The organism is Paenibacillus sp. Soil787, from assembly GCF_001429545.1.
Taxonomy (GTDB): Bacteria; Bacillota; Bacilli; order Paenibacillales; family NBRC-103111; genus Paenibacillus_E.
Map to the genome: position 1 here is coordinate 173,014 of NZ_LMSP01000048.1, position 57,671 is coordinate 230,684.

General features: G+C 46.9%; 28 protein-coding genes (2 of these 28 only partly in view). 4 read left to right on the top strand and 24 right to left on the bottom strand.

Annotated elements, in window-relative coordinates:
* The 4 genes in view from ASG93_RS32960 to ASG93_RS32975 are tightly spaced (at most 31 nt apart) and all read right to left on the bottom strand, a layout consistent with a single transcriptional unit that may run on beyond the window.
* Nucleotides 1–2,532: the 5' end (the start) of a non-ribosomal peptide synthetase gene (locus ASG93_RS32960; protein WP_056839304.1), read on the bottom strand. Its footprint begins 5,151 nt before the window's first position; 2,532 of the gene's 7,683 nt are visible here — the first part of the coding sequence; the start codon lies at nt 2,530–2,532; its stop codon lies off the left edge, out of view.
* Between the two features lie 31 nt (nt 2,533–2,563).
* Nucleotides 2,564–11,167, bottom strand: a complete 8,604-nt coding sequence (locus ASG93_RS32965) for a non-ribosomal peptide synthetase (protein WP_056839306.1) — start codon at nt 11,165–11,167, stop codon at nt 2,564–2,566.
* Nucleotides 11,089–19,638 (bottom strand): non-ribosomal peptide synthetase, encoded by an 8,550-nt coding sequence (locus tag ASG93_RS36715; RefSeq protein WP_056839307.1) that lies wholly within the window; start codon nt 19,636–19,638, stop codon nt 11,089–11,091. Before ASG93_RS36715 ends, ASG93_RS32965 begins: the two co-directional genes overlap by 79 nt.
* A 29-nt stretch (nt 19,639–19,667) precedes the next feature.
* Nucleotides 19,668–20,471 carry a thioesterase II family protein gene (locus ASG93_RS32975; RefSeq protein WP_056839309.1) on the bottom strand — a complete coding sequence of 268 codons (804 nt, stop codon included), beginning with the start codon at nt 20,469–20,471 and terminating at the stop codon, nt 19,668–19,670.
* A 458-nt stretch (nt 20,472–20,929) separates the two neighbouring features.
* Here ASG93_RS32975 and ASG93_RS32980 point away from each other — a divergent pair, with 458 nt between their 5' ends.
* On the top strand, nt 20,930–22,516 hold the full coding sequence (locus ASG93_RS32980) for a hypothetical protein (RefSeq protein WP_056839311.1): 1,587 nt from the start codon (nt 20,930–20,932) through the stop codon (nt 22,514–22,516).
* 74 nt (nt 22,517–22,590) lie between these two features.
* Here the strand turns inward: ASG93_RS32980 and ASG93_RS32985 are convergent, their stop codons facing one another.
* The 7 genes from ASG93_RS32985 to ASG93_RS35640 all read right to left on the bottom strand — a co-directional run bounded on the left by ASG93_RS32985 (nt 22,591) and on the right by ASG93_RS35640 (nt 30,296).
* Nucleotides 22,591–24,033, bottom strand: coding sequence for an alpha/beta hydrolase family protein (locus tag ASG93_RS32985; protein ID WP_056839312.1), 1,443 nt, complete (start codon nt 24,031–24,033; stop codon nt 22,591–22,593).
* A gap of 79 nt (nt 24,034–24,112) precedes the next feature.
* Complete coding sequence (locus tag ASG93_RS32990; protein ID WP_082615239.1) at nt 24,113–24,802, bottom strand: 4'-phosphopantetheinyl transferase family protein; 690 nt, start codon at nt 24,800–24,802, stop codon at nt 24,113–24,115.
* Between the two features lie 15 nt (nt 24,803–24,817).
* Nucleotides 24,818–26,020, bottom strand: coding sequence for an ABC transporter permease (locus ASG93_RS32995; protein ID WP_056839314.1), 1,203 nt, complete (start codon nt 26,018–26,020; stop codon nt 24,818–24,820).
* On the bottom strand, nt 26,020–26,706 hold the full coding sequence (locus tag ASG93_RS33000) for an ABC transporter ATP-binding protein (protein ID WP_056839316.1): 687 nt from the start codon (nt 26,704–26,706) through the stop codon (nt 26,020–26,022). The genes ASG93_RS32995 and ASG93_RS33000 overlap by 1 nt, the downstream gene beginning before the upstream one ends.
* Nucleotides 26,703–27,812 carry an efflux RND transporter periplasmic adaptor subunit gene (locus tag ASG93_RS33005; RefSeq protein WP_162262899.1) on the bottom strand — a complete coding sequence of 370 codons (1,110 nt, stop codon included), beginning with the start codon at nt 27,810–27,812 and terminating at the stop codon, nt 26,703–26,705. Before ASG93_RS33005 ends, ASG93_RS33000 begins: the two co-directional genes overlap by 4 nt.
* Before the next feature lie 102 nt (nt 27,813–27,914).
* Complete coding sequence (locus ASG93_RS33010; protein ID WP_056839321.1) at nt 27,915–30,017, bottom strand: hypothetical protein; 2,103 nt, start codon at nt 30,015–30,017, stop codon at nt 27,915–27,917.
* A gap of 117 nt (nt 30,018–30,134) precedes the next feature.
* Entirely contained in the window at nt 30,135–30,296 is a 162-nt protein-coding gene (locus tag ASG93_RS35640; RefSeq protein ID WP_156411128.1) for a hypothetical protein, read from the bottom strand.
* A 239-nt stretch (nt 30,297–30,535) separates the two neighbouring features.
* On the opposite strand from ASG93_RS35640, the gene ASG93_RS33015 reads away from it, so the two are divergent.
* A complete protein-coding gene (locus tag ASG93_RS33015; RefSeq protein ID WP_056839323.1) occupies nt 30,536–32,959 on the top strand; it encodes a beta-propeller domain-containing protein in 2,424 nt (807 codons plus the stop codon).
* Nucleotides 32,960–33,022: 63 nt separating this feature from the next.
* Here ASG93_RS33015 and ASG93_RS33020 read toward each other — a convergent pair whose 3' ends face one another.
* The 4 genes from ASG93_RS33020 to ASG93_RS33035 form a co-directional block, all read right to left on the bottom strand.
* Complete coding sequence (locus ASG93_RS33020) at nt 33,023–34,258, bottom strand: MFS transporter (protein ID WP_056839324.1); 1,236 nt, start codon at nt 34,256–34,258, stop codon at nt 33,023–33,025.
* Between the two features lie 900 nt (nt 34,259–35,158).
* Nucleotides 35,159–36,580 (bottom strand): NAD-dependent malic enzyme, encoded by a 1,422-nt coding sequence (locus ASG93_RS33025; RefSeq protein WP_056839326.1) that lies wholly within the window; start codon nt 36,578–36,580, stop codon nt 35,159–35,161.
* Nucleotides 36,581–36,632: 52 nt separating this feature from the next.
* Nucleotides 36,633–38,057 (bottom strand): aspartate ammonia-lyase, encoded by a 1,425-nt coding sequence (aspA, locus tag ASG93_RS33030; RefSeq protein WP_056839328.1) that lies wholly within the window; start codon nt 38,055–38,057, stop codon nt 36,633–36,635.
* Nucleotides 38,058–38,081: 24 nt separating this feature from the next.
* Entirely contained in the window at nt 38,082–39,347 is a 1,266-nt protein-coding gene (locus ASG93_RS33035) for a cation:dicarboxylate symporter family transporter (protein WP_156411134.1), read from the bottom strand.
* 269 nt (nt 39,348–39,616) lie between these two features.
* On the opposite strand from ASG93_RS33035, the gene ASG93_RS33040 reads away from it, so the two are divergent.
* Both ASG93_RS33040 and ASG93_RS33045 read left to right on the top strand, forming a co-directional pair.
* Nucleotides 39,617–40,894, top strand: a complete 1,278-nt coding sequence (locus ASG93_RS33040; RefSeq protein WP_235551047.1) for a sensor histidine kinase — start codon at nt 39,617–39,619, stop codon at nt 40,892–40,894.
* A 4-nt stretch (nt 40,895–40,898) separates the two neighbouring features.
* Nucleotides 40,899–41,822: a response regulator gene (locus ASG93_RS33045; RefSeq protein ID WP_056839333.1), complete on the top strand. Its 924-nt coding sequence runs from the start codon at nt 40,899–40,901 to the stop codon at nt 41,820–41,822.
* A 137-nt stretch (nt 41,823–41,959) separates the two neighbouring features.
* Here ASG93_RS33045 and ASG93_RS36985 read toward each other — a convergent pair whose 3' ends face one another.
* The 9 genes from ASG93_RS36985 to ASG93_RS33095 all read right to left on the bottom strand — a co-directional run.
* Nucleotides 41,960–47,923: an OmpL47-type beta-barrel domain-containing protein gene (locus ASG93_RS36985; protein ID WP_056839335.1), complete on the bottom strand. Its 5,964-nt coding sequence runs from the start codon at nt 47,921–47,923 to the stop codon at nt 41,960–41,962.
* A 392-nt stretch (nt 47,924–48,315) separates the two neighbouring features.
* Entirely contained in the window at nt 48,316–49,260 is a 945-nt protein-coding gene (locus tag ASG93_RS33060) for a sugar phosphate isomerase/epimerase family protein (RefSeq protein ID WP_063892016.1), read from the bottom strand.
* A 21-nt stretch (nt 49,261–49,281) separates the two neighbouring features.
* Nucleotides 49,282–50,235 carry a carbohydrate kinase family protein gene (locus ASG93_RS33065; protein WP_056839346.1) on the bottom strand — a complete coding sequence of 318 codons (954 nt, stop codon included), beginning with the start codon at nt 50,233–50,235 and terminating at the stop codon, nt 49,282–49,284.
* 96 nt (nt 50,236–50,331) lie between these two features.
* Nucleotides 50,332–51,348: an ABC transporter substrate-binding protein gene (locus tag ASG93_RS33070; RefSeq protein ID WP_235551048.1), complete on the bottom strand. Its 1,017-nt coding sequence runs from the start codon at nt 51,346–51,348 to the stop codon at nt 50,332–50,334.
* Between the two features lie 88 nt (nt 51,349–51,436).
* On the bottom strand, nt 51,437–52,429 hold the full coding sequence (locus ASG93_RS33075; RefSeq protein WP_056839347.1) for an ABC transporter permease: 993 nt from the start codon (nt 52,427–52,429) through the stop codon (nt 51,437–51,439).
* A gap of 1 nt (nt 52,430) precedes the next feature.
* Complete coding sequence (locus ASG93_RS33080; RefSeq protein WP_056839349.1) at nt 52,431–53,939, bottom strand: sugar ABC transporter ATP-binding protein; 1,509 nt, start codon at nt 53,937–53,939, stop codon at nt 52,431–52,433.
* A 192-nt stretch (nt 53,940–54,131) separates the two neighbouring features.
* Nucleotides 54,132–55,121 carry a substrate-binding domain-containing protein gene (locus ASG93_RS33085; RefSeq protein WP_082615262.1) on the bottom strand — a complete coding sequence of 330 codons (990 nt, stop codon included), beginning with the start codon at nt 55,119–55,121 and terminating at the stop codon, nt 54,132–54,134.
* A 16-nt stretch (nt 55,122–55,137) separates the two neighbouring features.
* Complete coding sequence (locus tag ASG93_RS33090) at nt 55,138–56,898, bottom strand: sensor histidine kinase (protein WP_056839351.1); 1,761 nt, start codon at nt 56,896–56,898, stop codon at nt 55,138–55,140.
* Nucleotides 56,899–56,921: 23 nt separating this feature from the next.
* A protein-coding gene (locus ASG93_RS33095; RefSeq protein ID WP_082615240.1) for a response regulator crosses the window boundary here: on the bottom strand, nt 56,922–57,671 show its end. 861 nt of this gene lie beyond the right edge of the window; 750 of the gene's 1,611 nt are visible here — the last part of the coding sequence; its start codon lies beyond the right edge, outside the window; the stop codon is at nt 56,922–56,924.

A 57,671-nucleotide genomic window follows, 5' to 3' on the forward strand; every position in this document is an offset into this window, starting at 1 on the left:
GCCGGTTTTGTACATTTTCGTGCCTGGAAGGAAGGGATTGTCGATGAACTTTTCCAAAGTGAGCACTTCTCTGTTCCAATACCCTCTGGCCAGCCCTACCCCAGCTACGCATAATTCGCCCTTGACCCCAACCGGCAGAAGCTGATGATGCTGATCCACGATGTACGCCTGCGAGTTAGCGATCGGATGACCGATCGTTATCGGCTCTCCAGGCATCAGATTTCGGCTGACGGTCGAGATGACGCTATTTTCCGTCGGACCGTACTCGTTGACGATTTCCGCTCCGGGAATGATTCTCTTTGTTCTCTCCAGCAAATAAGGCGAAATGCTCTCTCCGCCGAGAGTTACAGCTTTCAGCGATGAGGCTTCCTCCGCATGCATCGTTTCCAAAATCGCGGCATACAAGCTCGGGACGCAGCTAAAATGGGTAATTTGCAAGGAAGAGATTCGTTTCTTCAGCGCCAGCGGATCTTTCGCTTCCTCATCACTAGCTATGATAACCGTCGAACCGGACACGAGCGGAGCGAAAAAGCTGCTCACAAAAGCATCGAAAGAAAACGATAAAAACAGCAGTACACGATCATCCGTGTCGAATCCATATTCCTCTTTTCTCCAACGGATCGTATTCATGATGCTTGCGTGCTCAATCATTACACCCTTCGGCTGACCGGTTGTTCCTGAAGTGAAGATCATATAAGCCAAGTCCTCAGGCCCGCATTCAGCCGTTAGATTTGCAGCATCCGAGGCATAATTTGCTTCGTCTTGCAGATCCAGGAACTCGCACTGGCTTCCCTCAATCTTGTGCATCAACCCTGTTTTGCTCAATAGGAGCTGCGCACCGCTATCTTCAAGCAAATAGCGGATCCGCTCAGCGGGATATTCCGGATCGCAAGGCATGTAAGCCCCGCCGGCCTTCAGAATGGCGAGCAGACCGACGGACATTTCTAAGGAACGATCCGTCATAATGGCAACTATTTGGTCCTTGCCAACGCCCTTTTCTCTTAATACCCGCGCGAGTCTGTTGGCTCTTTCGTTAAGCTCCCGGTACGTCATGCTCAAGTCTCCGCAAACAATTGCCGCTTGATCCGGTGTTTTTTCCGCCTGCTTTTCAAACAGCACATGGAGTGTTTGCTCCTGGTCCTGCGGATAACGGATTTCCGTATCATTGAAGGAGTGGAGAATTTGCCGTTTCTCTTGCTCCGTCACGATTTCAATTTGCTTCAGCAGCACCTGCGGATCGGCAACGACCTGAGCGATGATTTGCTTCATGTGCCCTTCGATGCTGTTCATCCATTCCGCCGAATAAACAGCTGCATTAAAGCTTAGCTTGATCCCCATTTCAGCGCCCGGCGCCACAACGATATTCAAAGGATAATTGGTCTGTTCCTCGACATACACATCGTTGATAGCGAAGCCCAGCACCCCTTCCCAACCGTTATTTTGCAGTTCTTTGGCAACCGGATAGTTTTCAAAAATGAGGATATGATCGAATAAATCCTGTTTGTGTCCATTGTGGCTCTGAATTTCGTACAAAGGAACGAAATGATTAGCCTCCGAAGCCAGCGCATTGCGCTGAGCTTCGGCAAGCAGGCTGCCAAACGATTGCTCAGCTTGATAGGAAATACGTACCGGAATGGTGTTAATAAACAATCCAACCATTTTCTCAATGCCCTTCACCTGTGAGGGGCGTCCAGAAACGACAGAGCCAAATACAACATCGTTCGTGTGGTTATATTTGCTTAGAAGCAGTCCCCAAATCGTTTGGAAAACGGTGCTTACCGTCGTCTGGGAGCTGCTGGCAAGCTGTGCGATCCGCCCGGTCGTCGTTTCGTCTATAACGAAGCTGATCTCTTGCTTTTGATACAAACCGTCGGCAACTGCGGATGCTTTAGGTATATGAGCGGATTGCTCGTAGCCGTTCAGATACGTTTGCCAATAGGCCAGCGATTCGTCTTTATCCTGCTTTTCCAACCACTTGATATAATCGCTAAAAGGGTATACCGCTTCATGAGGCAGCGTCTTATTATGCTTCAAAGCTTCATAGATTTGAAACAGCCGGTTGATGACAATGCCAAGCCCCCACCCGTCCATCAAGATGTGATGGTGGCTCCAGATGAACTGATATTCCTGATTAGCCGTTTGGAATACAGCAATGTGCATCGGAACATCTTTGGCCAGATTGTAACTGCCGGCGTTCCGTTCGCTGATAAAAGACGCGATGCAGTTCTGCTGCTCGCTTTCATCCAGATGATCAATTTGTTCAAAATGAAGCTGGATCGTTCTTTTGCTTAAAACAACCTGCCTTGGGCGCTGAAGATTTTGATGTACGAAAGCTGTACGTAAAATATCGTTTTCTGCGATTAATTGGTTAAAGCTTTGTTCGAAAAGGCTGACATCGAGCAGCCCGCAAAGTTTTGCTTGCAGCAGGTTATGATAGGCGCTCGAGTCTGGATCCATGATTGAATGAAAGAGCATCCCTTCCTGCATAGGAGTGAGCGGATACACTTTTTGGATTGTGTCTGATTTTTTCATTATTCACCTCTATAGAGTTCGCACTCCGGAATCAAATCTCGAAAATATCAACCAAACCATCCAGTTCTTCCAAGGAAAGCTCATGATCGCCGAGGTCGCTCGGGGTCAGCTCAGGTCCTTGTTTATTCACGCAGTGCTCCATAATTTCCAGCAGGTGCTTCTTAAAGCTATTTTGCAACTGGGTAATCGTGGTCTGATTGTACTCCTGGAGATTGTAGGCAAAACGAACACTTAGTTTGCCGCCTTGAATCATAGCGGTCACGTCGAGCGTAAACAAACGCTCCGCTTCCGGGCTCATCGGCTCTCCCATATCATACGGCGACACTGTGAACCATTTTGTCGTTACGTCCGAGTCGAACTGACCCAAATAGTTGAAACCAATCTCAGGCTTTGGAGCCAGGTTCAAACGCAGCTCCTCTGGAGACATGAATCTCAGCAGATCGAATCCGATACCCTTGTTCGGTATACGCCTTACTTGCTCTTTGATCCGCTTAATATGTGAGCTCGTATCATTCGATCCTTTCAAGTCGAGTACAATCGGGAACTGTGCTGTGAACCAACCGACTGTTCTCGACACGTTGACCTGCCCCTCCAAGATTTCCCTGCCGTGCCCTTCCATATTGACGATCACGCTGTCCTGCTTCGTCCAGTCCCCGACGCTTAAGCCTAAAGCCGTCAACAAAATGTCCGGAATGTCCGTGTGATAAGCTTGATTCACCTGCTTAAGCAAACGCTCTGTCTCTTCCTCGTTCAGCTCAAAAGCAGTACTTCGCGTATGAATGAGTTTCAATTCTTCCGCTTTTTTATCTTTCGGCAGCGCAGCCCAGGACAAGCCGCCCATTTGCTGCCAGTAATTCTTTTCCTTTGCCAATTCTTTGCCAGCGGCATAGGACTTCAGCTGTTCCGTCCAAACTTGATAGGAATCCGTTTTATCCTGAAACAGGATATCCTCACCGTTCATCGCTTGTTCATACCCTAAAGCAAAATCCTCCAGAATAATGCGCCAGGAAACGCCATCGATCACGAGATGATGCGCGACGATTAGCAGATGGTCACAGCTTATCGTTCTGAACAATGCCAGCTTGACCAAAGGCCCCTCGTTCAAATCCATGCTCGACTGCAAGCGGTTTGCCTCTTCGGTAATAACCGATGATTCATCGGCTTGATTCCTTACATCGATCACTTTCAGGTGTACCAAAGGTTCCTCCAAACCGCGGATCTGTGCAACGACTTTGTCGTTGTCTACCCGGAAAACGGTTCTTAGCGCATCATGATGCTTGATTATTTGGGTGAATATGTTGCGGACAATAGACTCCTTAAATCCATGTGTACTCTGCAGCAGGATCGATTGATTCCAATGATGCATGTCAGTGAATCTCTGGGCGAAGAACCATCGTTGGATTGGAGACAGCTCCAATTCCCCGACAACCGTTTCTTGGCTGCTTTTACGGCCTAATGTTTGTACGTATGAACTCACTTTTTCAATAACGGGATTTTGGAACAAATCCTTCATTTCCAGCATCAAATCATGTTTATACAAACGCGTTGACACCTGAATGGCTTTGATCGAATCGCCGCCAAGCTCAAAGAAATTATTCTTGATGCCGATTGGGCTCACGCCCAGCACTTCTTCCCATACTTCCGCAAGCAGACGCTCTAGTTCATTTCTAGGCGCTTCATACTCCGTGCCTGAGATAGCTGTTCCCAGTTCAGGCTCCGGAAGTGCTTTGCGGTCAATTTTACCGTTAGGCGTCAGAGGCATTTGTCCCAGTTGAATAAAATAGGATGGCACCATGTAATCGGGCAATGATTCGGCTACATGCTCTCTCAGGTTTGATATGGGAACACTTAATCTGCCTGTGAAATAAGCGCACAAGTACTGGTGGCCATGATGGTCTTCAAGGGCGATGACAATCGCTTCTTGAATCAAGTCATGATCCAGCATGACAGATTCAATTTCCGATAATTCAATACGGTATCCTCTGATTTTCACCTGATGATCGATCCGTCCCAAGTACTCGATATTCCCATCAGGCAGCCAGCGGGCAAGATCGCCGGTATGATAGATATGTTCACTTGGAGCAAACGGATTGTCCGTGAACTTCTCATCCGTCAGTTCCGGCTTATTCACGTATCCTCTAGCCAATCCGACACCGCCGATGCACAATTCGCCGGGTACGCCGATCGGCTGCAGCAAGTTATCTGCGCTCATGATGTACACCTGTGTATTTGGAATCGGGTAACCGATTGGTACCACACCCGTATGCAGGTCTGAATGACTGGCCTTCCAAATGGTTGCGCAAATCGTCGTTTCGGTCGGTCCGTACGCATTCATGTACTGCACTTTTCCTTCCCACCTGCGGATCAATTCGAATGAGGTAGCGGATCCGGCGGTAATCAGCTTCTTCAGAGAGCTCATCCGCTGCGGATTCAGGTGCGTCATGTAGGTCGGCGGCAAGGTAAGAATGGAGATCTGGTGTTCACTTACATAATCTTCAAACCTTGTGTAATTACCAATGATCTCCTTGGACAACACGTAGAGCGAAGCTCCCGTCAGCAGCGCCATAAACATTTCCCAAACCGAAGCGTCAAAGGAACTGCTGGCAAATTGTCCGATCCGGTCATCGGCCGTCACATCTAGCCCATTCTCAAAAAATGCCTGTAAATTAGCTATACCCGCATGCTCGAGCATAATCCCCTTCGGTTTGCCTGTTGTTCCCGACGTATAGATGATGTAGGCCAAATTGTAGGATGTACTAGCTGAGCCTAAGTTGGTGTCTAATTTGAAAGTCAGATCTGTTTCCTCAAGCGCTACAACTTCCGCGGCAAATCCTATTGGACGTTCCGCCTTCTGAGTAACGATTAACGAGGCAGCACTGTCTTCAAGCATGTAGCGAATCCGATCCGCCGGATAGTCGATGTCGATCGGCAAGAACGCGCCTCCGGCTTTAAGAATGGCTAGTATCGTGACGATCAAATCGGCGGAACGCGCCATCATGACGCCAACAATGCAGTCTGCGGCGACGCCATTCTCGCTTAATACCCTCGCTAAGCGGTTTGCTTTGGCATTCAACTGACGGTACGTCATCCGTTCATTGTCCCAGACGACAGCCACATGATCCGGCGTCTTCTCCGCCTGCCGCTCGAATAGCTCCTGTATTGTACAGTTCTGCGGGTAATCGGCTTTCGTTTGATTAAAATCTACGACAATCTGCTTCTTTTCTTCCAAAGAGAGCATGTCGATTTGCGCTAACTGCGCATCAGGCTGATCGGCAATTTCCTGTAAAACACGAACGAAATGACGCCCAAAACGTTCCATCGTTTCTTGTTTGAACAGCGCCGTGCAGTACTCGATCGTCAATTCCAATTCGTCTTGATCTTCCATGGCAAGCATGGTCAGGTCGAACTTCGATGTCGTATGCGGAACCTCAAACGGAATAAAGGTCAATGGCTTGATGCCGATCGATGTATTCCCGATATTTTGCATAATAAACATCGTATCAAACAGCGGATTGCGGCTTAAATCGCGCTGCAGCTCCAGCTTTTCCACCAGCGTTTCGAATGGATAGTCTTGATTTTCGTAAGCCATTAGCGCCTGTTCTTTGACTTCGGCCAAAAACTGCTTAAACGTCTTGGAACTTTCAGGCCGGTTCCTCATGGCAAGCGTATTGACGAACATCCCGATGACATGTTCCAAATCAGCATGCGATCTGCCGGCAATTGGCGTTCCGACCACAATATCCGATTGGTTGGCATATTTCGACAGCAGCACATTGTAAGCAGCAAGCAGTACCATATAGAGTGTCGTGCCGCTCATCGCCGCCAACTGATGAAGCTGTCTCAGCAGCGATTTATCCGCTCTGAACGTTACGCTGTGTCCAATAAAGCTGCGCATAGAAGGTCTTCCATAATCCATAGGCAGATCGAGCAGCGGAACTTCACCTTCAAACATCATTAGCCAGTAGGATTCCTGCGCTTTGATCGTTTCCGACTGGAACAGACGGTTTTGCCATGCCGAGAAATCCTTGTATTGAATTCGGAGCTGCGGCAGTGGTTTCATTTGGTACAACTGTACGAATTCTTGGATAAAAATACCCATCGACACCCCGTCGGAAATGAGATGGTGCATGTCGAACAGCAGCAAGTGGCGTTCTTCCTCCAGCTTCACCAGTCCGACTCTGAAGAGAGGCGCGGTCTTCAAGTCGAACGGCCTGACAAACTGCCGGGTCATCTCATCAAGCGACGGTAACGAATCTGCCGCATACTCCATGTAATCCACTTGTATCTCAAGATTAGAATGTACCCTCTGAACCGGTTCTCCATCGACCGTATCAAACGATGTGCGCAGCGTTTCATGACGGTCTACCAGCCTTTGGAAAGCACCTTCAAACTGCTGGACATCGAGCTTGCCTTCAATCGTCATGGCACCTGGCATGTTATAGGTGGTGCTTCCGCTATCCAGCAAATTCAAGATAAACAATCGCTTCTGTGCGGACGATAGCGGGTAATACAGCTGCTCTGCCGCCAATTGAATCGACTCGTATCTCGAGAGTCCTGCTCCTTGTATGTAAGCTGCAAGCTCCTTGACAGAAGCCGTCTCAAAAACAGCTCTCAACGGTACTTCGACCTGGAACTCTTTGTACATTTGCGAGACTAGCGTCATTGCGCTGAGCGAATGGCCTCCAAGATCAAAGAAGTTATCGAGCAACCCGATTTGACCGATTTCCAGCAAATCCTGCATCAAACCAATCAGTTTGGCTTCCGCAGCGCTGGAAGGAGCAACATATTCCTTTTTGGCCATAAGATCCGTATCCGGCTCCGGCAAAGCCTGCTTATCCACTTTGCCGTTCGGGGTAAGCGGCATGGCTAACAGCTGCATGAAGTACGACGGAACCATATAAGCCGGCAGTTTTTTCCCTAAGTGCGCCCTAAAATCGTCAAGTGTAAACACATCATCTGCGGTAATATAGGCGCATAGATACGTTTGTCCGCGATGGTCGTCCTTCGCTAACACAACCGTTTCGTTAATGAGCGGATGCTGCAGGATGACGGATTCGATCTCGCCGAGCTCGATCCGGTAACCTCTCACCTTCACCTGTTCGTCCAGACGACCGATGAAATCGATCGTACCGTCAGGCAATCTGCGGGCAAGATCTCCTGTCTTATACATCCGTTCGCTCCCATTATTCCCGGCTGCAAACGGATTCCGCACAAACTTCTCGGCAGTCAGATCCTCGCGGTTTAAATACCCGCGCGCCAAACCGTTACCGGCAATGCACAGCTCGCCGATGACGCCGATAGGCTGCAGACCGCCCTCTCGACTCACAATATAGATTTGCGTACCCGCAATCGGTCTCCCGATCGTAATCTCTTTGTTTGAATTCAGACCTCTTTCGTATGTGGCTACAACACTATTCTCCGTCGGTCCGTATTCATTCACCAACTCGATGTGCGGGTGAAGCTGCTTGCTGCGTGAGACCACATTATCGCTCACTTTCTCCCCGGCCAACGTCACGATACGAAGTGAGCTTGAATCCTCTTCGCTCATGCACTCGAGCAGCGCTGCATATAAGCTTGGTACGCTGATGAAACGCGTGACTAAATGCGCAGCAATTTGCTTTTTCATGAGCAGCGGATCCTTCGCTTCCTCTTCTTGCGGCAAAATAACCGTTGCCCCAGCAATGATCGGCGTGAAGAAGCTGGTCACGAAGCCGTCAAAGGCGAAGGAGAATAACTGCAGAACCGAATCGTTGATATCCAACGCGTATTCGACTTTTCTCCACAGCAGATTACTGACAATGCTGGCGTGCTCGATCATGACGCCTTTAGGCATTCCTGTCGTACCCGATGTGTAAATGATGTACGCCAGATCAGTGGAATCATTAACCTTCGGCAGATTCGATTCGTCAGCGTTATAATGGCGCCCGTCATGGAGATCGAGCCATTTGCCATCGAAGGCAGTATGAACGTCCTTACTCATGATTGCGACCAGATGCGACTGACTCAGGACGAGTTTGATGTTACTGTCATTCAACATGTAGCGAATCCGTTCCACAGGATACTGTGGGTCGATCGGCACATAAGCCCCGCCTGATTTCAGAATGGCCAGGATACCAATAACCAGTTCTAATGAACGATCCGCCATAATGCCTACACATGTCTCCGGACCGACGCCATGATCCCGAAGTGTCCTTGCCAAACGGTTAGCTGTTCCATTTAGCTCCGCATAGGTCAATTGCACGCCTGCGCAAACGACTGCTGGCTGATCCGGCGTCTTCTCCGCCTGCTCCTCGAACAGCCCGTGAAGTGTCTTGCCGGTAGGCAAATCTATCTTTGTTTCATTGAAAGTAACTAGCAATTGGTGCAGTTCCGCTTCGTTCAGCACCGTCATGTCAGCCAGACTGATATCCGCGTTTTTAACCGCCGACTGCAGCAATTGAACGAAATGACGTCCGATCCGTTCCACCGTTGCTTTCTTAAACAATTTGACGCCGTAATCAATAAACAATTCTATTTCGCCATTTGCTTCTCTGGCTTCGAATGTCAGGTCAAATTTGGCAATGCCGTCATGCATAGCTGATGCAGCCAATTTCAAGTTGTCGCTCGGGCCATCCGATTGCAAATGCGTATCGATGTTCTGCAGGATAAACATCGTATCGAACAGCGGGTTACGGCTTAGATCCCGAGCCACGCCAATGTGTTCCACCAGCCGCTCGAACGGGTAATCCTGATTCGTATAGGCTTCCAGCGCATGATGCTTCACATCGGCTATGAACTCACGGAAAGTCTTTTCCGCCTCAACCCGATTCCGCATCGCCAGTGTATTAACGAACATCCCGAGTACGCCCTCCGTGTCCGGATGCGATCTCCCTGCGATTGGGGTTCCGACTACGAACTCCTGCTGCCCGGTGTATTTGGCTAGAAGCACGTTGTATGCGGCTAGGAGCACCATAAACAGGGTGCTGTCCGTTTGCGAAGCAAGCTGTCCAAGCTGCGTACAGAGCTCACTTTCGACGACGATATGAACACGATCGCCTTCAAAGCTTTGTACGGCAGGTCTGACAAAATCGGCCGGCAGATTGAGCACCGGAATTTCTCCGGCAAACGTATCTAACCAATAGGTTTCTTGCTTTTTATAATCATCAGTCTCGAACCAAGCATTTTGCCATACGGCAAAGTCTTTATATTGAATTCCTGGCTCAGAAAGACGCTCACCCTTGTATAACCGCATCCATTCATCCATCATAATGCCCATGGATACACCGTCTGAGATGATATGATGCATATCCATAAGGAATAAGTGCCGCCCATCGGCAAGCTTAGCCAGACCTGCTCTAAGGAGCGGAGCTCTGTTTAATTTAAATGGACGCACAAACCGTAATGCGAGCTCTGCAAGTTCGGATTCATTGGCATCGATATTTTCGACGATGGTTTCATCCATCGTTTCGACCGAGAATTCAATGTCCGTATGGATTTGCTGCACCGGTTCACCGTGAATCGTTGCAAAGGAGGTTCGCAGGATCTCATGTCTGGCAATAAGCTCCTTCAGAGCGGCTTCCAGCCTAGGCATATCTAACTCGCCTTCAAGAATGAAAGCCTCTGGCATGTTATATCCGGTGCCTGCGCCTTCAAACTCGCTGAGAATGTACATCCGCTTTTGCGCAGATGATACCGGATAATAGTCCTGTTCATCCAGCACTCGCCCAATGGATACATAGGCCTCTTTAACGGCCGTTTGGATATATGCAGCGATCGCTTCAACACTCGGAGTATCAAACAATACCTTTAACGGCACTTCCACTTGGAACGCCTTGTGCATCGCGGAAATAAGCGTCATCGCCTTCAACGAGTGCCCGCCCATTGCGAAGAAATCGTCAAGCACCCCGATCTGGCCGCAGCCGAGCACCTCCTGCCAAATTTGCGCAAGCTCATCTTCCAACTCTGTTCTCGGCGCCACATAAGCCGTACCCGAATCCAGCCCGCCTTCCGGCTTCGGCAGCGCTTTGCGGTCGATTTTACCGTTGGCGGTAAGCGGGATTCGATCCAGCTTCACAAAGTACGACGGGATCATATACGCCGGCAAATCACTGCCGATATGCGCCCTTAGCTCGGACACCGTCAGCTCCCCGTCTGCGATGAAGTAGGCGCACAGGAACTTTTGCCCCTGCTCGTCATCCTGCGCCAGCACCGTCGCTTCCTTAATTCGCTCGTGCCTCAGCAGCTGCGTCTCAATCTCCCCGAGCTCGATGCGATGCCCACGGATCTTCACCTGATGGTCGATCCGTCCGTAATATTCCATCTCGCCGCTAGGCAGCAGACGCGCAAGATCACCGGTTCGATACAGCCGTTCCTCCGGCTTGTATGGATTCGGAACGAACCGCTCCGCCGTCAGCTCCTCGCGGTTCAAATATCCGCGCGCGACGCCGTCTCCGCCCACGTAAAGCTCGCCGACAACGCCGATCGGCACCAGCTTACGCTGCGCGTCGAAGATGTAGCTCGTCAGCGTCGGAATCGGACGGCCGATGTTGCTCAGGTTCGTTTCGATTTCGCGATCCGTTATTTCTTTATAGGTACCGTCGTTTCTGTAATTCCGTACATATTGATCAGCTGCGTATCCGGATACTTCCTCTTCCACGGTTTCAGCATGATAGGATTCAGCGCTTCCCCGCCGAAGATGACGCAGCGGACGGCAAGCCCCTTGCCCGGCTGCTGAAGTTCCTCTTGGATCAGCGTGTAGAATGCGGTCGGCGTTTGATTCAGTATCGTCACTTGCTCCTGCCGCAGCAGCTGTGCGAATGCTTTCGGGTTTTGCGCGGTTGTCTTTGGCACAACCACACACCGGCCGCCATACAGCAGCGCCCCGTACATTTCCCACACGGAGAAATCGAAGCAGAAGGAGTGGAATACGGTCCACACGTCGCGTTCGCTGAAATCGAATTGCAGCTGGTCATGAATGAGCAAACGTACGACATTCTGATGCTCGATCATAACGCCCTTCGGCTTGCCGGTTGTGCCGGACGTGTAGATGATGTAGGCCATATCGTGCGGCCCATTCACCGGTTCCAGGCCAGCAGAATCCCAGGTGTAAAGCTCACCATCGCTTATATCGAGTACAGCGCCGTCATAAGGTACTTTTCCGGCTAGATGCGGCTGCGTCAGCAGGACGCAGACTCCGCTGTCCTCCAGCATGAACTGTGTGCGCTCCTGCGGATAGTCCGGATCGAGCGGCACATAGGCGCCGCCTGCTTTGAGTGTCGCGAGGATACCTACGATCATATCGAGCGAGCGCTCGACGAGCAGGCCGACCCTAACGTTCGGTCCTACTCCGTGGCTGCGAAGCACGCAAGCCAAACTGCCCGCGCGTTCATTCAGCTGACGGTACGTCAGATGTTCTTCACCGCATGATACAGCGATGCGCTCCGGCGTCCTTTGCACCTGCTCCTCGAATAAACCGTGGATCGTTTGATCCTGCGGGAACGACGCTCCGGTCTGGTTGAATTCGTCCAGCAGCTGCATTTTTTCCGCACCAGAAAGCATGTCGATATCCCCTAATCTGATATCTGAATCCGCCGATACGGCGTGAAGAATTTGTAGAAAATGCTGCGCAAGCCTTTCTGCAGTCGCACGATGGAATAAGGCTGTGCCATATTCGAGATGGAACGCAATCTCGTCTTCCCCTTCAGCAGCTTCGAGCGACAGATCGAATTTCGCAACGTTTCTGTCTAATCTGAAAGGTGAGAATGCCAGATCGGCGATTCGGATGGCTTCATCTCCCGTATTTTGCAACACGAACAAGACATCGAACAGCGGATTACGGCTTAAGTCGCGCCGAACGTTCAGCTTATCGACCAACTCTTCGAAAGGATAATCTTGATTTTCAAAGGACCTCAGAGAGGATTCCTTGACCTCCGCCAAAAACTGTTTGAACGATTTCCCAGCCTCCGGATAGTTTCTAATTGCCAAAGTGTTGACGAACATCCCGATTGTGCGTTCCACATCTGCATGCGGTCTTCCGGCAATTGGCGAACCGATGATGATATCCTCTTGACCGGAATATTTGGCCATGAGCACGTTGTAGGCTGCGAGCAGCACCATATAAAGCGTCGTACCGGATTCCGCAGCCAGCTTGTGCAGTTCCTGCATCAGCTCTTTGCCGGTATCAAATGTGACGCGATCGCCATCAAAGCTTTGTACGGGCGGTCTTACATAGTCGGTTGGCCAATCAAGCACTGGAATTTCACTGGAAAAAGCGTCGAGCCAATAGGCTTCTTGGCGCTTCAAATCCTCACTTTGCAGCCGTTCGTTCTGCCATACGGCAAAATCTTTGTATTGTATGCGCAGTTCAGGCAATCTTGCCCCCTCGTACAAATCGGTAAATTCACGCATAAGCACCGAAACGGAAATGCCGTCTGAGATGATGTGATGCATGTCACATAGCAGCACATGGCGTTCCGCTGCCAAGCGCACAAGACCGACCCGCAAGAGCGGCGCCTGACTTAAATTGAACGGTTTGATGAAATCACGAACTATAGTAGAAACGTTGGCTTCTTCCGCCTCCATCACTTCGACGTCGAATGACACATGTGCATGCACCTTTTGTACCGGCATGCCATCCACCGTATGCAGCGAAGTGCGAAGCGCTTCGTGGCGCAGAATCAATCCCCGGAAAGCTTCTGTTAACCGTTCATGGTCCAGCTTTCCTTCAACCAGCATCGCATCCGCCATATTATAGCTTGTGCCTGTTTCATCCAGTTGATGGATAACGTACATCCGCTTCTGCGCTGATGATACGGGATAGAACTCCTGCTCTGGCACAGGCGCAATCTCTAAGTAGCTCTTCTCATCCGAATCGATCATGTAAGCTGAGACAGCGGCAATCGTTGGATTTTGGAACAAAGTACGCAGCGGTACTTCCACACCGCACGCTTTGTGCATTTGCGAGATGAGCATCATCGCTTTCAGCGAGTGACCCCCGAGCTGGAAGAAATCGTCTTGAATGCCGATTTGGTCGATGCCAAGCACCTCTTGCCATACAGAAGCAAGCTTTGCTTCCATGACATTCGTCGGTGCAACAAATGTGGTTCCTAAATGAACACTGCCTTCGAGAGCCATCAGTGCTTTGCGGTCCAGTTTACCGTTTGGCGTAAGCGGCATTTTATCCAGCTGCACGAAATGGGACGGGACCATGTAAGCTGGCAGCTGACCTGTCAGGTGTTCGCGAAGCTCCGGAATCGTCAACGTTCTATCCGCAACGAGATAAGCGCACAAGTATTTTTGCTGCGCTTGATCGTTTCTGGCGATAACAACGGCTTCCTTGATACTTTCATGCTTCAGCAGGCTCGCTTCGATTTCTCCGAGCTCGATGCGGTAGCCTCTAATTTTCACCTGATGGTCGCCTCTGCCAAGGAATTGCATGTTACCGTCCGGCATCCATCTGGCCATATCCCCTGTGCGATACATCCGTTCACCGGGTTCAAACGGATTATCGACAAACTTGTCAGCGGTTAGCTCCGGCTGATTATAATAACCCCTGGCAACCCCGATTCCGCCGATACACAGCTCGCCAATGACACCAACCGGCTGCAGCTTCAATTGTGGGTCAAGCACATAAAACTTCATATTCGGCAGCGGCTTCCCGATCGGCACATGACCGAAATACGGCAGTGATGCATCGGTGTGTTCGTAGAAGCTGGAATCAATACAAGCTTCCGTCACGCCGTAACTGTTCACAATCCGCATCCTATGGCCGAATCGTCTTTGCAGATTGGTGAAATCTTCGGCAGAGCAGCTGTCCGATCCCAAAATAAGCAAATTCAGCTGGCTCATGTCCAAATCGTGATCGTAAATATATTGCATCAACGGTACGATGAGCGCCGGCGTCGACTCAAAGATATTGATTTCATAGTTCTTAATAAGCGAGTAAAGCGAAGCTGGATCCAGCTTTACATCATTTGGACAAATAATCAGCTTACCGCCGTTCAGCAGCGCTCGCGCCATATCCCCAGCGAATACGTCGAATGCAAAGCTCGCCATCTGCAGCAGGCTAACCTGGAACGTATCCAGTTTGTATGCCTCTCTCCAGGCGAAAGCAACATTCGTGTAGCTGCCGTGTTCGATCATAACGCCTTTTGGCTTCCCAGTCGTACCCGAGGTATAGATAATATAGGCCAGTTGATCTTCTCTGTTAACGATCCCGAGATTGGTAGAAGCCTCGGAGTACAAGCCATTATCCTCAAAACAAACAATTTCTTTATCAAAAGATACCCGGCGTGCAATCGCGCGCTGAGACAACATTAGCTCCGCACGGCTGTCTGCCAGCATGTACCCAATCCGTTCATCCGGGTACTCAGGATCAATCGGCAAATACGTGGCTCCCGCTTTCCAAACAGCGAGCACGCCGATGATCATGTCAATCGAACGGTCAACCATAATCCCTACGACGCTTTCCGACTGAATTCCTTTGGTAAGGAGCTTCCGCGCAAGCTGATTCGCCATGCTGTTAAGCGTCCTGTAGGTAAGCAGCTCCTCTTCACAAACTACCGCTACATGATTAGGTGTTTTCTTCACTTGTTCTTCAAAAAGCTCTGTGAACGTTTTGCCAGATGGATAAGCCCGCTCCGTCTCATTGAACCCTTCCAAGAGCAGCCGCTTTTCATCCCCCGTTACCATGGCAATCTCTGCTAGTGTGATATCCGGACATTCCGTAACACACTTCAAAATTTCGATATAATGCCCAGCCAGACGTTCCATTGTCGACTTCGCAAACAGCTTCGTACAATACTCCAGCTGGAATACAAGCTCCAGTTCCTTCTCCGTCGCTTCCAATGACAGGTCGAATTTAGCGATACGGTTATCCGAAATGTAGGGCACGAAAGTTAAGGAATCGCCCATCTCCAGCATCATCAGGTCTTTCATTTGAAGGCTGAACATCGTATCGAACAAAGGGTTCCTGCTCATATCCCTTGCGACATCCAGCTTTTCCACCAACAGCTCAAACGGATAATCCTGATGTTCAAAAGCGTGCAATGCGTTAAACTTCACATCTTCCAGGAAATTGCGGAAGCTTAAGGCTGGAATCGGACGGTTGCGGAGAGCAAGCGTGTTAACGAACATTCCGATCGTATGCTCCACATCAGGGTGTGGCCTGCCTGCCACCGGTGTGCCCACAACGATATCGTCTTGACCCGCATATTTAGCGAGAAGTACGTTGTATGCCGCTAACAGCAGCATGTACATCGTCGTGCCCGTTTCTGCGGCAATACGGTTTAGCCGAATCATCAATTGATGGCCAGTACCGAATAGGATGCTGTCACCTTCAAAGCTTTGCACCGACGGCCGCGGAAAATCGGCAGGCATAGTAAGTACAGGAATCTCACCAGCAAAAGCTTCCAGCCAGTAGGCTTCCTTCTTTTTCATTGCGCCTGACTGAAAAGATTCGTTCTGCCAGACCGCAAAGTCTTTATAGGACACCGACACTCTTGCAGGCTCTAACCCGCGGTATAAATCTGCCAATTCGCTAACGAGAATCTCGATCGACAGTGCATCGGAAATGATGTGATGCATATCGAACAAGAACAAGTGCCGATTTTCATTGATTTTTGCAAGTCCAATTCGAATTAACGGGGCTTGATCCAGTTTAAATGGCTGAACAAACTTGTTTACGAGAAAATCAATAGAGTCATCAGACCCTTGACTATCATATTGAATGGTAAAATCAATGTGGTTGTGTACTTTTTGTACAGGGTGTCCATCGATGGTGTGAAAGGAAGTGCGAAGCATGTCGTGACGAACAGCCAATCGGTTGAAGGCAGCTTCCAATTGTCTTGGATCCAAAGGTCCTTCGACGGTAAAAATGCCAGGCATGTTATAGGCCGTTCCCGTGCCTTCGAATTGGTTCAACACATAAAGTCGCTTCTGAGATGAGGATAGGGGGTAATATTCTTGTTGTTCTGCAGGTAAAATTGTGGTGAATGTACCTTCGGTAGCTTGGTCTATGTAGGGAGAAATCGCCGTAATCGTCGGCGTCTCAAACAAAACTCGAAGCGGCAGCTCTACATGAAATAACTGATGAATACGCGAAATGATCTGCATAGCTTTCAAGGAATGGCCGCCAAGCTCAAAAAAGTTGTCCTGCACGCCGATTCGTTCTTGCTCTAATATTTCCTGCCAGATCGATACAAGCTTTTCTTCTGTATCGCTGCTTGGCGGCATATATTCACGGCCAGTCATAGCGAGCCCTGCAGGCTTAGGCAGCGCTTTGCGATCAATCTTTCCGTTCCCTGTGATCGGCATTCTATCCAAATGTACGAAATGCGAAGGTACCATATACGCCGGAAGCTCCAGCGCTAAGTGCATGCGCAGTTCAGAAACCGCCAGCTCCGCCTCGCTAATCAGATACGCGCACAAATATTTTTGCGCTTGCGCATCATCGAGTGCGATAACAGTAACCTCATGAATCATTGGGTGCTCAAGCAATCTCGTTTCGATTTCGCCCAATTCGATGCGGTGTCCGCGGATTTTCACCTGATTGTCGATCCGGCCCAAATACGCCATTTCTCCATTAGGGAGCATTTTCGCCAAATCGCCGGTTTTATACAACCGTTCCTCTGGCTTATAAGGGTTCATGATGAAACGCTCCTGCGTCAGTTCATCACGGTTCAAATAGCCTCGGGCTACGCCCGCTCCGCCGACATACATTTCGCCCGTAACACCTATGGGAACTAATTTCCTATTTTGGTCAAAAATATAACAGGTTAGCGTCGGAATCGGCGTTCCGATGTTGCTAACATTCGTTTCGATTTCCTGTTCGCCTATCTCTTTGAATGTAACGTGCACGGTTGTTTCCGTGATGCCGTACATATTAATCAGCTTCGTCTCGGGATACTTGTGCCGCCATGGCTGCAGCATCATCGGGTTCAGCGCCTCACCGCCAAAAATGACGTAGCGGATTGCAAGCTCGCTGTCTTCCTGCAGCAGCTCGTCATTGATCAACGAATAAAATGCTGTAGGCGTTTGATTTAGTACTGTTACTTTTTCATCTCGGAGCAGCCCAGTAAATTCCTTCGGATTTTGCGCAATAATCCTCGGAATCACCACGCATTTGCCCCCGTACAAGAGGGCGCCGTACATCTCCCATACCGAAAAATCAAAGCTAAACGAATGGAATGCGGTCCATACATCATTCTCACTAAAGTCAAACTGCAGCTTGTCGTTAAACAGCAGCCGGACCACGTTACGATGTTCGATCATTACCCCTTTTGGCTTTCCAGTCGTACCGGAGGTGTAAATGATATAAGCCATGTCGGATGGCTGATTCACGACCCTCAAATTGGAACTTTCGCCAGAGGAAAACAGCTCCCCATCGATGACTACTACAGTCCCAGTGAAAGATACTCTTTCCTGCCACTGTACTTCAGTCAGCAGCACCAGTGCCCCACTGTCTTCAAGTATAAATTGGATTCGCTCTTCCGGATAATCCGGATCCAGAGGCACATACGCACCACCTGCTTTGAGTATCCCGATAATGCCTACGATCATTTCCACAGAACGATCCACCATAAGTCCAACCCGATCGTCAGGCTTCACACCGTGATCGCGAAGTCTTCTTGCCAAACGGTTGGCACGTTCGTTCAACTCCCTGTAGGTAAGGCTTTCGCTGCCGAACGTGACCGCAATGCGATCCGGCACCCGCTCCGCCTGTTGTTCGAACATCCCATGTATGGTTTGATCCATTGGGTAATCAGCTTCAACACCTGATAAAACATGCAGCAGCTGGTTTTTTTCCTGCTCGTTGCAAAGCTCCAGCCCAAACAACGGTTTGCCTGGATTGTCTAATACATCCTTTAGAAGCACAAGCATGTGCGCTAACATGGAAGAGATTTCTTCACTCGTAAATAAGCCTGTACGATAATCGATGTCCAGCTGGAGCTGGTTTATATCCATACGATCTTTGATATGTATGATGATATCATTGGCTTCGTGCCCATTGCCAAACGGTTCCGTAACGTATTCGATCTGTTCTTTTTTCTGCCATTCCATCACTTGATATTCCACGAAAACACCGAACAGTCTGCTGATGTCGCTGTGCTTTTCCCGCAATTCGTTAACCAATACGTTATAGGGGTATTTTTGAACTCTGAATATGTTCATCTGCTTTTTGCCGACTTTGCGAATAAACGACAGTGCATCTAGCTCAGGCTCCACCTGCATTCGAAAAGGTGTCGTGCTGACGAACATACCCAGCATATTTTTTTCTTTCGCGTTCGTCCGATTGGAGAAATTGGTACCAAGCACGATATCCTCATGAGAGGTAACGCGATAAATGTACGTGTACAGCATGGCGACAAACAACGTAAAGACACTGACGTTATGTTCTTTGCAAAACCCCACAATGTCATCACGAAGCGTTTGTGGAATGATGATCGATTCTCTCGCCGCCTCGGTGCTGACACGGTATAGATCATATGTTTTCAAACTCGTAAATTCAGGGATTGTCTGAAATTCCTCATGCCAAAATTTTTGATCTTTCAGGTAACGGTCCGATGCTTCATAGTCCGGCTCATTCCGAACGTAGTCCACGTACGACAGGCGATCCCCTTGAGTGGTATCCTCACCATTCACAAGGCCTACATAGATATCGATGATTTCATTAACGGCAAGAACCATGGATATCCCGTCTGAGACCAGATGATGAATTTTAATATAAACCCGGCCCTCGTCACCGCTAATTTTGAAAATGGCAAACTCAAACAAATCAGCTTCGTGAAGCTGAAAAGGTTCCATCATTCCTCGTTCGCCCCATAGACGTACCGCTGCGCTGGCATCATCCTGGTCGCTGAAATCGTAGAATGGAATTTCGAAAGATGCGAATTCGGAAACATACTGACGCGGTTCGCTGCTGTGCTCATCCAGCACACGAAGCCGGATGGTATCGTGCAGCCTGACGAAGTCGTGAATCGCCTGTTTTAACAGCCCATAATTCAATTGTTCATCCTTCAGATTAAACGTACCGCCTAGATTTGAAATACTGGTGCCCGGATAAAATTTCTCTGTGTACCAAATTCTTTTTTGCGCATGAGTTAACGGGTGAGTCGGTTGGTTCGACATTAGGTTCCCTCCACCATGATTAATAGTGCCTACAGCCAAATTACATTACCGGTGTGAACGACTTGCTTTTGGGTCGGTTTTGCAGGGACTTTGTGAAAGCTATCGTAAACCGTCTGCATGATGTTTTCTTGTTGGTTATGCAGGAAAAAATGATCACCCTCAAACATATGTAGAAAAAATTCACTATTGGTTTGTTCGTTCCAAGCAGCCAAGGAAGCAACGCTCACATCATAATCGGCATTCCCGCCGAATGCGGATATCGGACAACGCAGCGGCTGATCCTGGATGTAAGAATACGTTTCACATACTTCAAAGTCGGCCCTCAATCTCGGCATCAGCAGCTGCATCAATTCGTCATGCTGCAGCACTGCCTCCGGCGTGCCATTCATTCTTTTCAACTCCATTTTGAACTCATCATCTGGAAGTTCGTGAAGCTTTTTCTTCGTATAAGGAAGCCCAGGGCCTGAACGTCCTGAAACAAATAGATGAACAGGTTGTTTCCCATATTTTCTACTAATTTGGCGGGCTGTTTCGTAAGCAATCAATGCGCCCATGCTATGACCGAAAAATACAAAGGGCGTTTGAAGCAAAGGCCCAATTTCCACAACAATCGCTTGGACAATTTGCGACAATGAGGTCATGGGGGATTCAAGTCCCCTGCTCTCTCTGCCGGGTAATTGAACGGGACACACCTCAACATCCTTTGGGAAAAAACGGGACCATTCACGAAACACCGAAGCTCCCCCTCCAGCGTATGGAAAGCAAAACAATCGAAGTTTGGCACGGGAATTCACATTTGCATTTAAGAACCATGAATGAAGTTTGGATGTCATCTCTCTACCTCTTCCACTCTTATAAATTGTTTTTATATTAAAAGAACACTTCTGACCTAGAGAATTGCTATTTCCCCCCTGTCTGAAACATACACCTGACTACTTTAAAGTTACTGCTGATTTATTAGCGTAGTGTTAACTGAATAAGAAAGTTTTATAAAGAAAATAATGGCAATTATTAAAGTTTATGTGAACGTATTGTTAATTACAGCAAAGTTAACATGGTGAAATATCGGATGTGACCTGCATTAAACCCCGAATAACAAGAGATACAAGCCTATTTGTACGAATCTTTTCTGTTATATAAATTAAAATTATCTTTATAAAAATAAATTATAATGCATGTAAAACCCCATCTTCATAAACAATTAAAATACAAAAATAGGAAAATAATGAGATAATTGAATCGGCTGGCCAGCCCATTTGAAGTAGTATTAAGAAATGAGAGGAATGAAATCATGAAGAAATATGCCACTTCCATCATTCTAGCTTTCATACTAGTCATAAGCTTCGTTATCGCGCCTGCCACCGCTGCCGTTGCTAACCCTAATCTGTCCCGTGTCCCAGGCACATGGTCACCGGGAGCGACGCCATCCAATTTGAATGCCAAATTGCCTGTCATTTTATTCGTACAGGGCCTCGGCGGCAATGCAGGATCTTGGTATGACACCAATGACATGTATCAAACAGCTTACAATAACGGTTATCAGACTGCTTTTATCGAACTGAACGATTCAGGCGGAACGCCCAAAAACATGTGGGACAACGGACAGCTGTTAGCTCAAAAAATTGCCGTCATCTCCCAATACTTCAACAAGAAACTTGTGATTGTCGCTCACAGCAAGGGAGGCGTGGATACGCAAGCTGCTCTCGTGCACTACAATGCTTATCCTTACGTTACGAATGTGATTACCCTGAGCTCCCCGCATCACGGTTCTGAGTTAGCCGATCTTGCTTATTCAAGCTGGGCGGGGTGGCTAGCCGACCTCATTGGCTACAAAAACGACGCCACTTATTCCATGCAAACCTCCTACATGAACTACTTCCGCTCTATTACCGATTCGAACGCCAATAGTTCTTACAATAAATTCTATACTTTGGCTGGAACAGGCTGGGCCTCATCACCTAGCAGCTCCTATTTTGCCGGCGGACTTTACTTGTCGCTGTTCGGAAATAACGACGGTGTAGTTACTGTAAACAGTTCCTATGTGCCTAAGGGCACTATGGTCCAGATCGGAGATTGGGATCATAATACGATCCGCAAAGGATCCACCACGTTTTCTTTATTCAAACCGTTTCTAACGGCTACTAGCACAGTATCGGCAAAAGCTGCCGTTCCTAGCGACCTCGTCACAGTTGCAAGCAATAAACCATCGGATGCTTCGCAAGAAAATACAGTCGAAACAGCAAGCAATTTACTAGTACGTGGCGGAGCCCACAATGGAACGGCCAGCGAAAGCTTCCTTGTTGAAAACGACGTTAAAAGCATTACCGTGGACTGGATTTCCGATCAGAAAGCAGATCAAGTGGAGCTGATTTCCCCAACAAACGGGCAAACGAACGTAAAAGTCAAAACTTATCAAGACGAGCAGCTGTTCAAAAACGCTTGGCATCACATTGCCGTAGTGAATAATCCCAAGCAGGGAGAATGGACACTCAAGACACAAAGCGTTAAATCAGGCGGCTACCTGATGACAGTCCGATATGATTCAGATTTGGACAAATCCATTCAATTGAAGCTAAACGATGACAAAACAAAGATTCAGGTTGAGCGCGATAAGGCTTCCTTGCAAGGAGACAAACTTAAAGTCCAATATCAAGTTGATTTTACTTCTGAGGGCAGCAGCGCCAACAAAAAGCAAACAACCAAATTAAAAAATCTCGCAACCATCGATTCGGACAGTGATGTAGATCTATCTGACCTAAGCAGTCCAGGCGTCTACCAAGCTTCATTCGTCGTAAAGGGAGAAACAGCGAAGGGTGTTCCTTTCGAGAGAACACTGATTCGTTCCATTTACATCGATGAGAAGGGTGACAGACACTAACCATTCATGAAAAAACGGCTCTTTCGCATTCACGTATGCGAATAGAGCCGTTTTTATCGTGGATCGTTATGGCATCATTTTTTCTCAACGGTTACTTCCTTAAAGGGCGGCATCGGTTCATCCAAAAGAGTTGATGCCTTTTGATTCAAATATTTATCGAAAAATGCGAGCACGTAGCTGTTAATGATATGCCGTGCCTGTTTGGGGGACAATTTCAAGCCATCCATGAGGCGAAGCCCGGGGGACCATAAATAATAGTCCGTAAAGCTCATGTGCTTGATCCCACGGATGGTTATCGCATAACCGCCGCCTTTTCCGAACAAGACACTATTACGAATCGGTATCTCTGTTTTATATTTGTCATAGGCTTGTTTGGTAACTCCGATCTTTGCCAATTGCTGTTCGGTCGGTTCCGCATCCTTGTTCGACTCTACAACCTCCGTCTTCATCTGCATGAAGGGTTGTTTTAGGCCGTTTACAATGGTTTTACCGAACGGAGTTCCATCCATGTTGATACCGGCTTTGAGCCGTTGATCCGCATAGAGCGTTTGAATCGTTGCCGCCCCTCCAAAAGAATGGCCCAGCATGCCGATTTTATCCAGGTTTATTTTTCCGGTTAGCAAACCTTCAGGGTCTTGCTTATTCAGCTTTTCGAATTGGTCCAGTACAAACTGAGCATCCTTCACCCAGACTTCGATCATTCGATCCCAACCGTCAATGTCGATTACGGCAGGAAGCTTTTTCGTCTTGGGAGCGATGCGCTGATCTGGAAACACCGTCGTCATGGCATAGTAGGGATGCTGAATGGCAGCAACCAGATACCCGTTGCTTGCCAGCTCCTCCATTTGAGACGTGCTCGTAAACCGCGTGCCTGGCAGTCCATGCGAGAACACAATGAGCGGATATTGAGCTTGTTTTGCCGAGAGCGGGACGTTCACATAAGAGTTTGTTTTGACATCACGCAAATACTGAAAAATGAATGCAGGAATCTTGTATTCCTGCTGCAGCGCTTGCCCAAACTGATGATACTCAGGCATATAAAGTGCCTTAGACGAGGCTTGATCGGTTTGAGCAGGGTACCATAATTGAACAAGAAGCTCTCGCCGATCATTCGGAGTGTCCGTTAATATTTCCTCTCTTGACGCATCGGTCCAATGATAGGTCACTGTACCTACTGAATAAGGACCGGATGGAGAGTCGATTTTGAATACGGGAAGCAGGATAGGCAGTAACGCAGCAACAGCCAATAAGAACGGCAGCAGGAAGCTCCGAATTGAATGGGGCTGCTTACTTCGTTCTTTATGTCGCCTTGTCTTTACAAACAAATACAGCAAATAGCCTGCCGTCAGAGCATAGAGCGGAACCATTTGCCATCTGTAGCCTTCGAAAATGAAATGAAGCAGGGCAACTCCTATTGCCAAGCAGCCTGCCATGCCAACCACTTTTCGCCTAACCCATCTATCAGCAATCCATAGCATTACAATGCTTACAAGCATCATGATTTCGAATATTCGCACGGAGCCCTCCCTTCCTGACATCTTTAACATTATGCTCGAATGAAGCACATTATATAAGAATTCGGATTGGATTGGAAATTTATGTATAGAGTGTATCAACGTCAACGTGAATGACTTTATCAGGAAAATGGCTGGACTTCGCACATAGAGATAGTTTATAGGATGGATCAATCTCATATTGTTTAAAATGATATTTCGCTATTTCGTCACCGGCGATCAGCTGAATATCGGAACCTTGCTTGTGGATGCTAAACGAATCCAAAGCGAGGCTAAGCCCTCTCCCGTCTGCTTTGATCAAGCTTTCCTTTAACGTCCAAATGTCAAAAAAATAGGCCAAACGATGCGAGCTTGGCAAAGTCATCAATTGCTCATACTCCGCTGCAGAAAAAAATTGAAGGGCGATTTGCATATCCATCGAATGAATCTTCTCAACATCGATTCCTACAGCGTCTGAATCAATGGCGCAGACGACCCAGTCTCCAGAATGTGAAACATTGAAGTAGACGGAATCCGTGCCGTCAAGGTGGGGTTTTCCATAGGCATTCATGCCAAAACGAATCTGATGCCAAGGCAGATTCGTCATTGAGCCAATCGCATACTTGACCAATAGCTCCCCCATCAAAGAGCGAACAGCGTCATCATATTTCAACATCCGCCTGACCTTGCTTTGTTTCTCCCGCGATAATTGATGAAACATCCGATCAAACTTCTGTCTATCCAGTTCTTCCGATAGATGCACAGCAAAAACCTGCAGCTTGAGCAGATGCAAACCCTCCTACTACCCTTATTCGTATCTTAGTGATTCAATAGGCTGCATGTTGGCCGCCTTTTTAGCGGGATACCATCCAAAGAACAGACCTACAGCCGTAGAAAATCCAAAAGCGATTATGATCGTCCAACCTGATAAAACGAATTGCCACTTGGTGATCAGTGAGAAGGCAAACGAACCTAGTACGCCGATTGAAATGCCAACCACCCCGCCAAGAAAGCAAAGAATGATTGCCTCCATCATAAACTGCTGTAAGATCAACCCTGGCGTAGCTCCGATTGCTTTGCGAGTACCGATCTCCCTCGTGCGCTCCGTAACGGACACAAGCATAATATTCATGACGCCGACACCGCCGACTAACAAGGAAATGCCGGCAATGGAACCTATTAGAATCTGCATAACATTAAATACGACATCGAGGTTTCGCTGGAAATCCTCTACCTTCTGAACTTCATAATAACTACTCTCAACGTTATGCGCTTTGGCTAAATGGCTTGTTATCGCTTTTCCTGCATTATCCTTTTGCATGGAATCCGCGGTGTTTGCAATAACCATCAGTGAATCCAGTTCATTATTCGTACCCTCTTTGAGCAGAGGCAAGGAATCATAAGGCATATAAGCGGAAACATTTTTACCATCCAGCCCGGATAATATCGATTTATCGGACTTGTACACACCAACGATCTCATATTTATTCCCATCCAACGTGATCTTTCGGTTTACAGCCTGTTCTGCGGAGCCAAACTGTCTGATTGCGTAGTCCGATTCAACGACGATCACCTTTTGACGCGACTTTTGCTCGCTTACGGTAAAGAACCGGCCCGCTTCCGTTTTCAAGTTCATAAATTTGACGGTGTCTGCAAACGTGCCTGTCACGTTAAAATTAATCGTAGAGTCCCCTGATTTGGAAGTCATGGTCATGCCTAAAGAGCCCGAAGCAGCTTGAATCCCTTCTAGCCTGCTCACTTGTTTTAAATCCGTCATTGTTATTTGGATTTTATCAGCTTTCGTCGCGCTTGAGGACGGCGTTACGAAGAAAACGCCTGGGGAATATTTAGCGAGCTCGGATAAGACGGAGCCTTTACCAATTTGGCCGATGGATACAACCAAGACAACGGAAGCAACACCGACGATAATGCCGATCATCGTAAGCAAAGAACGGAGTTTGTTCACTCGCAAGCTGTCCAAGGAAATCAATAGATTTTTCCATATACTCACTATCGCTCACTTTCCTTTCGGCGATCTTCGATGATTTCCCCATCTCCGAAGCGGAGTATGCGTTTGGCATGCTCAGCAATGTCCATTTCATGGGTAATGACAATCACCGTAGACCCTTCATCGTTCAGCTGAGTGAATAGCCCCATAATCTCATGAGACGACTTTTGATCCAAGTTTCCAGTCGGCTCATCCGCCAGCAGTATGGCTGGGTTCATCGTCAATGCTCTCGCTATGGCGACACGCTGCTTTTGCCCGCCGGACAATTCGCTCGGACGGTGATGCACTCGCCCTCCCAAGCCGACTTTCTCCAGCAAGCCGCTTGCCCGTTCCGTACGAACCGAAGAGGCAACGCCTCCGTACAGCATCGGAAGCTCCACATTGCTTTGAACCGTTTGCCTGGCGAGCAGGTTGAAATTTTGGAACACGAACCCAATCTTCTTATTGCGAACCTTGGCTAATTCTTTTTCCGTCAACGATTGAACTTCTTGACTATCCAATTTATAGGTGCCGCCACTTGGAATATCCAAGCAGCCCAGAATGTTCATTAGCGTCGATTTCCCTGATCCCGAAGGTCCGATAATCGCTACATAATCCCCTTTCTCGATCGTCAAATACGTCGGTTTAAGGGCTTGAACTTCCAATGCGCCGTTGCGGTAAACTTTATGAATTCCCTCCAATGCGATCATTTTATGACCACCTGTATGCCTTCCTTCACGTCAGCGGAGGGTCCTTCAATAAACTGGTCACCTGGTTGCAGTCCTTCGAGTACTTCGATAAATTCGTCGTTTTCCTCCCCAAGCTTAACGTTGGTTCGAACGGCTTTATTATCAACAACCTTAAATACGTATGATTGCTTACCGTCCCGCTTTACAGCACTAAGAGGTACGATATGGTGCGCAGCGTTCTCTATAGTTAATTGAACGGTCGCTTTATAACCGGGACGAAGCTCAACATTCGGCTGTTCGAGATCGACCTTGAACTCAACGACTGACTCCTTGGCATCCAGTTCGGAGGTGACAGCAACCGGCGATATATACGAAATGCTTCCTGCATAGGTATTCGTGAATGCGTCGCCCGATACCTTAACCTTCATCCCTACTTTAGCTAGGTTGGCATCGTTTTCCGCCAAGTTCGCTTTGATCTGTAATTGAGACACGTTTGTAATCATAAATGATGATGTGCCAAGTGTGATCTCTTGTCCCTCTTTGACGGAAATCCCAGTCACAATACCATCGATATCAGCAAATAATTGATTTTTTTCAAGCTTTTTCTGGATGTCATCGATGTTGGACTCTGCGTCTTGAATTTTTAGATCGTACAATTTCTCATCAACAGCACTATTTTCGTCAAAGGATTCCAAACTCACAGCTGAACCCGTTTCGCTCATTTCTTTTTTCACCGTTTCAAACGTTTGCTTTCTCACTTTTTCCTGATCTTTCAGAAACTTCTCCTTCTCAGCGAGATTCACTTGAAGTTGATGCTTCTCTTGCTTCAACTTCGCATTCAAATCCGTCGTGGACAAGGTAAGCAGCTCCTGACCTTTTTTGACAGGATCGCCTTTTTTGACGTGAATCTTCTCAATGACACCGCCTGATGTTACAAATTGTTCCTTGATAACTTTAGACTCGATCTTTCCGTTCGCGAATACGTCTTTCGTTATGTTCCCTTCTTTCGTTGTGGAGACTTTCACGACAACCGCCGCACTTCCTTTTGAGGTAAATACACCAGTAACTAGTACGGCAACAACCAAAAGGATGACAACCAATACTCCCCAAAGCGCTTTTCTCAGCACGATCATTCTCTCCCCATTCTCTAGGTATTTACATGTATGCTTTTGTGCCAAAAAGCACTAAAGCTTCTTGGCAATTAAGCATGAGATGGATAGTTGAAACCCTTAGTCCGTTGTAATGAACCAGTCCGCCTTTTGAGTCGCCAATAGCTTCCTTTGCCCTTGAAATTCTTCATATAAACTAAGCTTATACTGCTTCAAGAAAGAGGATTTGAATATCAAATCGGCATCTGTTACTTGTATTTTGAAGTTCTCATGTTTGCCAATTTTCAGCTTCGTCCCCACGGTTTCGGGCGTTTCACCTTCGACCGGGTCAAAATCTTTCATCTCGAACGATTTCTCAAACGACTTTTGACCGCTTCCGTCTTCAAAAACAAGCACGAGCTTATGTCCGTCTACATTCGTTTCCAGATAGCCCTCGCGACTGATTTCATAATTGAATTTAAGAGTAAACGTACTGTTTTCGACCATCGTTCCAAAATGATTCATAGAAATCTGATACGGGTATACGATAACGTCCTTCAGTGAGTCCTTCACATCTGCCTTCACTTCAGGAAGCATGAACGCCACGGGTTTCACGTAAGAATCGGGTTTGCCGCCGCTCTCCGTCAGCTTGCCTTCTGTTACGGACTCACCGATAATCAGGTGCATGTTTTCCGTCGAAAACCCTTTCGGAAGCGAAGCCGATACGTTCAGCAGTGCAGTGCCATTCGGACTTATTTTATTGTTGACTTCGGCTACCGAAGCTGGAAGCACCGTTCCGTCAGCTGCTCTGAATTGAGCGACTAGCTTAGTGGGTGCGGTATATCTTTTCTCCAAATTCGTCGCTTCTACTTGAGCGATAACCAATGAACTTGTATTGCTTGTATAACGATTAAGGCCGCGGATCTTAAAGCCGGTTTTTCTACCCGCATCGTCAAGAATGTACGGCTGATCCAAGCGATGAAAGGGAATCGCCTGCAGCTCGGATTGACTGGTAAACTCAACCACATCCGTTGTGACCGTGTCGCTTTCTTTCTCCTGCAGTACCAACTTCATTCGCGAATACTTCGATGTATAAGGAATTTTACCTACCATTTGTAAATTCAAGGACGAATCGGAAGCTATACCGACTACATTCGCCGTTTGCACGATATTGGCTTCGATTTTAACCGCATCGTCTAGAAGAAAGTATCCGGTCAAGTTCGGTATGGACAGCGAATCCGGACCTTTATTGCTTAAGGTAATATCTGCGCTCACTAGATCCTGATCTTCCCATGGGAGACGGTATAAAGCATTCAATTCAGTGGTATAAACACCAGATTTACTTGTAAAAGAGTAGGCTTTGCCGATGGAACCGCCTTGACTCAAGGTTGCGGCTGGAAGCTGAAATACGGCCACAGGCAGGTTGATTTTCAAATCGGTCGCGGTCTCCGTTATGACAAGCTCCCAATGATCGGAAGAAACGGCAGCCGGAATCGTTCCGGATAACTGAATTTCTTTGCTTTCTTTCGGTTTGACGGCTAGATCTTTGAGTCCTTTCGCTTCCAAAGGATACAGAAGTCCTTCCGGTGTGCGAATCGAAAAAAGGTAGGACGGAATTGTAATCGCGTTTGAACCGACATTCTCTAGAGTTAAATAAACGGTAGGCACATGATATTTTTCGTTTTTGTTGCTAACGAGCTTCTTTATCGAAGCCTTTACTTCCGTTTCACCGACTTGGAGGATTGAACCTTCTTGGGATGGGGTCACATCCGTGTAAGTATCAGGTACAGAGATTTCACCGAGCACTCTTTCGAATTTTGTCCGGTTCAAATCCCAATTCATAAACTCTACTACCAAATCTTGAAGCTGCGTGTTTTCATTCACGTTCGCATAATAAGTCATATCCACATTTGAGCCTGGAGCAACGGAAGTCTTGTCTTTATCAGAAGGAAGTGAACGAGCGGAGAATTGGCTGCCTGATTTATTTTTTAAGCGGATCCAATAATCGATCACTTTTAATGCGCTGCTGCCTCCATTATGAATCGATATGTTGATTACAGCCAGCTTACTGTTCTGAGATGTCGTCAAATGAATTTGCTTTAATTCAAAGTAACTTTGCTCCGAAATGGAGACCTTGCCAATGATCGCGGATCCCTCCCCATCGGCAAATGCGGGTGTTACAGCGCTTAGGGAGAGCGAAATGGAAATAGCCAATGCTGCCAGTTTCAAGATAGGCGACTTCATAGTTATAATTTCATCCTTTCTCCACTTTAGGGATTTTTTTGGAATATTCATTGCAAGCAGCGATTCATAATTAAAAGGAGCAACTGCAAAAGCATGCCCCTTGGCAAATCTTGGAGGTTACCGAACTAAGCCTACTCTATTGATAAAAGGGGGCTGCAATTTCACCAACCAATTTGTTTCGTTTTCTTTTTTTACTTTCCATTCCATCAGCACGGATTGTTCTATTTCCGTCTTTCTTTGAGCCATCATTTTTTCCAAAGCATACGTGTTGATATCCATGAGTTCTCTCCCTTCGCGACTTATTGATAGGATTAGTTTAAATTTATTTTATTTACACGGTATTAAATAGACATAGATTAATTGTAAATTCCATTTTCATCATTCCTTGTAAATTGCTGGTTTTGATACCCCATAAAAATAATTTTAAAATCGCTGAAACAAATCAGAAAGCTCATCCGTTAAGAGGATATAGTTGAAAATAATGGAAACCCTCAAAACTATTGAAAAGGATGAAGAAGATGAAGAAAAAAGGTTTGGTCGTCGGCCTCCTGCTATCCGCTACGATCTTAACGTCCGCATTTGCTCCCGTTGCCACTAACGCCGATCAGGAACCAGTGGTCCGGCTTGAGGGCCAACCGATCACATTCTCGCTCCAGCCTAAATTCATAGACGGTATTCTTATGGCGTCTGTTCGGGATCTTGCAAAGGCTTTAAGCATGGAAGTGACATGGCATGCAGCCGAACGGCTTGCGGTAGTTACTGGTAACGAGTATGAATTGAAGCTGCCAATGAATTCAGACTTTGCTTACGTGAACGGTAAAGCAAGCACCATTTACGGGACTACGCAAATTTTTGATGGCTCTATGTACGTTCCACTGCGTTTCTTTATGGAAAGCGCAAATCTCGTTGTTCGCTGGGATTCGGCTACCAGCTCAGTGAACGTCACGAAGCAGACCGACAGCTTGCCGGTAGTCGGTACCTATGACCACTTGATCACACTATTGACGCAGAATGAAAGCAATGGATACGCCAGAATTAGTTTAACAACGAAACAAGCTAAAGCTGAAACCACCTCCGATAACGCTTCGGTTCCAGCTAGTGCCGATGCTGCTGCTCCAGTCCAAGATTCGGCCAAGGCAGTGGCACCCGGTTACTCCGGCACGAATGTACAAGTGCAAGGCGTGGATGAATCCGATGTCATCAAGACAGATGGAACTTACATCTATACGGTAAACAAACAACGAATCGTAGTCACTCAGGCTTATCCCGCCGACCAGATGAAAGTAATGAGCATTCTTGATTTCCCGGGAAATCAAGACACTCAGTTCCAGCCAAGTGAAATCTATGTGGACGACAAGCATCTGATCGTGCTTGGTAATTCTTATCAGAACTATAAAACCATCCCATATAATGGGTCAGGTAGCGTCACAGAGAAGAAAATGATCCCCCTTATGCCTATGAGATCCCAGAGTAACGCAAAGGTCATGGTTTACGACCTCACTGACCGGACCAGCCTGAAGCTTGTAAAGGAAGCTGAGCTTGAAGGAAACTACGTTTCTTCCCGCAAAATCGGATCAATGCTCTATTTTATCTCCAATAAGTACGTGAATTTCTACCAATACCGAGAAATGGCGGATAAAGAAAAAGCGAAGATTGCGCTAATACCTTCTTATCGGGATTCAGCGGCGGGTGATTCCTATACCTCTATTCCGCTCAATCAGGTCTATTACTTGCCGAAAGCTGTGGATCCTAACTATGTGCTCATCGGTGGTATCAGCCTGAATGAATTGAATCAGACGATGAATGTCACTTCTTACCTCGGTTCAGGGCAGAACGTGTACGCGTCCGAAGAGAACTTATATGTGGCCGTAACGAATTATGAACAGCTGCGAATCCAGCCTATGAAGATGCCTGCTGGTGATCCTGCGCAAGCCATTCGAATCGGTGAGCCGAACGGAACTATCCAGCCTTTTGAACTTCCTAAGCAGGAAACGATCATTTATCAATTTGGCCTGAACGAAGGTAAAGCAGCATACAAACATACAGGCAAGGTGCCCGGGCGCTTACTCAATCAATTTTCCATGGATGAGCATAACGGCTACTTCAGGCTCGCTACAACAACAGGCGAAGTGGGACGGACAGATGAGGGGACTTCGAAGAATTATGTTTTCATACTTGACGGGAACCTGAACGAGAAAGGCAAGATCGAAAACATCGCTCCAGGAGAGCGGATTTACTCCACCCGCTTCATAGGCGATCGGGCTTACATGGTTACTTTTAAAAACACCGATCCGCTATTCGTCATGGATTTAAAGGATCCAGCTGCACCGAAATTGTTAGGTGCTTTGAAGATTCCTGGCTACAGCGATTATCTGCATCCTTATGATGAAAACCACATTATTGGCTTCGGAAAAGATACGATCGAGGTTAATAACAAAATTTCGAATGGGCCGCAGTCCATTGCCTATTACCAAGGCATGAAAGTGGCTCTGTTCGATGTTACCGATGTGAATAATCCGAAGGAGAAATTTAAGGAGCTGATCGGGGACCGCGGCACGGATTCCGAGCTGCTGCACAATCACCGTGCATTGCTCTTTAACAAGGAAAAAAATCTGCTTTCCTTCCCTGTTAACGTAATGAAAATCGACCCGAATCAGACGTCAAACAATCCGAAGATGTCTGCTAGCGCATACGGCAATTTTGCTTTCCAAGGCGCTTACGTCTACAACCTCGATTTGGAAAAAGGCTTCCAGTTCCGTGGCGGCATTACCCATCTTACTCAGGAAGATCTGCAAAAAGCCGGGCAATATGTTCAAGTCGGCGACAAGCAGGTACAACGTGTTCTATATATTGGCGATACGCTTTACACCGTTTCGAACGGATTAATTAAAGCGAATGACCTCAATACGCTGCAGGAAAAGAGCTTGGTGGTAATTCCGTAGCCCTTTTCTTGACGATTAAAGCCCCGGTTCCTTCAAGGATCGGGGCTTGTTCGCTCTCTAGATTCATTTATTTCCAGCTACGGTGTCGCTAGTAATCGGTTGCCGGACGTCCATTGATTTTCGTTTGGCCATGAACAACGTCAAGATCCCGCTCGATAATGTAATAATGGCAAGCGTCAGCAAAAATGTGGAGATCCCGAACCAATCGAGACAAGCTCCGGTCGCAAGAAGCGAAATCTGGAACATCATGCGGTCAAGCATTCCTCGAAACGAGAAAAAGCGGCCTTGCACTTCTTTCGGCACTTTGATTTGGAAAAGTGTAGATACCATCGGAAAGAAAAAAGCGACGGCGCAACCGAACATAACGTAAGAGCCGAGAACCGCATAACTGCTCTCGCTGAAGGACATTCCTGCAAAAGAAAGCGCAAATAATAACATGAACAGCGTCGAGCTGGTCACTAGATTTCGCATACCGATCACACGCTTTGCGAATAGGCCTGCAATCAAAATGCTAGTACCTTCTAATGAATATATCCAACCCATCAATTCCGGTTTGTGCTGGATTTGACTAAACTTCAGTACAAGCAAATTAAAACCGCCAAGAAACAAAGTAATAACCCCGCTATTGATAAGTCCGATGAAGATAGAAGGTTCTGCCCGAATGAGTGGAAACAACTCCGTAAAGCGTATTTTCTCCTGCTTTTTTGCAGCCACGGTGGAATCCGTAGCACTGGGAATCCTCAACTGTGTAATGAGCATCACGAGGATGACGTAAAAAACAAGCGACAGCGCGTAGACCATGTACAAATTCATCATAGATACCAGTATACCTGCTGCTGCAGTGCCGCCTATTCTCGCTATAGTCATCACGTTAAAGTTGATGCTGTTCGCTTTAAGCAGCTCAGAGGCCGGGACGACGGAAGGCAGTGCTGCTTGTACGGTTGGCATATAAACAGTAGCCGCTACTTGCATGATGACGACGGACAACAGCATGATGGCGACAGATTGGTACTGTATCGCCGCAAACATGACAATCGGAGCCAGACAGCGGACAATCCCTGATATAAGCAAGATTTTTTTCTTATCATAGCGGTCTGCCCACACCCCGGCTTGCGGCGATATGAGTACCCCGAGAAATAAACCGCACATTAGAATCAAGCTCTTGCCCAAATCAGACGGAACGTGGCTTTGCATAAATTGCAAATTGGCTATAACGCTTGTCCAAATACCTGCGCCTTGAATGGCTTCTCCTATCATCATGAAAACAAATGTCCGATTCCGAAGTAACGAATGATTCATACCTAATCTCCAATCTATATGCGATGCTCAGAATCTCCCAATTATAGCACATATGTTCGTTCATCGTCTATTAGAAAACGAGACCTAAGTGGATCTCTACCACATACGGAAATGCGATGGAACACCAGATAATACGCTTGAATCCTCTCTTGCAGGGTTCCGTAATTGAAGTCCCACCATGCCTTGAAGTTACACCCCGGTCAGGAGTTGGAGAAACTGGACACCGTGCCTGCTGGCTTTCAAGGATCAACCGGTTTCGTTTAATTTGGACATTAAATCCGAAGAGGTTGTTGCTCCACTGCTAGATCTGCTCGCCAAGCTTGCACCTTTAACATAAGCTAGTCCCCTCGTTATCAACAGTATATTTGATGTTACTATGGTTTTATAATATAGATCATTTAACAATCTGGATGAACTGGAACAACTAAAAAAAATAATAAACCGGAACCCCTTATTTACCAGAGAGTCCCAGTCTTATAAATCACCAATTAAGTTTCTCTATATAATCACTTGTTTGCGGAACGTCGATGTGCTATTTCGGCAAATCTGCGCATGAAATTGAATATGAGGAACGTAAGGACGCTATTTGATCGAAAGGGATGATCCGGAGGCGAAAAACAGCAAAATAACGCCTCTACGTTCCTCTTCCTCATGATTTCGGGGGCTTTTCGTCCAAATAGCGCATCGACGTTCCTATTCAGGAAATTATGGTTATTCTAGAAAAGTACAGTAAAGGGAAGAGAGGCATAACAGCCAACAATGGCTTTTTGGGACAGCCCCAACGTTTTCGCGCCGTCGTTCAGATTTAGTATTTCTTTAAATTGGATAATTAATTAAAATAAAAGACACTCGCAACAGATTTCTGTTAGAAGTGTCTTTTATCTTTTATATACTTTACCCTTAATTTGATTCTCTCATGCTTTTCCGTGCAACCCCGGTACTGTAAGCCGCTTCAACAACAGCTTCTCTTACCTTTTCCACGACTTTCTGGTTAAATACGCTCGGGATAATATACGTTTCGTTCAATTCTTCATCCGTCACTACGGATGCGATTGCCTGCGCGGCCGCAAGCTTCATCGCTTCATTGATCTCGCTCGCCCTGCAATCCAATGCCCCGCGGAAAATACCGGGGAAGCAAAGCACGTTGTTGATTTGATTTGGCTTGTCAGACCTACCCGTAGCCATGACTCTAACGTAAGGCTTGGCCTGATCCGGATCGATCTCTGGAACCGGGTTCGCCATCGCGAAGACGATCGGGTCTTTCGCCATGGACCGGACATCGTCCACCTTTAAAATATTCGGAGCCGAAACGCCGATAAAAACATCCGCGTTCTTGATAACTTCGGATAAGCTTCCGACTTCCAAGTTCGGATTCGTCGTCTGAGCAAACGCCGTCCAATGTGGATTGTCGTAAATAGCTTCCCGATGAATCGCGCCATTGCGGTCCACGCCGATCAAATTATGCACACCGGCGGCGAGCAGCATCTTCGAGCAAGCGATGCCTGCTGCGCCAATGCCGTTCACAACGACTTTAATATCCGACATTTGTTTGCCGGTAATCTTGAGCGCGTTCAACAATCCGGCAAGTAGGACGACAGCCGTTCCGTGCTGGTCGTCGTGAAACACCGGGATATCCAGTTCCTGCTTCAAACGCTCCTCAATTTCGAAGCAGCGCGGTGACGAAATGTCCTCCAAATTAATGCCTCCGAATGCTGGAGCCATTGCCTTTACAATTTGGACAATTTCATCAGGGTCCTTCGTGTCCAAGCAAATTGGAAATGCGTCAACACCTGCGAATTCTTTGAAAAGCATGGCCTTGCCTTCCATGACTGGCATGGCTGCCATCGGTCCGATGTCGCCAAGCCCAAGAACGGCCGTTCCATCCGATACCACCGCGATCATATTCCGTTTGATCGTCAGTGAGTAGGCTTTGCTCGGCTGTTCCGCAATCGCTGTGCAGACTTTGGCGACACCCGGGGTGTATACCCGTGACAAATCGTCACGGTTTTTTACCGGAATTTTGGAGGCAATCTCGATTTTCCCGCCCAAGTGTACGAGGAAAGTCCGGTCTGACACGTTAATCACTTTAACTCCGCTTAGCTTTTGAAGCGATTCATCGATTAATTGGCTGTGCGCTTGATCTAACACATTGACGGTTATATCGCGGACAGTGTTGGTACGGCCGGAGGAGATAACATCAATCCCCACAATATCGCCGTTTGTTCCTTCAATTACAGCTGCTATATCTCCTAGCGAAGCTAGTTCTTTATCGATTTGAAGCCGAAATATCATATACGTGCTGGCACCGCTTGACACTGACATTTGTTTGTGCACTCTCCCTTTACTTTGTGAAACGGTTTTTGCAAATTCCTCTTTAGTTCTTACCCAATAACTCCGCTCCTGCGATACCCGGATTCGTCATTTCATAAGGATCTAGAATGATCTGGAGCTCTTCTTCCGTTAAGACATTATATAGAAGACACAGCTCCCGAACCGGACGCCCTGTCAGAATCGCTTCACGCGCGATCCTCGCTACGACTTCATAACCCAGATGCGGGTTGAGCGCGGTAATGACGCCAACACTTTTCTCTACATATTCTTTGCAACGCTCTACGTTCGCTTCGATTTCTTCCAAACAATGCACACGGAAAACTTTGAAAACCTGATTCATCATGCTCAGTGATTGAAGCAAATTGAACACGAGCACAGGCTCCATCACGTTAAGCTCGAGCTGCCCCGCTTCAGAGGCAAGACAAATCGTATGGTCATTCCCGATGACCTGGAATGCAACCTGGTTGACGACCTCTGCCATGACCGGATTGACCTTGCCTGGCATAATCGATGAACCGGGTTGACGCGCAGGCAGATTCAGCTCTCCAAGTCCAGCACGCGGTCCGGAAGCGAGCAATCGTAAGTCGTTGGCAATCTTCGACATGTTGATCATGCAAACTTTCAATGCGGCAGACACCTCGGTATAGGCATCCGTATTTTGAGTTGCGTCCACGAGGTGATCAGCATTCGTAAGCGGCAGCCCGCTGAGCTCAGCGAGCAATTCCACAACTCGCTTAATGTAGCGAGGATCGGCATTCAGGCCGGTTCCGACGGCTGTTGCACCCATATTGACTTCGTACAAATGATCGCGGGTTTGCTTGATCCGCTTGATATCGCGCTCCAGCACTCTGCTGTAGGCTTCAAATTCCTGCCCGAGGCGGATCGGCACGCCATCCTGCAGATGCGTCCGTCCCATTTTGATAACCCCGTCGAATTGCACGGCTTTTTTGCGAAATGCTGTGAGCATCTCTTCCATCGTCACGAGCAGCTTCTCAATTAAAGAAAGTGTTGCAATATGAATCGCCGTCGGAAAAGCATCGTTGGTCGACTGGGCCATATTCACATGCGAATTGGGACTTACTTTAAAATAATCGCCCTTGATTCCCCCAAGAATCTCGATCGCCCGGTTGGCGATGACCTCGTTGGTATTCATGTTGATGGACGTACCTGCTCCGCCTTGTATCGGATCGACGATAAATTGATCATGCCATTTACCGTCCATAATTTCTTGTGCTGCTTGCACCACAGCATGCCCAATCTGCGGGTTCAACTGCCTGATCTCCATGTTCGCTGAAGCAGCCGCGTGTTTAACAGTTGCCATTGCACGTATTAATTCTTCGTGAATGCGGTAGCCGGTAATCGGAAAATTTTCTACCGCGCGCAGTGTTTGAATGCCATAATAGGCGTCGGAAGGCACTTCCTTTGAACCAAGAAAATCTTTTTCCATCCTTTGCTGAGCTGTTGTCATGGTTGTTTCCCCCTCGCTATTCTCTTACGCAGCCTTCTTGACGGATTCTAAATATTGTTTTCCTTTGCCCTTATCGTACTGACCTTCCCATTTGGCCATAACCACTGCGGCCATAGAATTGCCGATAACGTTGACTGCTGTCCGAGCCATATCCAGAATACGATCAATACCTGCGATAAAAGCGAGACCTTCGAGCGGAATCCCAACAGATCCAAGAGTGGCAAGCAGGACGACGAACGAAGCGCCAGGCACGCCAGCAATTCCCTTTGAAGTGAGCATCAAGACAAGCATCAACATGATTTGAGAGCTAATCGGCATATGGATCCCATACATTTGTGCAATAAATAATGCGGCTATCGCTTGATATAACGTGGAGCCATCCAAATTAAACGAATATCCGATTGGAACGACGAAGGACGTAATCGCCTTCGGTACGCCGAACTTCTCCATTTTTTCCATCATCTTTGGAAGCGCCGTTTCGGAGCTTGCTGTAGAGTAAGCGAGAATGAGTTCATCTTTTAAAATGCGAATAATGGCCATAAGGCTTGTGCCGCAGAGCTTAGCAATCAAACCAAGCACGAGAACTACAAACAGGAACATTCCGACATATACCGCAAGCACCAATTTCCCCAAAGGAAGCAAAGAGCCAACACCGAATTTGGATACAGTTACACCAATCAACCCGAATACGCCGATCGGCGCAAATTTCATAATTTGGTTCGTTACCCAGAACATCGATTCGGCAACGCCCTGGAAAAAAGATAAAACCGGCTTTCCTTTATCGCCAATTGCGGCAACGCCCAAACCAAACATTACGGAGAAGAAAATGATGGCCAGCATGTCGCCGGCTGCTAATGATTGGAAGATGTTACTTGGAACGACATTAACAAAGGTGTCAGCAAAACTGTGACTGGTCACTGTTTTCGTCGCTTCGACATATTTCGTAATATCCGACTTGGCTAGTCCAGCCATATTGACTCCAGCTCCGGGCTGAAAGATATTCGCTATGACCAAGCCGAAAATAATAGCAATCGTCGTCACGATTTCAAAGTAAAGAAGCGTTTTCCCACCAAGTCTTCCAAGCTTTTTAATATCTCCTACTCCCGCTACTCCAACAATGAGAGAGGAAACGACAATAGGAACGACGATCATTTTAATCAAACGAATGAAAATGTCTCCCGCCGGCTTCAAATAACTTTCGATGTTTGGGTTACCATAAAAAATAGCCCCAACAATAATCCCTAATAGTAGTCCAAACAAAATTTGAAAAGCCAAGCCAAATTTTTTCATCATAATTCCCCTTTTTTATAAAATGTAAAGCGCTTTCTTTTGTGTGAAAAGTTATACTCCTTTGAATGAGTTCTATTGTACGGGGAATCTACAGCAATCTATTTGAATCTACAAGTTGAACAAAAATTCTTATCCAACCACCTTTCGAATTATTCATCTCGTTATTGGAATAATGAATAAGAAGGCGTATATCTGACCATAGAGGAAGGAATTATTCAAATGATGTCGAAAGACTGTTAACTTGTTAAGAAAGGAGGCTGGAATGCGTATTGAAAGAAAAATGGCTCCTTTTAACACTAATGGTCATTTCGGTTCCGGTCGCGGGCGAATTGAATTTTTACCCGTTTCAAACTGATTTTCGGGTAAGCTTGGGCACCCCTGCCTTTTTTCTATTCCTACTCTGGCTTCGTTCTCCCTCACCGCTTATCTCCGGATTGCTTGTCGGCAGCTCGGTTACGATCTTTCGAATGGGACTTGAGTTGGCACTCGAACCACATTGGAACTGGAACTGGGGAGCTGCTTTTCAGCATCATTATCCGGTATTCTTTTACTATTTGACCTATGCGATTACCTTCGCGGCAGTTCGAATAAACCGTCGTCATAATCGGCCGCTTCTGGTCGGAGCATTTGGTGTGGCGTGTGAAATCGCCGCGACGTTGGCAGAGCTTTTGCTGCGTTATTCGGCAACTGAGCAAACGACCAACTTCGCAACCTGGAATCAGATAGTTCTCATTGCTTTTTTTCGAAGTTTTTTCGTGCTTGGGTTTTTCAATTTGGTCAAATTGAGGCAGTCCAAAGCGGCCGAAGAACAGAAGCGCAAAGAAAACGAGAAGATGCTGATGCTTATTTCTGAGCTTTATGAGGAAACCATTCAATTGAAGAAAACGCTGCACAACGCGGAAAATATCGCCCGTGACAGCTACGAGCTGTATCAATCGTTAATTAATGAACAGCCTGTCTCACATGCAGAGCTAGCACAAAAGGCTCTCCAGATTGCCGGGCAGGTTCATGAGATCAAAAAGGACAATCAACGTATTTATGCTGGTCTATCCGGCCTGATATCGCACGATAGCGAATATATGAGGGTGGAAGAACTTGCTGATATCGTCCTGCGCTCCAATCAGAAATATGCCCAATCACTTGGCAAGAAGATCGATTTCACGCTGCAAACCGAGGGTATCTTTCCTTTGTGTCATGTGTTCACCACATTGTCTTTGTTTAATAACTTGGTTGCCAACGCCGTTGAAGCGCTTGAGGAACAGGGCATTATCCGAATAGGGGTTGAACGTAAAATGGACGTAATTGTTTTCAGCGTCGCCGATAATGGTCCGGGCATTAAGCCAAAGTATCGGGAGAAAATCTTTATGCCCGGCTTTACGACCAAATTCGATGATGCAGGCAATCCCTCGACGGGTATCGGTTTGGTTTATGTGAAGCAGGAAACAGAGCGTTTGCTCGGGACCGTCCAAGTTCAAGACAACAGCGAAGGCGCAGGCACTGTTTTCACCATCACATTGCCGATTAGCCAAATAGGAAAGGGAGAGTAGCACCATGCGTTTTTTTATTATCGATGACGATCCGGCTATCCGTTCCATGCTGGAACAAATTATCGAGGATGAGGATTTAGGAAGTGTGGTAGGCGAAGCTCCCGACGGGGCGGATGTTGATAACACTTTGCTTGAACTCAAGCAAGTAGATATCGTGCTTATTGATTTACTAATGCCCGTTCGTGACGGTATAGAAACCGTTCGTAAGCTATCCGGCAGCTTCGAAGGGAAAATCATAATGATTTCTCAGATAGAGTCGAAGGAAATGATAGTCAAGGCCTATGCCTGCGGAATTGAATATTATATCACCAAGCCTATAAACCGTTTGGAAGTAATCGCCGTTATTCGCAAGGTCTCTGACTTGCTGCGCATGCACCAATCCCTTCGAAATATCCAAAAATCACTCCGTGCTGTCGGCTTTAGCGGCGCATTAACGGAGAAAGAGCCGTCTTCCAATGAAAAAAATATCATCACATGCGGAAACTACATGTTATCGGATCTTGGACTGATAGGAGAAGCCGGCAGCAAGGACTTACTAGAGATGCTAGAATATCTGTACCGTTATGAGGCTGATCATCCACAGGAGCAGGGCTTTCCGCAGCTTCATGAACTATACCACCAAATCGCCTTAAAAAAATTAGGTGCCTCCGCTTCCAGTATCGACTTGAAAAAAGAGATCAAAGCGGCCGAACAACGGGTGCGGCGGGCCATAAACCAAGCGCTAACCCACTTGGCATCCCTAGGATTAATTGATTATTCGAATCCAAAGTTCGAGCAGTACTCTACAAAGTTTTTTGACCTGAGTGATATCCGCAAAAAAATGAAAGCACTGGAAAATGATGAATCCCCTGCTCTCAGCTTGATCCGGCAAAACACAAAAAAGTTTATTCAAGTGCTTTATTTAGAATCAAGAAAGTTAATGAGCTGATGATCGTGTAATCCTCAACCTTTCTTATTCATTGATTATAAACGTAAAAAGACCCGAGAGAGGTCACTTTTTTCAAAGTGTCCATCTTTCGGGTCATCGTTCAAAGCCTCCTGTCTCCATTGAGATTTTATATGTGTTTATTGGTTATGAGAAACTATAACATTAGCTGTTTGGGTCGTTGTGTTCCCTGCAGAATCAATAGCTGTATAGGTGATGGTGTAAATGCGCCCATTGCCTTTACCTGATCTCTCTGCACGAAGCATAAATTCCGTGTCCAATGTGCTGATTTGCGCTCCTTGAATGTCACCTGGCGTATCTCCGTCACCTAGCCCATCATCAGGCTCGTTGCTTGCAATGGATGTAAGAACAATAGATGTGTTGCCAGAAAGGCTATCATTTGCGTTAATTGTTGCTTTCACGGTAATCATTTCGTGATTTGGCGGCCACAAAGCAGTTTGATCCAATACCAAATTTAATGTAGGTGCCGTTTTATCAATTTGCACGACTGCCGCATGTGGAGACTCGGCGTTGCCTTTCATGTCAATACTCCAGTATGAGAGAGTGTGCGTGCCCTCATCTGTAATGATAATAGAGGAACCCTCCTGCTCTGCACCGCCATCCACCGTGTAATAGGTACCGGCCACGCCGGAGCCGCTGTCACTAGCCGTGAGCGTTACCTTGATATCTTTGTTCACCCAACCTGTAGGTGCGTCATCGGTAGTCGTAGGTGGTAATCCAGGTGCCGGTTCGTTCACAATCGTAAGATGCGGCGCAGTCGGTTCCTCCATGTCAGTCCCAAGGTAGAAGCTTGTATGAGGCGGTTGGTTGTAACCGGTGTTTTGCCAAGCGACCCCTAAGCGGTATATCGGATCATGCATCAGCGTACGAAGGCGTGTTTGGGTCACAGTACTCGTCGTATAAATGCGCAGCTCTGAACTGTCTGTACTTCTCCATACGATTTCTTCCCGCCAATCGCCAAACAGGTCGGCCTGCAGATTCGGCGTTGCTTTCGTGCTGTTGTTTGACAATGCCCCTTCAGCCGTAAACAAACGGTTGGTCGTATGGTTCACATAGTCCCACTTATCAACGTGGTTGCTGTCTAGCAGTTCGCGGCTCAGGTCGCCGTCCCACCAAATACCGAAGTTCGTTGAGCTTGGAATGGACATGCTGATCAATTCGCCTTTCGCGCTGTAAAGACCTGAGAGAGGAATATGCTGAGCATTCGTTATTGTTGCAGCCCATACCTCTTCACCCAAATAGTTCGGATCAATGTCTGCCGACATGCCGCGTCCGGTATCAATTCCCGTCTTCACACCCCAAAGAATTTCACCCGTTTTCGCATCCCGGAAGTCCAAACCATAAGGAGAATCTAGATGCTCATGTACATTGAAGAATTCTAGCCCTGGTCTGGAAGGGTCCAGGTCGCCTAGATGCTGCGCATCCCCGTGGCCGAGCCCAGTGTTGTAAAGCGGTGTACCATCATCATCGATCGCCATGGCACCGAACGTGATCTCATCCTTGCCGTCCCCATCTACGTCGCCGATGGACAAGTTATGATCACCTTGGGCTGTATAGGCCGCTCCAAGACCTTCATCATTCGTATCGAAACGCCATTTTTTCGTCAATGCGCCATTCTTGAAATCGTAAGCAACAATCACGGTTCTTGTATAATAGCCACGACTGACAATCAAGCTCGGATGCTCACCGTCGAGGTAAGCAACTGCTGCCAGAAAACGGTCCACCCGGTTGCCATAGGAGTCGCCCCAGTCCGAAACGACTCCGCGTGGTGGATCGTAATCCGTCGTTGCGATGGCTTTTCCAGTTAAACCATTAAAGACGGTTAAATATTCAGGTCCTTCCAGCACATAACCACTGCTGTTGCGGTGATCGGCTGTTGCATCACCAATAGCAATGCCTGTTCCGTCAATCGTGCCATCGGCTGTTTTGAACGTGACTTCCGCTTTGCCGTCACCATCCAAGTCATAAACCTGGAACTGCGTGTAGTGCGCTCCAGCGCGAATGTTCGGTCCAAGGTCGATACGCCACAGGCGAGTGCCGTCCATCTTGTAGGCATCGATGTAAACGTTGCCGGTATAGCCAGCTTGTGAGTTATCGTGGGAGTTAGACGGGTCCCACTTCACAATCAACTCGTACGTGCCATCGCCATCCACATCGCCGACACTGGTGTCGTTCGCGCTGTAGGTGTAGGCTTCTCCGGATTTTGTGATGCCGCCCTCCGGCTTCTGGAGCGGTGTGGACATATAATTGTTCTGCCATACGGATGCTTCTTTCGAAGCCACTTTCTCACGACCGCCGATAACGATTTTTAGGAGATATACAGACGTATCCGTACCCGCTTCATCGAGCAGATTTGTTGCGCCTGTGATCGGTTCTGCATTTACTTTGACACCGCTGCGATACAGATTGAATGCGATGTCAGACGGGTCTGTGCCAAGCATTTTCCAGCCTACATAGACACCATTAACCTGTTTGACCGCTACCAGCGCACGATCAAGATATTCAGCTTGCCGGCTCAGTACGGTTACGATTGGTGTTGCCAGTGTTTCGGACTGCCCGGATACTCCGCCTGCGCTTACGGCTGAAATCTTATAATAGTAAGGAATCGTCGTAAGAACTGTCGTATCGGTATAACTGGATTGGCTTGATTTGCCAATCAACTCGAATGTACCGCCACTCGTCTCCGAACGGTAAATGTTATACGTTTTGGCTCCTGTGACCGGCCCCCAACTAAGGGTGAGATCATTCTTATTCACGCTTATAGCTTGAAGATTAACAGGTACGGCAGGAATAGGAACATTTGGATCAACCATGGATACGTTGAGAGCTGTAGATGGACCGGTTTCCGTTGAGGCCAAGTCCACTGTCGTCACTTGGTATACATACTCCATCCCTGCATCAACTGTATTATCAATGTAAGCGTTCGTCGTTGCGCTTCCAATCAGCTGAAATTTCGACGTACCGCTTACTTTGCGGTAAACATTATATTTCGCGACGTCCTCTACACCAGTCCACGACAGGGAAACAGAAGGACTTTCCGGATCTGTGTTCTTCGCATCGATTTTCAGAGCTGTAGGCGCCATGAGAATCGGCGTAATTTCCAAACCGTTTACAATCGCCGTCGTACCGCCGAACTTGAAGTTCATTTGTCCATCACTAACAGAAGTCTGTGAAATAATTTTTTCGACGACGGATTTGTTGCCCGCCGTAACGGTCCCAAAGTCCGTACCTTCGATGGCAACTGTCGTTCTTGCACTTCCCAAATAGTCGCCAACGTAAAGCTTAACGGAATAAAGACCGTTCGGCATATCCACCATAAACTCCCAGCCAACATTGAAATAGCCGAGCCAATCGCGGAGCAGGTCCGTACCGGTAGCACGATCACGGCCAATCATGCCTGTCGGGTCCTTGATGCCGTAGCCTTTCTCCGCCGTGTATGTGGAAGAAAGGTTAACGCCGGTATAGCCAGCTTGAACCGGTGAGGAAGACAAACCGAAGTCGAACTTGATGGTCGCATGCTTCGTTTTGATGACGACGACATCTGATTGTTCAGACTCTCCTTTGCCGTTAACTGCTGTAACTACTACATGGTAGGTTTGTCCTTCCGTCATACCTTGAATCGTAGTTGTCGGAACAGTCGACGTACCCACTAAGACGTAATTAGTGTCAGATGCTAACTTTCTATAAATCTTATAGATATCCGCACCTTCCACTGCATTCCACGTCAATACAGCGCCTGCATTGCTCACATTGCTTGCCACTACGCCGATTGGCTGGGGTGGAACTGCAGCAGGCGGCGCAACATCCGTGACATAGGCGGAAAGTGGAATATTAAGGTCTTTAATTCCGCCTGACAGAAGACGTGCGATTTGGATTGCGCCATATTCCTGGAAGTGCGTATCGTCCGCATTTCCGCTCGGGAAGGCAGTATAGGTACCTATGGGTACATGTAGGAAGACAGCAAGCGTTCCAATTGGCCCGATGGTATCATAGTAAGCACGACTTAATGTGCTGAGATCCGCGAGTTTTACATCCATTTCTTGTGCCAGTTCTTTCATCGCGGCAACATAGGTCGGGAAGCTGACATTGAAGATACCGGTTGTCGCGTTAAAATCCCTGCGGCCGACGGGCGTTACCAAAATCGGCACAGCTCCACGCTGCCTAGCGCCATTGATATACGTCTTCAGATAGTTTTTATAATCCTCGGGAGATGCATACCGTTCTGGAACAGAGATTGTCGCATCATTATGACCGAATTGGATCAAGAAGTAGTCATTCGGTTTGATCGCTCGCAAAATGTTATCTAAACGACCTTCCGTGAGGAACGTTTTGCTGCTGCGGCCCCCGATGGACTGGTTGCTGAAGGTAATGTCGGAAGTAAAGTAACGGGAAATCATCTGTCCCCAACCAGCCTGAGGCTTCCAGTATGAATCGTAAGTCTGTACCGTAGAATCCCCTGCGATATAAACCGTAGGCATTTCTCCAGCCACCCGATCCGCTAGCTTGGAAATGACAAGCCCATTAATTTTGGGCGCAGAACCCGAGAAGTAGATATTCAATTGACCGTCAACCAGCGCGACTTCGAACGTCTGCTCCAAATATTCGCCAGCTGCCTTAGGCGTAAGCGCAATTTTATTTGCCGTCATTCCTTCTACGGAAACAGCCACTTCAGTTGCTGCATTGGCATCACCTGCCGTTACCGTAACAGCGTAATCCCCATTTGCCAGGTCCACATTGAAGGAAGTGCCCGCTGGCGATAGATAATCGGATTTCAGTGGATCTAATGTGCCGCTGTTACCTGAGCTGACAAGCGAAGGATTGGCAAATCCGTATTTCAACTGGGCTGTATAGGCCACTGGAGTCGTAATACCGAAATAGCCGTCAGCTACAGCCCCAGGACCGAAGTCTAATTTCAACGGCAGTCCGGAAGGCAGCTCGTTAGGGGCAGCATACACCGTGCTTGCTGCCACGCCCGAGGCTTCAGACACGCCTGCCGCATTCGTTGCTTTTACCTGATAGTAATGAACCGACAATGTGTCGGCCGTAGAATCTGTGAATGTCGTCGATGTTACCAAGCCGAGCTCGGTGTAAATTCCGGCAGCAGAATCCGAACGGAATATCTTATACCCCGTTGCTCCATTCGATGCTGACCATTGCAAGGACACTTTATCCAAAGTGACACCGCTTACAATCAAGTTCGTCGGAGCAGCCGGAATTGATATAGACGGTATCACTTCCGCCGTTACAGAACTGCTCGCTGCAGATTCAAGTCCGCTTGCACCCAGAGCAGTGACTTGATAGGAATATATATTTCCTACAGAAACGGCCATATCGGTGTAAGAATTTACTGTCACTTGTTTGATAAAATCATAATTCGTTACGCTATTCGTCGCACGGTACACATTGTAATAGACCGAATCCGTCACGCTGCTCCAACCGAGTGATACGGAGGCTGCACCAGGTGTCAAATTGATATTGGTTACAGCGAGTGATTGAGGAGCCGAAGGCGCCTGCGCTGCTGGCACCTGTTCAATGACGAGGCCGTTCAAATAGCCGGCACCTGTGCCGCTGTAGCCTGTAGTGATACCAACTGTCAATTGGCCATCAGTTACCGTGGTGCTGTAGGTTGCTTGCGCGATAGCTACCTTCGTTGAAATCGTCCCTTTCGTCACCCCTTCAAGGGCAACCGTCGTTTTCGTTGTGGATGTACCTGCGAGCAGATCGCCCGAATAAATCGTCACGTTGTAATTGCCGTTTGGCACGTCCGCTAAGAACGTGAAGGGCGTTCCCAGAATAAAATCGTTCGTCAAATCAGTGCCGCCTGATCGATTCCTGGAGGCTCCCGCTGGCAGCGCTGTTTCAAGCCCGTATCCTCGTTCCGGCGTATAGGTCAACTGATCATGAACTTGATCATAGCCTGCCATGACCGGGCTGCTCGCTGGACCGAAATCAAATTTCTTTACAAACACCTCATCTGCATGGGCAGTAGATTCACCAAAAGTCAAAGTTGGGAGCATATTGTAGGAAAATATAAGACCACACAATAGAATTGCTAATATTCGATTTATTTTCTTCTTCATCATACGGAGTCCTCGCCTTCTATGTATTTATCCTTCTACTATGATGTCTGTTCACGTTGCGTAAACGTCACACCTCCGCCCCATTGGGAATGTTTTCCTCCTCACATCATAGATGGTATTTTTCTTCTTTCCCATGTAAAAAAACGTTCTTTTTGTTTAAAAAACAGATATTTTGAATACGCTTCCAAAATAACACAAAGCATTGAACACCAAAAAGAGCACCCATTGAGGTGCTTCGTGCTTTCGCTGACCCTTTTTGTGTTTTCAACCGCATGGGATACGGTATCCATATCCTTTCCAACCAGGTTAATCTTATCGGACAAATCGCCCATACTGGCGGAGCTCTCAGAAGCTTCACTGGCTTGGTGAGTAACAAATCATCGATCGAAAAAATTCTACCGAAGCAAATCTCCCTCTCGCTCGCGGAAATAGGATGACGATTGCTGAACTAAACGATCCAGCAATGGCTGATTGAGACTGCCATAATTAGCCGTATACATATCAACGCCCGATAAGAGTGGTTCGAGGGTGACGAATTTACCTTGACAATTGTAGTCCAGTAGGTAAAGCGCCATAATAATGATGTCCAAATCCATGGAGCCTTCGCCAATACCGCGGCGGTTGCTATCTGCCATATGCAAATTGACAAGCTGTTCCCCAGCGGACAGCAGCGCTTCGCCGATATGCTGCTCTTCTGATTGCATATGATAAACGTCTCCATTGATCGACTGAACACCAGGGTGATTGATGGACCGAATGTAGTTTTGCGCATCGGCGACCGTATGTATGAAGCTGACTTCATCCGAACGGATCGGTTCAACCGCAGCCTTAATACCGTGTTGCAAGAATAAATCACCCGCCATTAACAACGTTTCTACACTGCGCTCAAGCTCCATCGCATCGTAACCCTTCGTTCTACCAGGCGCTCCGGGGACAATCAGCATATAAGAAGCGCCCACCGCAGCGGCGAATTCAATTTCTCTTTTTAAATATTCCAATGCGGTTTGCCGATGAAACGGACGATTGCTGGAAAGATCGCATTCCACAGAGAACATGCCGCAAATTCCCGAAACCTTCAGGTCATGCTCCGCTAAAATGCGCAATGTATCCTTCACTCCATAGCCTAAATCAGGACCATGATGATTCCCCTTCAATTCGATGTAACCAATGCCTGCTTGCTGCAGCCGTTTCGCTGAATCGGATAAGGACTCTGTGCCAAACCCCCAGTTGCTCCATGATAAATTCAAACGTTCTGCAAACCGCTCCGGACGGACTTTCTTCAATTCTGTAAAAGCTGCTCGGATCTTTTCATTTTTCAGTTCAAAATTTTGTAGACTCATGATTTCCACCACCCCTTAGATTCAAAGAAAATTGTGTACTTCCTCAAGACTCGGCAGCGATTGAATGGCTCCTTTTCTCGTTGTCGTGATTGCCGCAACGACTGCTGCAAATTCCAGCATCCGAGTTGCCAACGCTTTCGTGATTTCACGTAAAGGAAGCTTCTGCAAGCTTATTTGATAAAGAAATGCTCCTATAAAAGCATCCCCTGCACCAGTCGTTTCCAGCACCTGCACCTTTCTCGCTGGAATCGATACTTGATATTCCTTGGTGTACAGTTCTGCACCGTTTGCGCCCTTTGTATAAATAATAATCTCCACATCGCCAACGAATAAGGATGAGATTGCCGCTTGTTCATCCTGAAGGCCCGTAATAAAAGCAAGCTCTTCGTCGCTTATTTTCAAAATATGGCTGCACGGGATAAATTGCAGAATGGTTTGTCTGCATTGCTCCTTGTCCGGCCAGAGCGGCAACCTGACGTTTGGATCGAAGCTGACAATACCTCCTTGCGCCTTGATTGCTTCAATCGCTCGGATATGCGCATATTTAACCGGAGCCTCAATAAGATTTACCGAGCAAAAATGCAAAATATCATTTGCTTGAAACCATGCTTCATCGATATCATCTGCTGCAAGCAGCATATCCGCGCTGGGATTGCGGTAAAACATAAAATCCCGATTTCCATCCGACTTCAGGCTCACGAAAGCAAGCGCGGTATTCGCTTCATCCGTTCTGAAAATATAACGCGTGTCCACTCCCGCATCCCGCAAAGTACCTACCAGAAAATCGCCAAAAGCGTCCACGCCTACTTTACCTATAAAAGCGCTCTCCCCGCCCAGTTTCGCGGCAGCGCATGCCACATTCGCAGGCGCCCCTCCCGCTTCCTTGACAAAAGCGGTGACCTCACTAAGGGCAACGCCTTTTTCCGCCGGGATGAAGTCGATCAACGCTTCGCCAATCGTAAATATTTTCGCCATCATGCCTCTCCCATCAAATGAAAATAACTAGAAGAAGCTGCCCAACGAGGACAGCCTCTTCTATTTGCTAACGTTTAATTTAAAAACTGCGATACATTAATTGTAAAGAAGCGCTTTGATATCCGGAGCATCGATATTTGTTTTGTCATACCAGTGGAAGCCGGTGTCGATATTTTTCTCAACCTTTTCACCTTTTACAGCCATGACAGCAGCTTTAACGGACCAGTATCCAATACCGATTGGATCTTGTGTGATTGCGCCAGCCATTTTACCGCTTTTGATTGCATCAATTTGTTGTTTGCCTGAATCGTAACCAATGACCACAATTTTATCTTTCTTCAATTCCGTTACCGCGTTCAGTACACCGATAGCTGATCCTTCGTTGGCGCCAAAGAACCCTTTAACGTTAGGATGAGCTTGAATGATCGCTTTGGCAAGGTCAGTAGATTTTAATTGATCCCCGCCGCCGTATTGGATATCAACGATTTTAATATTCGGATATTTAGCTTTGATTTGATTCACAAAGCCATCGCGGCGATCGATTCCCGTGCGGCTCGTTTGGTCATGAACGACTACAGCGACTTCGCCTTCATTGCCAATCAATGAAGCCATTTTGTCTGCAGCAAGAGCGGCAGCTGCGATATTGTTCGTAGCTGCAGTAGCAACCGGGATGTCGCTGTCTACGCCGGAGTCAAATCCAACAACAGGAATTTTACTGTCTTTTGCTTTTTGCAGTAATGGAATAGCAGCTTTGCTATCGAGTGCTGCGAATGCAATTGCAGCTGGTTTTTTTCCAAGCGCCGCAGTAAGCATCTCGATTTGTTTATCAACCTGTGATTCCGTTTCAGGACCTTCAAAGGTGATGTTCACGTCAAATTCTTTTGCCGCTTTTTCAGCGCCCAACTTAACAGCTTGCCAGAATTGGTGCTGGAACCCTTTGGAAATGACTGGGACGTACATTTTTTCCGTTTTCGTCGCATCCGCTGCTGCTGCAGGTGCTGTTGTAGCTGCCGACTTTGCCGGCTCTTCCGCTTTCTTGGTACCACAAGCGGATAATACGGTTGCAAACATTAACAAAAGCGTCATTGCAAAGACCATTTTTTTACTTTTCAATCTAATCGCCCCTGACATGTTTTATTATTATAGAACTCCCTATGGGAGGAACTACCTTTATGAGATTCAGCATTGTTGAACGCGTTTACTATTTGCGGTGACGCAGAATATCCGCATAAACAGCACCCAGAATAACAATGCCTACAATAACCAATTGCCATTCCTGCGGGACGGAAAGAATTCGTAACCCATTCGTCAAGACACTCATAATCAAAGCGCCAATGACTGTCCCGAGAATCGACCCCGCACCGCCGCTAAGGGAAGTACCGCCAATGACAACCGCTGCAATAGCCTCAAGCTCATAGCCTTGACCCAGAGCAGGTTGGGCTGAGTTTAAGCGTGATGCCATCAAAATTCCGGCTATTCCGCTAAAGACCCCCGTAAGGGTATAGATAATGACTTTCCATTTATCCACGTTTACGCCTGAAAGTCGAGTCGCTTCTTCATTACTGCCTAAAGCGAAGTTATATCGACCGATGATTGTCTTCGCCAAAATAATACTGGCTATGATCGCTGCCCCGAAAAAGATAAGGACAGCATTGGGAATTGCTAACCCAGGGATAAGCGATTCGATGGCACTGCCCATCGAAATCTTTGTAAATTCCGGCGTATCATTGAAATAAATGGGCTTTGTTCCTGAGATTACAAGAGATAGCCCCTTTGTAATCAACATCATGGCTAATGTAGCGATAAACGGAGGAATCTTCATCTTCGCAACGGCCAATCCGCTAATGAGTCCACATAATCCCCCTACCGCTATACCGCCGATAATCCCAAAAGGCATCGGAAGATGCCATATGGTGATCATAACCCCAGTCATGACCGAGGCAAAGGTCATTACGGTACCAACCGCTAAATCGATGCCTCCCGTTATGATGACAAATGTTGAACCTAAGGCAAGGATGCCAATCACCGCGGTCGAAAGCAAAATGCCGATAACATTGTCGAATTGGAAAAAATTGCTTGAAGAGAGGGAAAAGATAAGGATAAGAATAATCAAACTTGCAAAGGCAAGTACTTTCTGCGCAGCTCCCCCTTGAACTTGAAGACGTTTCGTTTTTGTAAGTAATGAGCTTTCCATGTTAAAGCGCCCCCGATCGATTTGTTGCATAATACATGATCTTTTCTTGCGTAGCCTCTGTACTGCTAAGCTCACCTGTAATTCGTCCTTCGCACATCACCATAATGCGATGGCTCATCCGAAGAATTTCCGGCAGCTCGGAGGAAATCATAATGATCGATTTGCCTTGCTCCGCCAATTCATCAAGCAGCTTATAAATCTCGCTCTTCGCTCCAATATCGATTCCCCGCGTCGGCTCATCGAAAATCAAAACCTCGCAATCGCGATTCAACCATTTACCGATAACAACCTTCTGTTGATTTCCGCCGGAAAGAAATTTCACCTTTTGTTTGACACTAGGTGTCTTAACCTTTAATGAAGCAGAATAATGTTCGGCTGTAGCATGGATTTGAGATTGATTCATCCAACCGGCCCAGTTCTTGAACTTCCGATAATACGAGATCGCAACATTCGTTTCCACATCCATTCCCACAAGCAAGCCATACCGCTTGCGGTCTTCCGATAAATATCCGATGCCTTGCTCTACCGCATCGGTAGGACTTTTGATACGAACCTTTTTCCCGTGTATGCTGATTTCGCCTGAATCGATAGGATCGGCTCCGAAAATCGCGCGCGCCACCTCCGTGCGTCCTGCGCCCATCAGTCCGGCAAACCCAAGGATCTCTCCTTTTTTCAATTGAAAGCTGACATCTTTAATTACAGTGCCGCGCTTCAGGTTTTTGACCTCTAAAACCGTTTCCTGATCCGCTTTCGTCGCCGAAGGAGTTGACGTATTGTAAATCTCGCGTCCCACCATTAATGAAATGATTTGATCGATCGTAGCATCTTGCGTTTTCAAGGTTTCGATATAACAACTATCGCGCATAATGGTGATTCGATCCGTGATCCGTTTCAGCTCCTCCATCCGATGCGAGATATACACGATCCCGACACCGCTTTCACGCAATTGCTGAATAATGCGAAACAGATCATTGATCTCTGCGTCCGTGAGAGCAGCCGTCGGTTCATCCATGATCAGCACCTCAGAGTTAAAAGAAAGCGCCTTCGCGATCTCAACCATTTGCTGCATAGCGACTGTAAGCTCTGATACTTTTACTCGCGGATCCAATTGAAGATTCATACGCTGGAACAGCTTCTGCACTTGCTCATTCAGCTCTTTCTCGTCCAGAAAGAGCTTTACCGATTTTCTTGGTTCACGCCCAATATAAATATTCTGCGCTACTGTCAAGTGCGGCATCAGATTGAGCTCCTGATGAATAATGCTGATGCCTAAGCTCTGCGCCATTTTCGGATTGGAAATGTCAACTTCCTTGCCTTTGTAAACGATTCGGCCTGCATCCTTCGCATATACACCTGTAAGTATTTTCATCAGCGTGGATTTTCCTGCGCCGTTTTCACCTACAAGCGCATGAACCTCACCCGGGATCAATTCAAATTTCGCTTGATTCAGCGCGCGAACGCCCGGGAATTGTTTGTCAATGCCTTCCATATAAACTAAAGCTTCTTTCACCCGCGATCACCTCAAATCCATTCAATATTCTTATGACTTAAGATTACGATCTTTATCGACATCATTGAATGGAGAATCGTCTCATGAAGTATGAATATCTTCCACAAATCATTTTTTTTGCATACAAAAAAGCCTTAACCGGATCATACATCCAGCGAAGGCTCTGATTTTCTCTTTTCAAACGAATGGGAATTATTGATCCACGAAAGGGAACAGCAGTTTTTGATTTTCAACCGTATACATATTATCGCGGTTAATTAATTGAGAGCCTGTGTCGATTTTATTATCAACCTTCTGGCCCTTTATGGCTTGAAATGCCGTTTTAATGCCCAAGTACCCCATATTGAAAGGCTTCTGAATAACAACCGCTTGAATGACTCCCTCCTCAATTAATTTAATCTCATTGTCCGAGCTGTCGAATCCGACAAGCTTAATCTGCTCTTTTAACCCCAATTCCTTAATAGCCTGCGCGGCGCCAAGCGTCGATATTTCGTTTAATCCTGCTATCCCGCCAATATCCGGATTCTCGCTTAAAAGCTTTTTCGTAATCTCATAAGCCTTATCCTGAGAGCCATTGCTGAAATAAGGTCCTTCTATCCTGCTGCTAAAGCTTGCCGATAGTCCGCTTCTGACGCCTTGTTCCCTTTGAATCGCGGTGGACGAGCCTTGGACATGACTGACAATAGCAATACGTTTAGACGGGTCAACCAGCATTGACAGCATCTCACCTATTTTATGGCCTGCCGCGAGATTATCTGTCGCAATAAAACTATTCGCATCCTCGCTATTGATTCCAGAGTCAATGATGACGAGCGGAATGCCTTGTTTACGGATTTTTTGGGCAATCGGTACTAAGGATTGATAATCGGAAGCAGCTAATACAATCGCATCCGGTTTCGCTACAATAACATCTTCCAGTATCTGAATTTGACCGGAAACATCAAACTCGCTCTCAGGTCCCTTGACTTCAACTCTTGCATCGAATTCCTTAGCAGCTACTCCAATCCCGTCGCCTACTATTTTCCAGAATTCGATACGCGGATCAATCGATTTAAGCACTACAATGATATGCGGCTGCTTGCTGCTGTTTCTCTCGAAGTAACCTTTATCGGTGATCAACCATACGTAGGCAAATGCCATTACGATGATCGTAACGACAATCCATTTCAACTCTAGCTTCAAAGCGCTCACCCCGTATTTATTCCAGTATGGGAAGCCAAATATTGGCTGTAGTGCCTTGTCCCAACTCACTCTCAAAAGTAATTCCATATGAATCGCCAAAATAGAGTCGGATTCTTTGATTCACATTACTGACGCCTATGCCGCTTCCGCTCACGGATTTTTCCGTTTTTTCAAACATGTGCCGGATGCTCTCTTTGCTCATGCCAATGCCATTGTCAATCACCTGAAGTAAAATGCGCTCATCGACAATCCTTCCCGTTATCCTCACGATCCCAACGCCTGCATTATTCTTAATGCCATGATAAATCGAATTCTCGACCAATGGCTGCAAAATAATTTTGAAAACCTTGTAGCCCAATATTTGCTTATCCACATCGATTTCAAAATCCAGTTTATCCTTGTAACGTATTTTTTGGATCGTCAAATAGCTTTTAATATGCTCAATTTCGTTGGCAATCGAAATCATCTCTTGTCCCTTGCTTATGCTTATTCGAAATAACCGAGCTAAAGCGGCGACCATCTGAACAACTTCCTCCGACTTCTTGCCTTCGGCCATCCATATAATCGAATCCAACGTGTTATACAAAAAATGGGGATTAATTTGCGCTTGCAGCGCCTTCAATTCACTTTTCCGTTTAAGCTCCTGCTCGGTGATATTTTGAAACATAAGCTCCTTAATGACTGTTGTCATGCGATTAAAGCGCTTGCTCAATTGACCAATTTCATTAGAGCTCTCAATATTCACCTGAATGTCGAAGTTCCCTTTCTCAATCTCTTTCATCGAGGTCTCCAGACGCTTTATCGGTCTGGATATACGTAAGGATAGTATAATAGATAGAATAACAGCAATCAGCGTAAGCCCAATACCCCACATAAAAATATAGGTCTGAATTTCCCTTTTATTTGGCACCAATTCATCGACATACGTGACCCCAACAATTTTCCAGCCTGTATTTTTTGATTGATTGATCGTATACATGCGGCTGTTCTTTCCTTCTGAAGTCGTGAAATTATTTGTGTTTGAAGACATGACTTGGTCAATCATTTCTGTTTTCAAACTGCTGTAAATCAACTGCTGCTGGGGATGATATACGATGTTGCCGTCCTGATCCAGAATAAAAATATAACCCTTTTTGCCCAGCTTGATCTTGTTGCACAAATCATTGATGACACTGTAATTCAAGTCAACCAGGAGCACGCCGAGCTGTTTGGCATCTTCACTGCTTAGCTCTCGACTTAATGAAACGACCCATTTATACTCGTCCTGAATGACGTTCTGCACATGTGAGGATGAGATGACAACCTTGCCACTGGCTTCGATTGCTTTTTTATACCAGCTTTGCTGGGTGGGATCGACGAATTTATTCAGTTTAATTTGTTTAGTAGGAATGATGTTGCCATCATTATCGAAAATAAGAATCGAAGATATATCCTTACGCGTATTCAGCACAGAACTGAGCTGATAAGAGATCCGCTGTTCCAAGTTTTCGTTGTCTTGCGTCCCCTTGGCTAAATATTCGCGTATATCATAGTTAAAGAGCACCATTTGCGAAATATTTTCCATATAATTAACATACGTTTCAATATTGGTATTCACCTGCTCGATTAATTGCGCGGTGTGCTCCCTAGAGCTTTTCTCTGCAGCGTTTGTAGATAGCCTGTACGTCGTAAATGAAATAAAGAGCGTAGTAAACATAATTAAACAAGAAAACGCAACTGCCATCGTCAATTGAATGCTTTTAAAATGAAATAAACTATAAGGAAGCTTTTTTTTCATAAAGCAGTGTGCCCCCTGTCCTTTCACATTAATCCGCGATACTCGGTTATCGTCATCCCTGTGGTCTTTTTAAAAATCAAGCTGAAATATTGCGGATCCGCATAGCCCACCCGGTCAGCGATTTCATAAGACTTCAAATCGGTATGCTTAAGCAATTCCTTGGCCTTTTCAATCCGAATCTTCGTCAGATAGCCAATAAATGTATCACTTGTGTAATTTTTGAAAAGGAGACTAAAGTAGCTTTTGCTCATGGTCAAATGCTTGCAAACCGAATCGAGGGAAATCATTTGATCCGCGTAGTTAGCCTGAATATAGGCTTCCGCCTTGCTCACTTGCACTCTGCCGAAATGGTCGCGTTTATCGGAAATGGCAACGGAAACCCTCTGGCAATATGCACTTAGCCATATTTCTACCTCATCAAGCGTTTTGAACTGATAGATTTCCGTCAAAGGACTGCTTTCATTATCCGAAATCGCATCCTCGTGAATATCCAATTCATACAATACATCCATAATCGAGATCATAATTTGCTGTATATGAATGTAACAGCGATTAATCGGCAAATATAATGCTTTGAGATTTTTCATCATGTTTTGAATAATCAACTCAATATCTTGCATGGTTCCAGATTTAATCCCCAAAACAAGCTGCTTTTCCCACGCCTTATCGTACGGTCCGCGAGCTTGTAAATCCCCCTCAATATCATTGATACTGATGACGCGGTTCTTGCCTAACAAAAATCGATAATCCAGGGCGGATGCCGCTCTTTTATG

Bases quoted from the DNA above. Each gene is read 5' to 3' on its own strand.
- ASG93_RS36715 (WP_056839307.1), bottom strand. From the start codon at position 19,638: ATGTCGAACCAACCGACTCACCCGTTAACTCATGCGCAAAAAAGAATT.
- ASG93_RS32975 (WP_056839309.1), bottom strand. From the start codon at position 20,471: ATGACATCCAAACTTCATTCATGGTTCTTAAATGCAAATGTGAATTCC.
- ASG93_RS32980 (WP_056839311.1), top strand. From the start codon at position 20,930: ATGAAGAAATATGCCACTTCCATCATTCTAGCTTTCATACTAGTCATA.
- ASG93_RS33000 (WP_056839316.1), bottom strand. From the start codon at position 26,706: ATGATCGCATTGGAGGGAATTCATAAAGTTTACCGCAACGGCGCATTG.
- ASG93_RS33010 (WP_056839321.1), bottom strand. From the start codon at position 30,017: ATGAAGTCGCCTATCTTGAAACTGGCAGCATTGGCTATTTCCATTTCG.
- ASG93_RS35640 (WP_156411128.1), bottom strand. From the start codon at position 30,296: ATGGATATCAACACGTATGCTTTGGAAAAAATGATGGCTCAAAGAAAG.
- ASG93_RS33015 (WP_056839323.1), top strand. From the start codon at position 30,536: ATGAAGAAAAAAGGTTTGGTCGTCGGCCTCCTGCTATCCGCTACGATC.
- ASG93_RS33020 (WP_056839324.1), bottom strand. From the start codon at position 34,258: ATGAATCATTCGTTACTTCGGAATCGGACATTTGTTTTCATGATGATA.
- ASG93_RS33025 (WP_056839326.1), bottom strand. From the start codon at position 36,580: ATGTCAGTGTCAAGCGGTGCCAGCACGTATATGATATTTCGGCTTCAA.
- aspA (WP_056839328.1), bottom strand. From the start codon at position 38,057: ATGACAACAGCTCAGCAAAGGATGGAAAAAGATTTTCTTGGTTCAAAG.
- ASG93_RS33035 (WP_156411134.1), bottom strand. From the start codon at position 39,347: ATGAAAAAATTTGGCTTGGCTTTTCAAATTTTGTTTGGACTACTATTA.
- ASG93_RS33045 (WP_056839333.1), top strand. From the start codon at position 40,899: ATGCGTTTTTTTATTATCGATGACGATCCGGCTATCCGTTCCATGCTG.
- ASG93_RS36985 (WP_056839335.1), bottom strand. From the start codon at position 47,923: ATGATGAAGAAGAAAATAAATCGAATATTAGCAATTCTATTGTGTGGT.
- ASG93_RS33060 (WP_063892016.1), bottom strand. From the start codon at position 49,260: ATGAGTCTACAAAATTTTGAACTGAAAAATGAAAAGATCCGAGCAGCT.
- ASG93_RS33065 (WP_056839346.1), bottom strand. From the start codon at position 50,235: ATGGCGAAAATATTTACGATTGGCGAAGCGTTGATCGACTTCATCCCG.
- ASG93_RS33075 (WP_056839347.1), bottom strand. From the start codon at position 52,429: ATGGAAAGCTCATTACTTACAAAAACGAAACGTCTTCAAGTTCAAGGG.
- ASG93_RS33090 (WP_056839351.1), bottom strand. From the start codon at position 56,898: ATGAAAAAAAAGCTTCCTTATAGTTTATTTCATTTTAAAAGCATTCAA.